The sequence below is a fragment of the Pseudomonas moorei genome (genome assembly GCF_008801475.1).
GTDB classification, from domain to species: domain Bacteria; phylum Pseudomonadota; class Gammaproteobacteria; order Pseudomonadales; family Pseudomonadaceae; genus Aquipseudomonas; species Aquipseudomonas moorei.
Map to the genome: position 1 here is coordinate 1 of NZ_VZPP01000013.1, position 55,642 is coordinate 55,642.

The 55,642-nt window shown below is 59.8% G+C and carries 52 protein-coding genes, 2 tRNA genes, 1 rRNA gene and 2 pseudogenes; 26 read left to right on the forward strand and 31 right to left on the reverse strand.

Annotated features, from left to right (window positions below; translation table 11 throughout):
- Window positions 1–77 precede the first annotated feature (77 nt).
- The 4 genes from rrf to F7R06_RS23330 all read left to right on the forward strand — a co-directional run bounded on the left by rrf (window position 78) and on the right by F7R06_RS23330 (window position 3,908).
- Window positions 78–193: ribosomal RNA gene (gene rrf, locus F7R06_RS23315) — 5S ribosomal RNA — on the forward strand.
- Window positions 194–342: 149 nt separating this feature from the next.
- Window positions 343–1,002, forward strand: coding sequence for a paraquat-inducible protein A (locus F7R06_RS23320; protein WP_090325179.1), 660 nt, complete (start codon window positions 343–345; stop codon window positions 1,000–1,002).
- Complete coding sequence (locus tag F7R06_RS23325; protein WP_090325178.1) at window positions 989–1,612, forward strand: paraquat-inducible protein A; 624 nt, start codon at window positions 989–991, stop codon at window positions 1,610–1,612. The genes F7R06_RS23320 and F7R06_RS23325 overlap by 14 nt, the downstream gene beginning before the upstream one ends.
- Complete coding sequence (locus F7R06_RS23330) at window positions 1,605–3,908, forward strand: PqiB family protein (protein ID WP_090325177.1); 2,304 nt, start codon at window positions 1,605–1,607, stop codon at window positions 3,906–3,908. Before F7R06_RS23325 ends, F7R06_RS23330 begins: the two co-directional genes overlap by 8 nt.
- 161 nt (window positions 3,909–4,069) lie before the next feature.
- Here F7R06_RS23330 and mksF read toward each other — a convergent pair whose 3' ends face one another.
- From mksF to mksB, 3 genes are read right to left on the reverse strand one after another with little or no spacing between them, the layout of a single operon-like run.
- Complete coding sequence (gene mksF / locus F7R06_RS23335; protein ID WP_090325176.1) at window positions 4,070–6,910, reverse strand: Mks condensin complex protein MksF; 2,841 nt, start codon at window positions 6,908–6,910, stop codon at window positions 4,070–4,072.
- Window positions 6,907–7,608, reverse strand: a complete 702-nt coding sequence (gene mksE / locus F7R06_RS23340) for an Mks condensin complex protein MksE (protein ID WP_090325174.1) — start codon at window positions 7,606–7,608, stop codon at window positions 6,907–6,909. The genes mksF and mksE overlap by 4 nt, the downstream gene beginning before the upstream one ends.
- Window positions 7,598–8,893: an Mks condensin complex protein MksB gene (gene mksB, locus F7R06_RS23345; protein WP_245706720.1), complete on the reverse strand. Its 1,296-nt coding sequence runs from the start codon at window positions 8,891–8,893 to the stop codon at window positions 7,598–7,600. The genes mksE and mksB overlap by 11 nt, the downstream gene beginning before the upstream one ends.
- Window positions 8,894–9,099: 206 nt before the next feature.
- On the opposite strand from mksB, the gene F7R06_RS23350 reads away from it, so the two are divergent.
- Both F7R06_RS23350 and rimI read left to right on the forward strand, forming a co-directional pair.
- Window positions 9,100–9,852 carry an energy transducer TonB gene (locus F7R06_RS23350; RefSeq protein WP_090325170.1) on the forward strand — a complete coding sequence of 251 codons (753 nt, stop codon included), beginning with the start codon at window positions 9,100–9,102 and terminating at the stop codon, window positions 9,850–9,852.
- On the forward strand, window positions 9,845–10,297 hold the full coding sequence (rimI, locus tag F7R06_RS23355) for a ribosomal protein S18-alanine N-acetyltransferase (protein ID WP_007981794.1): 453 nt from the start codon (window positions 9,845–9,847) through the stop codon (window positions 10,295–10,297). The genes F7R06_RS23350 and rimI overlap by 8 nt, the downstream gene beginning before the upstream one ends.
- A gap of 68 nt (window positions 10,298–10,365) precedes the next feature.
- Here the strand turns inward: rimI and F7R06_RS23360 are convergent, their stop codons facing one another.
- Entirely contained in the window at window positions 10,366–10,770 is a 405-nt protein-coding gene (locus F7R06_RS23360; protein ID WP_090325168.1) for a serine kinase/phosphatase, read from the reverse strand.
- Between the two features lie 168 nt (window positions 10,771–10,938).
- On the opposite strand from F7R06_RS23360, the gene can reads away from it, so the two are divergent.
- Window positions 10,939–11,583, forward strand: a complete 645-nt coding sequence (can, locus tag F7R06_RS23365) for a carbonate dehydratase (RefSeq protein WP_090325166.1) — start codon at window positions 10,939–10,941, stop codon at window positions 11,581–11,583.
- A 5-nt stretch (window positions 11,584–11,588) separates the two neighbouring features.
- Here the strand turns inward: can and F7R06_RS23370 are convergent, their stop codons facing one another.
- The 3 genes from F7R06_RS23370 to F7R06_RS23380 form a co-directional block, all read right to left on the reverse strand.
- Window positions 11,589–12,113 carry an SET domain-containing protein-lysine N-methyltransferase gene (locus F7R06_RS23370; RefSeq protein ID WP_090325165.1) on the reverse strand — a complete coding sequence of 175 codons (525 nt, stop codon included), beginning with the start codon at window positions 12,111–12,113 and terminating at the stop codon, window positions 11,589–11,591.
- A 152-nt stretch (window positions 12,114–12,265) separates the two neighbouring features.
- The gene (locus tag F7R06_RS23375; protein WP_090325163.1) at window positions 12,266–13,438 is read right to left on the reverse strand and encodes a hypothetical protein; all 1,173 of its coding nucleotides are present in this window, start codon (window positions 13,436–13,438) and stop codon (window positions 12,266–12,268) included.
- Between the two features lie 128 nt (window positions 13,439–13,566).
- A complete protein-coding gene (locus F7R06_RS23380; RefSeq protein WP_090325162.1) occupies window positions 13,567–14,985 on the reverse strand; it encodes a short-chain fatty acid transporter in 1,419 nt (472 codons plus the stop codon).
- A gap of 203 nt (window positions 14,986–15,188) precedes the next feature.
- Here F7R06_RS23380 and F7R06_RS23385 point away from each other — a divergent pair, with 203 nt between their 5' ends.
- The 5 genes and pseudogenes from F7R06_RS23385 (at window position 15,189) to ddlA (ending at window position 19,838) form a co-directional block, all read left to right on the forward strand.
- A complete protein-coding gene (locus tag F7R06_RS23385; protein ID WP_090325161.1) occupies window positions 15,189–16,502 on the forward strand; it encodes an MFS transporter in 1,314 nt (437 codons plus the stop codon).
- Window positions 16,503–16,721: 219 nt separating this feature from the next.
- Window positions 16,722–17,360 (forward strand): annotated as a pseudogene (locus tag F7R06_RS31570) (PAS domain-containing protein); the annotation flags it as partial.
- A gap of 150 nt (window positions 17,361–17,510) precedes the next feature.
- Window positions 17,511–17,948: pseudogene (locus tag F7R06_RS31575) on the forward strand (methyl-accepting chemotaxis protein); the annotation flags it as partial.
- A gap of 148 nt (window positions 17,949–18,096) precedes the next feature.
- A complete protein-coding gene (locus F7R06_RS23395; protein WP_090325157.1) occupies window positions 18,097–18,696 on the forward strand; it encodes a flavin reductase family protein in 600 nt (199 codons plus the stop codon).
- A 47-nt stretch (window positions 18,697–18,743) separates the two neighbouring features.
- Window positions 18,744–19,838, forward strand: coding sequence for a D-alanine--D-alanine ligase (ddlA, locus tag F7R06_RS23400; protein ID WP_090325155.1), 1,095 nt, complete (start codon window positions 18,744–18,746; stop codon window positions 19,836–19,838).
- Window positions 19,839–19,917: 79 nt separating this feature from the next.
- Here ddlA and ggt read toward each other — a convergent pair whose 3' ends face one another.
- Window positions 19,918–21,750: a gamma-glutamyltransferase gene (gene ggt, locus F7R06_RS23405; protein WP_090325153.1), complete on the reverse strand. Its 1,833-nt coding sequence runs from the start codon at window positions 21,748–21,750 to the stop codon at window positions 19,918–19,920.
- A gap of 166 nt (window positions 21,751–21,916) precedes the next feature.
- On the opposite strand from ggt, the gene F7R06_RS23410 reads away from it, so the two are divergent.
- The gene (locus F7R06_RS23410) at window positions 21,917–23,020 is read left to right on the forward strand and encodes a DUF2817 domain-containing protein (RefSeq protein WP_090325148.1); all 1,104 of its coding nucleotides are present in this window, start codon (window positions 21,917–21,919) and stop codon (window positions 23,018–23,020) included.
- A gap of 177 nt (window positions 23,021–23,197) precedes the next feature.
- On the opposite strand, the gene F7R06_RS23415 is transcribed toward F7R06_RS23410, so the two are convergent.
- Both F7R06_RS23415 and F7R06_RS23420 read right to left on the reverse strand, forming a co-directional pair.
- A tRNA-Met gene (locus F7R06_RS23415) sits at window positions 23,198–23,274 on the reverse strand.
- A 116-nt stretch (window positions 23,275–23,390) separates the two neighbouring features.
- Window positions 23,391–25,448 carry a methyl-accepting chemotaxis protein gene (locus F7R06_RS23420; protein ID WP_090325146.1) on the reverse strand — a complete coding sequence of 686 codons (2,058 nt, stop codon included), beginning with the start codon at window positions 25,446–25,448 and terminating at the stop codon, window positions 23,391–23,393.
- A gap of 332 nt (window positions 25,449–25,780) precedes the next feature.
- Between F7R06_RS23420 and F7R06_RS23425 the strand changes: the two genes are divergently transcribed.
- Complete coding sequence (locus tag F7R06_RS23425; protein ID WP_090325145.1) at window positions 25,781–26,998, forward strand: MFS transporter; 1,218 nt, start codon at window positions 25,781–25,783, stop codon at window positions 26,996–26,998.
- Window positions 26,999–27,064: 66 nt separating this feature from the next.
- Here F7R06_RS23425 and ychF read toward each other — a convergent pair whose 3' ends face one another.
- The 8 genes from ychF to F7R06_RS23465 form a co-directional block, all read right to left on the reverse strand.
- On the reverse strand, window positions 27,065–28,165 hold the full coding sequence (gene ychF / locus F7R06_RS23430; RefSeq protein ID WP_090325143.1) for a redox-regulated ATPase YchF: 1,101 nt from the start codon (window positions 28,163–28,165) through the stop codon (window positions 27,065–27,067).
- A gap of 22 nt (window positions 28,166–28,187) precedes the next feature.
- Window positions 28,188–28,772, reverse strand: a complete 585-nt coding sequence (gene pth / locus F7R06_RS23435; RefSeq protein WP_090325142.1) for an aminoacyl-tRNA hydrolase — start codon at window positions 28,770–28,772, stop codon at window positions 28,188–28,190.
- Between the two features lie 169 nt (window positions 28,773–28,941).
- The gene (locus tag F7R06_RS23440; protein ID WP_090325140.1) at window positions 28,942–29,544 is read right to left on the reverse strand and encodes a 50S ribosomal protein L25/general stress protein Ctc; all 603 of its coding nucleotides are present in this window, start codon (window positions 29,542–29,544) and stop codon (window positions 28,942–28,944) included.
- Window positions 29,545–29,685: 141 nt separating this feature from the next.
- A complete protein-coding gene (locus tag F7R06_RS23445; RefSeq protein ID WP_003171603.1) occupies window positions 29,686–30,627 on the reverse strand; it encodes a ribose-phosphate pyrophosphokinase in 942 nt (313 codons plus the stop codon).
- 46 nt (window positions 30,628–30,673) lie between these two features.
- A tRNA-Gln gene (locus tag F7R06_RS23450) sits at window positions 30,674–30,748 on the reverse strand.
- Between the two features lie 36 nt (window positions 30,749–30,784).
- Entirely contained in the window at window positions 30,785–31,636 is an 852-nt protein-coding gene (gene ispE, locus F7R06_RS23455; RefSeq protein WP_090325139.1) for a 4-(cytidine 5'-diphospho)-2-C-methyl-D-erythritol kinase, read from the reverse strand.
- Between the two features lies 1 nt (window position 31,637).
- Window positions 31,638–32,255, reverse strand: a complete 618-nt coding sequence (gene lolB, locus F7R06_RS23460) for a lipoprotein insertase outer membrane protein LolB (protein WP_090325137.1) — start codon at window positions 32,253–32,255, stop codon at window positions 31,638–31,640.
- A 4-nt stretch (window positions 32,256–32,259) separates the two neighbouring features.
- A complete protein-coding gene (locus F7R06_RS23465) occupies window positions 32,260–33,984 on the reverse strand; it encodes a tetratricopeptide repeat protein (RefSeq protein WP_090325135.1) in 1,725 nt (574 codons plus the stop codon).
- A 214-nt stretch (window positions 33,985–34,198) separates the two neighbouring features.
- Between F7R06_RS23465 and hemA the strand changes: the two genes are divergently transcribed.
- The 6 genes from hemA (at window position 34,199) to F7R06_RS23495 (ending at window position 39,568) form a co-directional block, all read left to right on the forward strand.
- Complete coding sequence (hemA, locus tag F7R06_RS23470) at window positions 34,199–35,488, forward strand: glutamyl-tRNA reductase (protein ID WP_090325133.1); 1,290 nt, start codon at window positions 34,199–34,201, stop codon at window positions 35,486–35,488.
- Window positions 35,485–36,567, forward strand: coding sequence for a peptide chain release factor 1 (gene prfA, locus F7R06_RS23475; RefSeq protein WP_090325132.1), 1,083 nt, complete (start codon window positions 35,485–35,487; stop codon window positions 36,565–36,567). Before hemA ends, prfA begins: the two co-directional genes overlap by 4 nt.
- A complete protein-coding gene (prmC, locus tag F7R06_RS23480; protein WP_090325130.1) occupies window positions 36,568–37,398 on the forward strand; it encodes a peptide chain release factor N(5)-glutamine methyltransferase in 831 nt (276 codons plus the stop codon). It begins immediately after the preceding gene.
- On the forward strand, window positions 37,392–38,147 hold the full coding sequence (locus F7R06_RS23485) for a molybdopterin-synthase adenylyltransferase MoeB (protein WP_090325128.1): 756 nt from the start codon (window positions 37,392–37,394) through the stop codon (window positions 38,145–38,147). The genes prmC and F7R06_RS23485 overlap by 7 nt, the downstream gene beginning before the upstream one ends.
- Entirely contained in the window at window positions 38,140–38,931 is a 792-nt protein-coding gene (murI, locus tag F7R06_RS23490; protein WP_090325127.1) for a glutamate racemase, read from the forward strand. The genes F7R06_RS23485 and murI overlap by 8 nt, the downstream gene beginning before the upstream one ends.
- 118 nt (window positions 38,932–39,049) lie before the next feature.
- A complete protein-coding gene (locus tag F7R06_RS23495) occupies window positions 39,050–39,568 on the forward strand; it encodes an acyloxyacyl hydrolase (protein WP_090325125.1) in 519 nt (172 codons plus the stop codon).
- Between the two features lie 69 nt (window positions 39,569–39,637).
- On the opposite strand, the gene F7R06_RS23500 is transcribed toward F7R06_RS23495, so the two are convergent.
- The 11 genes from F7R06_RS23500 to F7R06_RS23550 all read right to left on the reverse strand — a co-directional run bounded on the left by F7R06_RS23500 (window position 39,638) and on the right by F7R06_RS23550 (window position 49,253).
- The gene (locus F7R06_RS23500; RefSeq protein WP_090325124.1) at window positions 39,638–39,943 is read right to left on the reverse strand and encodes a YkgJ family cysteine cluster protein; all 306 of its coding nucleotides are present in this window, start codon (window positions 39,941–39,943) and stop codon (window positions 39,638–39,640) included.
- Window positions 39,944–40,005: 62 nt separating this feature from the next.
- Complete coding sequence (locus tag F7R06_RS23505; protein ID WP_090325123.1) at window positions 40,006–41,277, reverse strand: SAM-dependent methyltransferase; 1,272 nt, start codon at window positions 41,275–41,277, stop codon at window positions 40,006–40,008.
- Complete coding sequence (locus F7R06_RS23510; RefSeq protein WP_090325121.1) at window positions 41,264–42,079, reverse strand: DUF1365 domain-containing protein; 816 nt, start codon at window positions 42,077–42,079, stop codon at window positions 41,264–41,266. Before F7R06_RS23510 ends, F7R06_RS23505 begins: the two co-directional genes overlap by 14 nt.
- The gene (locus F7R06_RS23515; protein ID WP_090325120.1) at window positions 42,076–43,323 is read right to left on the reverse strand and encodes an NAD(P)/FAD-dependent oxidoreductase; all 1,248 of its coding nucleotides are present in this window, start codon (window positions 43,321–43,323) and stop codon (window positions 42,076–42,078) included. Before F7R06_RS23515 ends, F7R06_RS23510 begins: the two co-directional genes overlap by 4 nt.
- Window positions 43,320–44,102 carry an SDR family NAD(P)-dependent oxidoreductase gene (locus tag F7R06_RS23520; RefSeq protein ID WP_090325118.1) on the reverse strand — a complete coding sequence of 261 codons (783 nt, stop codon included), beginning with the start codon at window positions 44,100–44,102 and terminating at the stop codon, window positions 43,320–43,322. The genes F7R06_RS23515 and F7R06_RS23520 overlap by 4 nt, the downstream gene beginning before the upstream one ends.
- A complete protein-coding gene (locus tag F7R06_RS23525; RefSeq protein ID WP_090325117.1) occupies window positions 44,099–44,521 on the reverse strand; it encodes a nuclear transport factor 2 family protein in 423 nt (140 codons plus the stop codon). The genes F7R06_RS23520 and F7R06_RS23525 overlap by 4 nt, the downstream gene beginning before the upstream one ends.
- Window positions 44,514–45,959 carry a deoxyribodipyrimidine photo-lyase gene (phrB, locus tag F7R06_RS23530; RefSeq protein ID WP_090325115.1) on the reverse strand — a complete coding sequence of 482 codons (1,446 nt, stop codon included), beginning with the start codon at window positions 45,957–45,959 and terminating at the stop codon, window positions 44,514–44,516. Before phrB ends, F7R06_RS23525 begins: the two co-directional genes overlap by 8 nt.
- A 13-nt stretch (window positions 45,960–45,972) precedes the next feature.
- Entirely contained in the window at window positions 45,973–46,914 is a 942-nt protein-coding gene (locus F7R06_RS23535; protein WP_090325114.1) for a MerR family transcriptional regulator, read from the reverse strand.
- Complete coding sequence (locus F7R06_RS23540) at window positions 46,914–47,873, reverse strand: YbgA family protein (protein ID WP_090325112.1); 960 nt, start codon at window positions 47,871–47,873, stop codon at window positions 46,914–46,916. Before F7R06_RS23540 ends, F7R06_RS23535 begins: the two co-directional genes overlap by 1 nt.
- Before the next feature lie 181 nt (window positions 47,874–48,054).
- Window positions 48,055–48,270, reverse strand: coding sequence for a TIGR02450 family Trp-rich protein (locus F7R06_RS23545; protein ID WP_090325111.1), 216 nt, complete (start codon window positions 48,268–48,270; stop codon window positions 48,055–48,057).
- Window positions 48,267–49,253, reverse strand: coding sequence for an NAD(P)/FAD-dependent oxidoreductase (locus F7R06_RS23550; protein WP_047533123.1), 987 nt, complete (start codon window positions 49,251–49,253; stop codon window positions 48,267–48,269). Before F7R06_RS23550 ends, F7R06_RS23545 begins: the two co-directional genes overlap by 4 nt.
- Window positions 49,254–49,451: 198 nt before the next feature.
- Between F7R06_RS23550 and F7R06_RS23555 the strand changes: the two genes are divergently transcribed.
- Together F7R06_RS23555 and hemH are read left to right on the forward strand one after the other, a co-directional pair.
- Window positions 49,452–50,354: a TIGR01777 family oxidoreductase gene (locus tag F7R06_RS23555; RefSeq protein ID WP_090325109.1), complete on the forward strand. Its 903-nt coding sequence runs from the start codon at window positions 49,452–49,454 to the stop codon at window positions 50,352–50,354.
- 13 nt (window positions 50,355–50,367) lie between these two features.
- Complete coding sequence (hemH, locus tag F7R06_RS23560) at window positions 50,368–51,393, forward strand: ferrochelatase (RefSeq protein WP_090325107.1); 1,026 nt, start codon at window positions 50,368–50,370, stop codon at window positions 51,391–51,393.
- 135 nt (window positions 51,394–51,528) lie between these two features.
- Here hemH and F7R06_RS23565 read toward each other — a convergent pair whose 3' ends face one another.
- Together F7R06_RS23565 and upp are read right to left on the reverse strand one after the other, a co-directional pair.
- Entirely contained in the window at window positions 51,529–52,803 is a 1,275-nt protein-coding gene (locus tag F7R06_RS23565) for a uracil-xanthine permease family protein (RefSeq protein WP_090325106.1), read from the reverse strand.
- Between the two features lie 2 nt (window positions 52,804–52,805).
- Window positions 52,806–53,444, reverse strand: a complete 639-nt coding sequence (gene upp / locus F7R06_RS23570) for a uracil phosphoribosyltransferase (protein ID WP_090325104.1) — start codon at window positions 53,442–53,444, stop codon at window positions 52,806–52,808.
- A gap of 175 nt (window positions 53,445–53,619) precedes the next feature.
- Here upp and F7R06_RS23575 point away from each other — a divergent pair, with 175 nt between their 5' ends.
- The 4 genes from F7R06_RS23575 (at window position 53,620) to F7R06_RS23590 (ending at window position 55,599) form a co-directional block, all read left to right on the forward strand.
- Window positions 53,620–54,177, forward strand: coding sequence for a hypoxanthine-guanine phosphoribosyltransferase (locus tag F7R06_RS23575; RefSeq protein WP_090325102.1), 558 nt, complete (start codon window positions 53,620–53,622; stop codon window positions 54,175–54,177).
- A 4-nt stretch (window positions 54,178–54,181) separates the two neighbouring features.
- The gene (locus F7R06_RS23580; RefSeq protein WP_090325100.1) at window positions 54,182–54,655 is read left to right on the forward strand and encodes a WbuC family cupin fold metalloprotein; all 474 of its coding nucleotides are present in this window, start codon (window positions 54,182–54,184) and stop codon (window positions 54,653–54,655) included.
- Between the two features lie 107 nt (window positions 54,656–54,762).
- Window positions 54,763–55,248: a hypothetical protein gene (locus tag F7R06_RS23585; RefSeq protein WP_090325099.1), complete on the forward strand. Its 486-nt coding sequence runs from the start codon at window positions 54,763–54,765 to the stop codon at window positions 55,246–55,248.
- Between the two features lie 63 nt (window positions 55,249–55,311).
- Window positions 55,312–55,599, forward strand: coding sequence for a PA4642 family protein (locus tag F7R06_RS23590; RefSeq protein WP_090325097.1), 288 nt, complete (start codon window positions 55,312–55,314; stop codon window positions 55,597–55,599).
- Window positions 55,600–55,642 lie beyond the last annotated feature (43 nt).

Genomic DNA, 55,642 nt, shown 5'->3' on the forward strand with positions numbered 1-55,642 from the left:
CGAAAGTTCGCACTACACACAAACTATCGCATACCCAATTTGCTGAAGCGTCGAAAGACGGTTCGGTACCCGAATTTCTTGACGACCATAGAGCATTGGAACCACCTGATCCCATCCCGAACTCAGAAGTGAAACGATGCATCGCCGATGGTAGTGTGGGGTTTCCCCATGTGAGAGTAGGTCATCGTCAAGATTAAATTCCGAAACCCCTATCTGCGTATGCAGGTAGGGGTTTTGTTTTTGAGCGCGGGAAAGCCCGATTAGTTCGTCACACAAATTTGCACAGTTATTTTCGGTTCAGAACACTAGAATAGGTCCAACTTTTTCGGAGCCGAAGCCTTTATGTCAGATCCGCTTGACGCCCCCGTGCTGTCAGAATTGCCACTTGGCGATTTGGTGGCGTGTCATGAGTGCGATTTGCTGATGCACAAGCCAAAGCTCGCCCATGGCGAGAAAGCGTTGTGCCCGCGCTGTGGATACGAACTCTACGCTCATCGATACAACGTTGTGCACCGCAGCCTCGCCTTGGTTATCGCAGCACTGTTGTTATATGTTCCGGCGAACTTTTTACCGATCATGCAGCTCAATCTACTCGGGCAATCATCGCAAGATACTGTCTGGAGCGGCGTTGTCGGCCTGTTTAACACCGGTATGCAAGGCGTTGCCGTAATTGTATTCCTGTGCAGCATGGGGATACCGCTGCTCAAGCTGCTCTGCCAGTTGACGGTATTGCTGAGCATCCATTTTGATGTCGGCCGCAGTTACGGTTTGCTGCTTTACCGTATTTATCACCACTTGAGAGATTGGGGGATGCTTGAGGTTTACCTCATGGGCGTGCTCGTCGCCATCGTAAAGCTGGCAGATATGGCAGCAATGACCATAGGTCTCGGGCTTGCCTGCTTCGTCGCTTTGCTGTTGGTTCAAGTCTGGCTGGAGGTTGTCATGTCGCCTCACCAGGTCTGGCAGGCTTTATCAGGAGAGGATGCCCATGCGGGCGATTGATGCAGGCATTCTGATTTGCGCCGAATGCCATGAATTGAACAAGCAGGAAGCTGGTGCCGATGAGCAGGTGTGTACTCGCTGTGGGGCGATGGTGCATGCCCGCCGTCCCAATAGCCTGATGCGCACCTGGGCGTTGCTGATTACCGCCGCCATTCTCTACATACCCGCCAATGTGCTGCCCATCATGACTGTGAGTTCGCTGGGCAAGGGCGACCCCAGCACTATCATGTCCGGCGTGATCCAGTTGGTTCAGCACGGCATGATTCCCATTGCCGCCGTGGTTTTTATCGCCAGTATCCTGGTACCCACGTTCAAATTGGTGGGCATTGCACTGCTGCTGTATTCCGTACAGCGTCGTCAGCCACTATCAGCCCGCCAACGCATATGGATGTACCGTTTCATCGAGTTCATCGGCCGCTGGTCAATGCTCGATATCTTTGTGATCGCCATTCTGGTGGCAGTCGTGAACTTTGGACGACTGGCCAGCGTCGAAGCCGATCTTGGCGCCATCGCTTTCGCCAGCGTGGTCATCTTGACCATGCTGGCTGCAGTTACTTTCGATCCCCGACTGATTTGGGATAACACGGAGTCGGACGACGACCATGACTGAATTGCCAACAGCAAAAACCCGACCGGCCTCGAACTGGTCGGCTATTTGGGTGCTACCCCTGATTGCCTTGATCATCGGCGGCTGGCTGGGCTGGCGTGCCTATACCGAGACAGGCATCGAGATCCAGGTACGCTTTGAAAGCGGCGAAGGCATTCAGGCCAACAAGACCGAAGTCGTCTACAAAGGCATGTCGGTCGGCAAAGTGAAAGCGCTCAAACTCGATGATGAAGGCGCCTCCAAAGGCGTAATCGCCACCGTCGAAATGAACAAGGACGTGGAGCAATACCTGCGTACCAGTACGCGCTTCTGGTTGGTCAAGCCGAGCGTAACCCTGGCCGGGATCACTGGCCTGGAGACCTTGGTATCGGGCAATTACGTCGCGATCAGCCCGGGTGAAGGTGAGCCCACCCGAAAATTCAAGGCGCTGGCCCAAGAGCCACCGCTCTCCGACGCCCAGCCGGGCCTGCACCTGACGATCAAGGCTGATCGCTTGGGCTCTTTGAATCGTGGTAGCCCGGTGTTCTACAAACAGATCAAGGTCGGCCAGATCAAAAGCTACGAGCTGTCCGAAGATCAGAGCACCGTTGAGCTCAAGGTCTTCATCGAGCCGACCTACGCCAAACTGGTGCGTAAGCACACGCGTTTCTGGAACGCCAGCGGCATCAGCATCGATGCCAACCTGTCGGGGGTGAAGGTGCGCAGCGAGTCCCTGGCCAGCATCGTCGCGGGCGGTATTGCGTTCGCCACGCCGGAAAACCGCAAGGACAGCCCACCCACCGATCCGAGTCTACCGTTCCGGCTCTATGAAGACTTCGATGCCGCAGCGGCCGGAATCAAGGTCAAGGTCAAACTCAGTGACTTCGAAGGTTTGCAGGCCGGTCGTACGCCAGTGATGTACAAAGGCATCCAGGTCGGCACGCTCAAGGCGCTTAAGGTCGATCCAGACTTGTCCGCTGCCACTGCCGAATTGACGCTGGACCCGCTCGCCGAGGATTACCTGGTCGATGGCACCCAGTTCTGGGTCGTCAAGCCGTCGATCTCTCTCGCGGGCATCACTGGCCTTGAGGCGCTGGTCAAGGGTAACTACATCGCCGTGCGTCCCGGGGATAAAGGCGCTGCACCGCAACGCGAGTTCGTCGCACGGCCCAAGGCGCCGCCGCTGGACCTGCGTTCGCCGGGTTTGCATCTGGTGTTGTTCACCGAGAACCTCGGTTCGCTGGAGGTCGGCAGTCCGGTTCTGTACAAGCAGGTCAAGGTCGGCTCGGTACAGAGCTATCAGTTCTCGCGCAAAAAGAACCAACTGGTGATTGGCGTTCACATCGAGAAGGAATACGAAAACCTGGTCAACGCCTCGACCCGGTTCTGGAATGCCAGCGGCATTACCCTGACGGGCGGGCTGACCGGAGGGATTCAAGTCAAAAGTGAATCGCTGCAGAGCCTGATGGCGGGTGGCATTGCCTTTGAAACGCCGCAGGCCAAGGCGCCATTGCAAAAGCGCATTCCGCGTTTCCGGCTGTTTGCCAGTCATGACGAGGCTACGCAAAAAGGCGAGGTGATCACGATCAAGGTAGACCGCGCCGATGGCTTGCGCGCCGGTACACCGATCCGCTTCAAAGGACTGGATGTCGGCAAGATTGAAAACGTCGACCTCACGGATGACCTGCAATCGGTGCTTCTAAGCGCGCGGATCACTGAAGTGCCTGAGCGGATCGCTCGCGTCGGTAGTCAATTCTGGGTGGTCAAGCCTGAGCTGGGGTTGATCAAGACCTCCAACCTGGAAACCTTGGTGACCGGGCAATACATTGAGGTCCAGCCTGCGCCGAAGAACCTCGGTCCGCAGAAGAACTTCACGGCCCTGGCCAGCCCGCCGGAGAGCGCCAAGGTTGAAGCCGGATTAAGCGTGGTGCTTAGCGCGGCACGGCGTGGTTCGCTCAAAGCCGGTGTACCGGTAACGTACCGTGAAATCACCGTCGGCAAAGTGACCGGGTACGAGCTGGGTCAGACCGCAGACCGCGTGTTGATCCACATTCTGATCGAGCCGAAGTACGCGCCGTTGGTTCGCAGCGGCACTCGCTTCTGGAACACCAGTGGTTTTGATTTTGATGTCGGACTGTTCAAGGGGGCGACACTACGCACCGAGTCGCTGGAGACCATGATTCAGGGTGGGGTTGCGTTTGCCACTCCGGATGGCGAGCGCATGGGCAGTCCGGCACGGGCAGAGCAGACGTTCCCGTTGTTCGACAAGTTCGAAGAGGAATGGCTGACCTGGGCGCCGAAAATTTCCCTGGGTAAATAATCCCTGGCGTATGGGGCGTCTATAGTGACACCTTCGTCGGTACGCCACCCGGAGCAAGCCCGCTCCTACAGAGGGCTCGGTTGCTCGCAAAGATAAAGCCCAAATGAAAAAGGCCGCGATCCTGGGGATCGCGGCCTTTTTCATTGCCATCAATTCAAGCGTCAGACCGCATCCAGCTCCGGCTCGTCCGCTTCAACATTGACCGTCGCCTTCACCTGATCGTGACGGCGGATGTATTTCCAGTCCGCTTCGTCGATGTAGATGCCGGCCGGGCCGCTGCCGCCTTCCAGGTCGATAGCGACACTGGCGCAGACCTGCGGCTTCACACTCGCCAGGATCGGTACGAAACCCAGTTGCAGGCTGGTTTCCAGCAACGCCGCCTGATTTTTCTCGTCGATGTCCGCTGCCTCATCGAGGTAGTACGGCAAGCGCACACGACCAGCCAGGTCGCGATCCATCAAGTGCAGCAACAGGTACATGTTGGTCAGCGCCTTGATGGTCATCGTGGTGCCGTTGGACGCGGCGCCGTCGATGTCGGTGTGGATCACTGGTTGACCGTTGACCTTGGTGATCTCGAACGCCAATTCAAACAAGTCCTTGAGGCCGAGCTGGTTATGGTTCGCCGCCACCAGGCGTGCCAGATACTCCTTGGCCTCTTCGTTCTTGTTGTCCTGTTCCGCGCTCTGGCTCAGATCGAACACCGACAGGGTCTCGCCTTCTTCGTACTGGCCGGCGCTGTGGATGATCTGGTCGATATGCTTGAGCGCTTCCTTGTTCGGCGCCAGCACGATGCGGAAGCTCTGCAGGTTGGACACCTGACGCTTGTTGATCTCGCGGTTGAACAACGCCAACTGGTGCTCGAGGCTGTCGTAGTCGCTGCGGATGTTACGCAGGGTCCGGGCGATGTCCGTGACGGCGGCACGCCGCGCCTTGCCCAGGGTCAGGGCCTCGTCGGTGCGGTGTGCGTACGCGTTGATCAGCAGTTGCAGGCGGCGCTCCATATCGTCTTCGCTGTCGAACTTGGCCACGCCCTTGAGGCGCACCTGAGCGTACAGCGCTTCGATCTGGCCGTCGGCACGCAGCAGACCTTGCCAACTGTCCTGATAATCGTTGAGCAGCGGCAACAGGTTATCCATGGAATCGTCGATCGGGTCCATGAAAGGCGTGCCGAAAGGCAGGTCCGCCGGCAGCAATTGACGGCGGCGCAGGGCGTCATCGAGCGTGCGTTGCTTGGCCTCCATGTCGGCGATCTGCCGGCCGACCAGTTGCAGCTTGGCCGAGAGTTGCTGAACACGTTCGGTGAAGGCATCGCTTGAACGCTTCAATTCATCCTGCGCGGCTTCCATCTGCGCCAGCTGCTCAAGCTTGTCGCCTTCCTCGGCGCTCAGGGTCTGGGCGCGACGGAAATCCTCCAGGGCTTTCTGCGCATCCAGTACTTGTTGGTACAGCGCTTCGGTCTGGGTCTTGCTCGCGGCGCGGTCAGCGGCCACGGCTTGTTGGGTTTTCAGTTGCTTGAGTTCTTTCTCCAGACGCTCCTTCTGGTCGCGCAATGCCGCGCGGTCAGCCAGCGCCTGCAGGGCGGGCGGTTCGATGTGCGAAAGGTCGATGGACAGCCCGGGCACTTCGAAGCGTTCGCCCTTGAAGCCATCGAGGATCAGTTCCACCGATTTGACCCAGTCGCCATTGTCGTCCAGCACAATGCCGTGCTCGCCCAGCGGCAGGCTGAACAAGGCGCTGTTGAACAGACGCATCAGGCGCTCGACGTCCTGCTGCGAGAACTCTTCGCGCAAACGCGCGTAGCTGTTGTTGTCGGCGTGATCGAGTTGCTGCTTGACCGACTTCAGGCGTTTTTCCAGGTCGCGCAGACGTTCGTCGAGGTCTTCGGCGCTGAACTGGCGGGACTGAGCGAGTGCACCGGCCAGTTCATCGTGGGCGTCCTTGGCCGCGAGCAACTGCTGCTCCAGCACCTTGACGTCGTCGATCAGCGCAAAGCGATGCTTGAGCACCGACAGCTCGCCGAGCCAGCGCTGGATGCCGGTGATTTCCCGCTCCAGACGCATCAGTTCCTGAGTGCCACCGCGCTGATCGTTTTGCAGTTCGTCCTGCTCGCGACGGTAGTGTTCGGCCTGGATCGTCAGCTCTTCCTTGCGTGCGCCGGCGTAGTCGGACCAGGTGCCGAGCAGGGAGTCGAGCAATGGCGAAATCCGGTGCAGTTTGCCGCGCAGGATGTCGCGCTGTTTCACGCCATTGGCCAAGGCCTCGACCAATGGACCGGCGGCGACCAGCGAGTTGTAGTCCTGCTCCATGCGTCGTACATCGCGGAAGGCTTCTTCGCACGCCGCGATGTAGTCCACGCTACCGGAACGCAGGCTGTGTTCGAAGGCGTCGAGGAACAATTGCTTGAGCTTGGCCGCAGTGATTTCACGCATGTGCAGCAGGTTGATGAACAGGGCGCGGAAGGTCTTCAGGCTCTGCTCACTGGTGGAGCGTAGCGGGATCAGCGTCAGGTCCAGCGGGATCGAGGTGTGTCCACCGACCAGCAGGCGACGCAGTTCATCCGGCTTGAGTTCGTAGGCCTTCAGGCCTTCGCGTTCAAGGTTGGTGAACAGCTCTTTCTGACGCAGGCAGGTGTCGTTTTTCTGGTAATGAGACAGGTCCAGATTGCCGGCATAGGCAAAGAACTGGTGACCGAAACCGCCACCCGGACCGCGACCGACCACGCCGATCACATGCGGACCGTGGGGCAGGTTGACTTCCACCAGGATGTAACTGGTGTCCGAGGCGAAGTAGAAGCGCCGGGATTGTTCCAGGCTGTACTTGCCGAAACTCATGTCCGACATGCGCGCCAGGATCGGGAACTGCAGGGCGTTGATCGAGGCGGATTTGCCCAGGTTGTTCGCGCCGTAGACCGACAGTGGCTCTTCCAGCGGGAACAGGCCGAGGCTGTAACCAGCGGTGTTCAGTAGGGCAAAGCGGCGGATGCCGTAGCGTTCCTTGCTCATGCGTCGAGCTCCTGTTCTTCGGCGATGGCACGGGCCAGCGCGTCTTCTTCGCTTTCACCGTCGAACTCGCTGAGGTCCAAGGGATCATCGGTCTGCAGCAGCTTTTCATCGCTGTCTTCGTCGATCAGCACCGGCGCCGGCAGTGGCAGCACGCTGTGCAGGCTGGCCGCCAGATCGCGGTCCTGTTGAACCGACAGGCACACATCGAGGAAACGGTGCATCGGCGGCAGGAAGCGGTAGACGCCGTTTTCTTCCCCGGCGAAGCCGAGCTGGGTCATGCGGCGCATGATTTTTTCTTCGAGTTCGTCCTGGGTCTGCACTTCGGCCTGGATGAACAGGTCGCGATATTTCTCGAGCAGCGACGGCAGTTCATCACGGCCGAGGCTGCCGCCGTCGAGCACGGCGATCGGGTCGCGGCCCTGGTCGGCCAGGTGCTCGACGAGGATGAAGGTGAACAGCGCCAGGCGCTGGGCCGTCTTGTTCACCGCCGCCGCCGCGAGATCCGGCACGAAGTAGTAGAAACCACGGGTGTCGCAGACCAGTTCAAAGCCCAGCGCCTTGAACAGCGTGCGGTACTGGTCCTGAAAATTCGACAACTGCGCGTACAGCTCTGGATCGCGACGGCTGACGTGGTAGCCCTTGAACAGCTCGCGAAAGATCGGCGCCAGCTGAGACAGTTCGGATAGATCAAGTTGCATGGGGAGTACTGGCATAGAGGGTGCTCGCAGAATTCTCGGAGGCATCATCGCCGGCCGAGAGCAGGGCGAAGGAGCGCAGGCTGACCTGGTGCTCGTGTGTGAAGTAATCGCGGCGTTCCAGACGTTCGCGTCTGAAGCGTTTTTCCCGCGACAGGCGTGAGAACCAATACAGCAATTCGTCGGTGGCGCCGTCCGGTTCCTGCTCCAGCAGCCAGGTCATCAGGTCCGGCATCGGCAGGGCCTCTTCGCAGCGGTCGAGCATTTCCCGAACTGTGCGTGGCGCGCGCGGCGCATCGCCGCCCTTTTGGGTCTTGTGCGCCTTGGGGAAGCGGGCCGGTTTCGGCTCGAATCGGGCCAAGGCGTAAACGTAGGCCTCGACCTGACTGGCGCTACCAAGGAATGTACTTTGCGGCCGGGTGAACATCGGCATCGCGGCTTGTGGCACGGCGTCGATACCCTTGCGGCGAATCATCGACAGGGCCAGTGCCGCACCACGGGTCACGGCGTTGTGACGGCGGGCTTCTTCACGCAATGGCAGCAGCAGTTCGCGGGCGTGACGCAGGGTCAACTGGGCGCTGGTCTGCATTTCGAGGATCCGCGCGTGGGTGCGCAGCAGCATGTCGTCGTCAACCAGATGGCCCAGGCGTTGCTGCTCGGTGAGCATCTTCAGCAGAACGTTTTCGACCTTGCGCACACCTTGTTCAAACGCGCCGTCGGCGTTGACCAACTGAATCATCGGCTCGACGTATTCGTCCCAGGTCGCCAGGACTTCAGCGTAACGCTGGCGCAGCGGGATCTGTCGGTCGCTGGTCTTGGCCCGCTCGGCAACAGCCACCAGGGCTTGTTCGTCGTTGGCGAGTTTTTTCAATACATCGCGTACGCGCATGTCGAGCAGGCGCAGTTGGCGCGCCAGATCGTTGCCGTCGCGGATGTCGAAGGCATCCTGGATGTAGCCGGCCAGGCGTTCGAGATGTCGCAAATAGGCTTCGATCTCCAGGCACAGGCCCAGACGGTGTTCACGGCGCAGGTAAGCGAGGAAGTCGTGGATCTGCGCGTTGAGCTCGAAACGGTTCGGGCTTTTCGCCACGGGAACCAGAATGTCGAGGCGAATCCACACGTCCAGCAGGCTGGTGATGTCCTGCGGCGTACTGTCGAGTTGCTGGGCGGCCAACTGTGAACGCAGTTCGTTGAGGCTCAGTGTGCCTTGGTCGAAGTGCTCGCACAGTGGCTCCAGAAGTGCCCAGTGTTCAGCGAGGGCGCGCAAGACGCGCTTGGGTTCGATCATCGGAATGGCCGGCTGGTTGGCGATTAAAAGCCGAGATTGTACTGCATCGGGGCCGATGCGATTCACTCTCGGGACGGACTGTCGCTTTTCTAACGATCAACTGCGGGCGATCTTGAGCGAAGGGCTGTAGAATCACCGCACTTTAGTTATCCACAAGTGGCCGACCTTTGCTTATCGAGTCCCGCCGCCGCGCCTATTTGAACGCCATGCAGGTGGTCAATTGGCTGCCGCGCACCGAATTGCCCTTTGCTGCGCCGTCGCGGCCCGAGCTGCTGGAGCTGCAGCTGCCCGAGCCGTTGCCCGTCGCCACGGCGGCGCCGGCACCTGCGGCCCAAGCGCCTGTGGAACCGCAGGTCAAACCGGCCGAGCGGGTGAAAATCGAAGTGCCACGGCCATCGTTGGCAAGCACGCGCACCGGGGCCAAACCGGTGGAAGAGGTCGAACAAGCACCGATCGTCGCCAGGGTCGCCCCAGTACCGCCACCTCGTTTTTCCCTGCAATTGCTGCGGGCCGGGCGTTGCCTGCTGCTGGTGGAGTTACCCACAGGCGAAGCCTTCCAGACCCGCGATCCCGCTTACCTGTTGCTCAAGGACATGCTTCGCGCCGCCGGCTTGCCGGACAGCCCGCAGATCGTCGGCGAGCCGGTGCGCTGGCCGCTGCTGGCCCGAGGCACCATGGATCAAGGCCCGGAAGCGGCGCGTGACTTCGTACAGGGCTTCATCTCGGCCCGCCTGGAAGAGGCGCCGTGCGTCTGTCTATGGCTGATCGGTCTGCCTGCCGTGCGTTTTGCCGGTGAGGCCAACGCCGAATCCTTCAATCGCGAACTCCAGGTCGAAGGCCTGGGCTCGGTCTGGGCCTTGCCTGGCCTGGAATTATTAATGGAAGAGCCACAGCGTAAGGCTGATGTCTGGCAAGCCATGCGTCGGCTGATGGCGCGCTGGAAAGAATCAAATGAGTGACGCTGTATCGTTCCGCCCGATGACCGAGGCGGACCTCGAAGCTGTACTGAAAATCGAATACGCGGCCTACAGCCATCCCTGGACACGCGGGATTTTTCTCGATGGCCTGGGCAAATACCAGATCTGGCTGATGTTCGAAGGGCAGCAGCAGGTAGGCCATGGCGTAGTGCAGATCATCCTAGATGAGGCGCATCTGTTGAACATCACCGTCAAACCGGAAAACCAGGGCCGTGGACTGGGTTTGACGCTGCTGGAGCATTTGATGTCGATTGCCTACAAGGCCGATGCCCGGGAATGTTTCCTGGAAGTGCGCGACAGCAACACCGCGGCGTTCAAGCTGTATGAGCGCTACGGCTTCAATGAGATTGGACGGCGCCGGGATTACTACCCGGCGGTGGGCGGACGGGAAGATGCAGTGGTCATGGCCTGTACGCTGGTAGATTGAGCATCTTTGTTACAAATTAAGCGCCGATTGCTGTGCAGGAGCCGCCAAAGGCTCCTGTCCAGGATCGATCAACGCTTGCGGTCCAACGGATCGCGCCGCGCCATTTCCTCTTCATCCAGTCCATTGCCCCCACCGATGTCGTTTTCATCGACAATGCTCAAGTCCCAATCAGCCTGGTCACCGTTACCCGCTTCATGGGCATCCCGGGCACCGTCTTCCCGGATCAGGGTTTCCGGGCTCATGTCATCATCCGTAGGCTCATGGTCAGCGGTCGATGCACCGGTCATGCCCGCTTCGCGAACGCGCCGACGGGGCATCTGTTGCGCTTGCTCGTTGTCCGGCAACTCGTCACCGATCCTGGCATCGGGCTCTTCGTCGTCGAAATCCAGCTCATGCACCGAACCCATGCGGTCTTCGTTATCATCGATGGGTTCTGGTTGCACCGCATCATACGGACGTCGTGAATCAGTCATGGCAATTCCTCATACTGTGGGTCTTACTACGGTGGACCCGCTGGGTTACTGAGAATTCCACCGGCTTGGAGCGCCATTTCAGTGCATCGGGTGGCATCTGCATAAAGCGCGTGACCCCGACGGGCGGTTGTCTGTCAAAGCTGCGCATCATTCTCGAGGCTTCAATGCATGAACGAATTACAAGATCTGATCGATAACAACGAGCGTTGGGCTGACGCGATCACCAAAGAAGATCCTGACTTCTTCGCCAAGCTGGCTCGCCAACAGACTCCCGAGTACCTGTGGATCGGCTGTTCCGATGCCAGGGTGCCGGCCAACGAGATCGTCGGCATGCTGCCGGGCGACTTGTTCGTCCACCGTAACGTGGCCAACGTCGTGCTGCACACCGACCTCAACTGCCTGTCGGTGATTCAGTACGCGGTGGACGTACTCAAGGTAAAACACATCCTGGTGACCGGCCACTATGGTTGCGGTGGCGTGCGAGCCTCGATGCAGGATCGCCAGTTCGGCCTGATCGATGGCTGGCTGCGTTCGATTCGCGATCTCTACTACGAGAAGCGCGAAGAACTCGCCAAACTGGCCACCGAAGAGGAGCAGGTCGACCGTCTCTGCGAACTCAACGTGATTCAGCAAGTGGCCAATGTCGCCCATACCAGCATCGTGCAAAACGCTTGGCACCGCGGGCAGAACTTGTCGGTCCACGGTTGCATCTACGGCATCAAGGACGGTCGCTGGAAAAGCCTGAACACCACCATCAGTGGTTTCGAGCAATTGCCGCCGCAGTACCGCCTGCGTCCGGTCGAAGCGCAGTAACGCCCTCAATCGAACAGGTGCCGACGCCAGCGCTGTAAAAATGCCTGGCCGTCGGCGTTTGGCGATTCATCGTAGCCGGTGATCCAGCCGCGACATTTGTACGAACCGCACCGACAGGCGAACTGACGCAACAGTTTGTCTTCGGTGGCGGCGTAGTCAATCGTCAGCCAGTCACCTTTCTGTATGTCCTTCAGCGCCCAAAGCCACAGCTCACTCATGTCGAGAAAGACATTCGGGTCGCAAGAGTGTTGCAGCAATCCACAGAAGCGTGGGTCGAAGACATGCACGCCGGGAGCGAGTTGCCGGGTATGCCTGCAGCGATAGGGCAGGAGTTGTCCCGATGTCCGGCACATTCGACTGATACGCGGAAATTCGCGCAAGGCAGCAATGGCGACCGCTGTGCCTCTTTCGTCGGCAATGACCTCGAAGTCGGCCCGAGAGGGGAATCCCAGGCGAATCGGCAGATGCGCAAATGGATAGACACCGGCTGGCGGTGCGGCGAGAGGACTGCGAGGGGCATTGGCTTTCATAACGATCCTTGTTGGCTGGTGCTGCGACTTCCTCTAACTGACGATCCTGTCAGCACTGCAGCACAGGGTTACACCCCCAGCCTCTCGCAGATGAGTGGGCGGGTCTACTGTCATAACTGACAGCAAGGCTCGCCGTTCATCGGTTGATCCGTTTATAACGCCGGAGCGGGAATTGCGGTCTCGGGTGCAGGTGCCTTGAGTTGTTTGAGCTGGACCTGGATCGCTGCGGACGCGCATTTGCCCGCGGCTTGTTGAGGCGTCAGATTGCGGATCGAGGTGTAGAACAACTCACAGGTTTTATCTTTCTGGGCCACTTGCCAGGTTTGCGTGCAACTCCTGAGCTCAATGTCGGCATTGCTGTCAGTCTCGCGGCCCATCGCGGCCTGCCAGCACGCGGCACTCAGGTCCTGCCCCATGACTTTCAGTCCCGCGGCATCGGCTTTGGCCTTGGCATCGCTGCCGGAGTAGTTAGCCGGGTCGGCGGCATACCAAATGTAGCTCGGGTGGTTGGCACCCAGCACGGGTACTTTGAGGCCTTCGTTCGGGCTGATACTCACCAGTCCCAGGACGTTCACCGTCGGCCCGTACTGCTGTTTGATCCAGTTACGCACAGGCGTACCAAACGCGACCATCGGTACGGCATCGCCGCTGGCCTTACGGCTGAAGTTCTTGACCATGGTGGTCTGGTAATCCTTGAAATAATCGTAGACACCTTCCAGGTCCTTGCCGGCGTTGGATGGCGCGGCAATCGGCGCGATGTCGATGATCGTCTGGTAACTCGGCGTTTGCTCGGCCGGGACGCCATTGATGGTCAGCAGCGAGGCCCAGCGATCTGTCGTGGCCGACTTGAGGTAATCCTGGGCCTGGGTCAATGAGTAATCGGGTGGGAAGTGCAACAGTTCGACGGTTTTGCGGTTCTCCAGCGCCATGCCCAGCGGCAGGAAGAAATACCAGTCATAGGCCCATTTGCCGTCGGCATTCAGTTTGCTGGCGCCGGTGTAAGCCAGATCGCCGGCGTCGAGCAGCGCCGTCAAGGGTTTTTGATAGTCGGCGGGTACGCCGCTGATGACAGTGAAGAGCTGACCATTATCGCTTTTGACCAGAACCTTCGCCTCGCTATAGCCATCGCGCTGCACGCTTTGGGTCAGGTAGTGCTCGACCGTTTGTTCAAGTGTCCAGTTGCGAAAGCAAATCACGTTGCAGTTGTTGGGGTATGCAAAAAGACGCGTGAGGCGCTCGGTGCTACCCAGGTTCAGGGTCACATCGGCGTGGGCGGCGGCGCTCAGGGTAAGCGCCGCGAGAGACAGTCCTGCAAGTTTGAACATGCTCAGATCCTTTTCAGCGTATGGACCCGTTGGCGGGTACTACATACTGAAACGGCTGAAGACACATTTCAAATGTGGGCGCTTCACCACCTCCCACAAAAGCTCCAGGGTGTTCGAAAGATGCCGGGCTACGGCATTACCGGCGGCGTATACGCCAGCGTCGTCCCCAGCGCCCAGAGCAACAGCAGCACCAGAGGCGTGTGCACCAGCAGTTGCACGAATGAAAAGCCGATCAGGTCCCGCGCCTTCAGCCCCAACACACCCAGCAGTGGCAGCATGTAGAACGGGTTGATCAGGTTGGGCAGGGCTTCGGCGGCGTTGTAGATCTGCACGGCCCAACCCAGGTGGTACTTCAGATCCGTGGCCACTTGCATCACATAGGGCGCCTCGATGATCCACTTGCCGCCACCGGACGGAATGAAAAAGCCGAGGATTGCCGAGTACACACCCATCAGCAGCGCATAGGTGTCGTGGGAAGCGATGCTGACGAAGAAAGTCGAGATGTGGTGGGCCAGGGTCTGGGCATCGGCACCTTTGACCGTGGTCATCAACGCGGCGATCGAGCCGTAGAGTGGAAACTGGATCAGCACGCCGGTGGTGGTCGGGACCGCACGGGCCACGGCGTCGAGGAAGCTGCGCGGGCGCCAGTGCAGCAGCGCACCGAGCATGATGAACAGGAAGTTATAGGTGTTGAGGCCGGAGATCGCGCTGATCGCCGGTTTGGTCGAAAACTCGTGGAACAGCCATCCGGCGGCCAGCAGCACCAGCAAAATGATCAGCAGCGGGCTGTGCTCCAGCCATTCGCCGGGACGGGTGCGCGGTTGCAGCGGTGGTAGATTGAAGCTCGGGTCGACACCGCAGTCCTTGGCGTCCCGTGCCGAGTTGGGGCCGGGGGCGGTCGCGTAGGCGATGATGATCGAGACGACGACCAGCGCCAACAGCATCGCACCCGACTGCCAGAGAAAGATGGTCTGGGTGAAAGGAATGACCCCGGTGATCGACAGAATCGACGGTGGCAGGCTGGCCGGGTTGGCCTGCAATTGTGCCGCAGACGACGACAGGCCCAGGGCCCACACCGCGCCAAGGCCAAGATACGCCGCGGCGCCGGCGGCGCGGTAGTCCATTTTCAGGTCGGTTCGGCGGGCGAGGGCGCGCACCAGCAAGCCGCCGAACACCAGCGACAGGCCCCAGTTCAGCAGCGATGCAACCATGGAAATCAGCGCCACCCAAGCCACGGCGGAGCGACCGTTTTTCGGGATCTTCGCCAGACGGTCAATCAGCTTGACGGCCGGTGGCGAGCTGGCGACCACATAACCGCCGATCACCACGAAAGCCATCTGCATGGTGAACGGGATCAGGCTCCAGAAACCGTCACCGAATGCCATCGCTGCATCGGTGGGTTTGGCGCCCATGGCCATGGTGGCGAGTGCGACGATAATCACGGCGAGCGCGGCAAACACCCAGGAATCGGGGAACCAGCGTTCGGCAAAGCTTGAGCAGCGCAGGGCAAAGCGGGCGGAGCGGCTATCTTCGATATCAGCGGCCACGGGGGAGTACCTCTAATTTTTATGTTTGTTGTGGTCTTTTGGGACGGTAGAAGCCCCTCTGGACAGACAACAACATTAATTCACCGGGAAGTTTTTTGCGGGGCTGTTTTGTGGCTATGGGACTTTGGTCTAACGGGTTGTCCGCCAGCGCGTTTGCGTAGACCATGGGCGCCTTGGTTTTTGCCTGCACCAGAGTTCTTTTCATGACTGCCAACACCGTTTCGCGCCCGGCGCCGTTCAACCGCTCGGACTACAAGACCCTGGGGCTCGCGGCCCTCGGCGGGGCGCTGGAAATCTACGATTTCATCATCTTCGTATTTTTTGCGCTGACCCTGAGCCAGCTGTTTTTCCCGCCGGAAATGCCCGAGTGGCTGCGATTGCTGCAAAGCTTCGGCATCTTCGTCACCGGTTATCTGGCGCGGCCACTGGGCGGGATCCTGATGGCGCATTTCGCCGACCGTTTGGGCCGCAAGAAAGTCTTCAGCCTGAGCATCCTGATGATGGCGCTGCCCTGTCTGCTGATCGGCATCATGCCGACCTACGCACAAATCGGTTATTTCGCTCCGCTGTTGCTGTTGCTGCTGCGAGTGCTTCAAGGGGCGGCCGTGGGCGGTGAAGTGCCGAGCGCCTGGGTGTTCGTCGCCGAACATGCACCCGTGGGGCATCGGGGCTACGCTTTGGGCTTTTTGCAGGCGGGACTGACTTTCGGTTATCTGCTCGGTGCCTTGACGGCCACGTTCCTGGCGCAGGCTTTCACCCCGACTGAAATCCTCGATTACGCCTGGCGTTACCCGTTTCTGCTGGGCGGTGTGTTTGGCGTGATCGGCGTCTGGCTACGCCGCTGGCTCAGTGAAACGCCGGTGTTCATGGCCATGCAGGCACGGCGCGAGGAAGCCGTTGAGTTGCCGCTGCGCAGTGTCCTGCGTGAGCATCGCCTGGCCATGCTGCCGGCGATGATCCTCACCTGTGTGTTGACGTCGGCGGTGGTGGTGTTCGTGGTCATCACGCCGACAATGATGCAGAAAACCTTCGGCATGACCGCCAGTCACACCTTCGCCTTGAGCGCATTGGGCATCGTTTTTCTGAACATTGGCTGTGTGCTCGCCGGGTTGCTGGTCGACCGCATCGGCGCCTGGCGTACGGTGATGCTGTATAGCCTGCTGCTGCCGTTGGGTATCGGTGTGCTTTACGCCTGTCTGATCAGCGGCGGCGACTGGGTCGGTCTGGCCTACGCGGTGGCGGGGCTCGGTTGCGGGGTGGTCGGTGCGGTGCCCTCGGTGATGGTCAGCCTGTTTCCGGCGCGCATTCGCGTGTCGGGCATCTCGTTCACCTACAACATTGCCTACGCCGCCTGGGCGAGTATCACACCGCTGTTGTTGATCGGTCTGATGCCCTGGAGTCCCTGGATCTGCGTGATTTTCTGCGCGGTAATGGGTGCGGTGGGCGTGGGAAGCGCGGCGTACTTTGGCACGAGGATGCCAAAAATCGCCGGTTGTTCGGCCGCTGGCGCTACGTGAATCAACAAGGCGACAGGGGCGCTTGAACTATTTTTGTAGGACAAAGCTGAAACGCTCTTCAGAAAAGATCTGCAAGGCCGATGGCTAGGCTGTAAATCGCTTTTTACCCCAGTCCATCGGTGCATCCCCATGTTCAATAAACGCTTGAAGCAGGAGCTATCGGCTCTTCGCGAAGAACTCTCCAGCCTTCAGCAAGTGAAGGAAAGCCTGGAAAGCGAGATGCTGGTGTTGACCCTCGATACGGATGGGCGGGTTCAATCGGTCAATCAGAATTTCCTCAACGAAATGCACTACAAGTGCAACGAGCTGATTGGCCGGCATATCGAAGAAATCGTTCCCGATCATGTGAGAAATGACGAATTCCAGCTGCGGTTCAAGAACGCGATGAATCGCGGCGAGCACTTTGCCGGCGCGGTGCGCCTGTTGCGGGGTACTGGCGAGGAAGCGTGGTTGCGTTCGATCCTGCAGCCCGTGCGTTCGGCGGATGGCCGGATCAAGCATTTTTCGATTTTCTCCAGCGACCTGACCCGCACCATTGAGGCCTCCCGTGAGCACGAAAACCTGATCGGGGCGCTGGTGCGTTCGACGGCGGTGATAGAGTTCGATCTCAATGGCAACGTGCTGACCGCCAATGACCGCTTTCTCAGCGGTATGGGTTACAGCCTGGCGCAGATCAAAGGCAAACATCACCGCATCTTTTGCCTGCCGGAAGAGCACAACAGCGCCGAGTATCAGAACTTCTGGCGTCGCCTGAACGCGGGTGAGTACGTGGCTGAACGCTTCAAGCGCATCGATAGCCACGGTCGTACGGTTTGGCTGGAGGCTTCTTACAATCCGGTGGTCGATGCCAATAACCGGCTCTACAAAGTGGTGAAGTTCGCCACGGTGATCACCGATCAGGTCAATCAGGAGCAAGCCGTCGCCGAAGCCGCGAACATTGCCTACAGCACCTCGCAGCAAACCGATCAAAGCGCCCAGCGAGGCAGCGCGGTAGTCACTCAGGCGGTGGATGTGATGCGTGATCTGGCCAAGCATATGCAAACCGCCGGCGATGGCATCGAAGCGCTCAATGAGCAGTCACTGGTGATTGGCACCATCGTCAAAACCATCAGCGGCATTGCCGAACAAACCAACCTGCTGGCGCTCAACGCCGCCATCGAAGCGGCACGCGCCGGTGAACAGGGCCGGGGGTTTGCCGTGGTGGCCGATGAGGTCCGGCAACTGGCTTCGCGCACCAGCCAGGCCACCGACGAAATTGTCGTTGTGGTGCGGCAGAACCAGGACATGGCGCGTAACGCCGTGGCCCTGATGACCGACGGCAAGCTCCAGGCCGAGCAGGGGCTGGCGTTGGCGGCGGAAGCCGGCACTGTGATCGTCGAGATCCAGGATGGCGCGCAGAAAGTGGTGAATGCTGTCGGGCAGTTCGCCAATCAGTTGGCGTCTTGATGTCCTGCTCCTGAAGAAATCGCCTGCACTGGTTCCTGCAAGGTGTTACACGCAGGCGCTGGCGCAGGTGGCGATCTTTTCGCCCGCTCGATCCCTGTTTTGCAAGATGTCGTTACAATCGGCTCCTTCCCCCAAGGAGCAGGCATCCATGAGCGTTTCTCACCGTCGTCCGGTCCCTTTGTCCAAGGCCTATCGTCTACTCAATCACGGGCCGACCGTTCTGGTCAGCGCGGCTCATGACGGTCAGCGCAATATCATGGCGGCTGCCTGGGCCATGCCGCTGGATTTCGAACCGCCGAAAATCGCCGTGGTGCTGGACAAGTCCACCTGGACCCGGCAACTGCTGGAAGCCTCGGGCACCTTCGTGTTGAACGTTCCCTGCGCAGCGCAGGCCGATATCGTACAAACCGTCGGTTCGACGTCTGGCCTGGCGCTCACCCGGGAGCAGGGGCGCGACAAATTCCAGACCTATGACCTGCCGACGTTCGCGGCCGAACTGATCGACGCACCGATGCTCGAAGGCTGCGTTGCCTGGCTCGAATGCCGGTTGTTGCCGGAACCCGACAACCATCAGCAGTACGACCTGTTCCTCGCCGAAGTGATTGCCGCTCAGGCCGACGAGCGCGTGTTCAGTGACGGCCGTTGGCACTTTGAAGGCCAGGATGCGTTGCGTACCCTGCACCACGTCGCCGGCGGGCATTTTCTGACCATCGGCAACCCTGTGGATGGCAAAACCTTGCAGCCATGAAGTGACTGCTACCCTAGCCATAAGCACATTCACAAAGAGGCCAGGCAATGAGCAAGTTGCGTGTGGGGATTATTTTTGGGGGGCGTTCGGCAGAGCACGAAGTGTCGTTGCAATCGGCGAAGAACATCGTCGATGCGCTGGATCGTTCGCGCTTCGAGCCGGTGTTGATCGGTATCGACAAGCAAGGCCACTGGCACCTCAATGACCCGTCGAATTTCCTGCTGAACCAGGAAAACCCGGCGCTGATCGCTCTCAATCAGTCCAATCGCGAATTGGCGGTCGTACCGGGCAAGGCGAGCCAGCAACTGGTCGAAACCTCCAGCCAGGAGCTGTTGGGCCATGTCGATGTGATCTTCCCGATTGTCCACGGCACCCTCGGTGAGGACGGCTGCCTGCAAGGGCTCTTGCGCATGGCCGACCTGCCGTTTGTTGGCTCCGATGTGCTCGGATCGGCGGTTTGCATGGACAAGGACATCAGCAAGCGTTTGCTGCGCGATGCCGGGCTGGCGGTCACACCGTTCGTGACCCTGACCCGTACCACTGCGGCGCGCAAAAGCTTTGCCGAAGTGGCGGGAAAGCTCGGTTTGCCGCTGTTCGTCAAGCCGGCAAACCAGGGCTCTTCCGTGGGGGTGAGCAAAGTCAACGACGAAGCCGAATACACCGCGGCAGTCGAGCTGGCATTGGGCTTCGATGAGAAAGTGTTGGTCGAATCTGCCGTCAGCGGCCGCGAGATCGAATGCGCGGTGCTCGGTAACGAAGACGCCATCGCCAGCGGTTGTGGCGAAATCGTGGTGCACAGCGGGTTTTATTCCTACGACAGCAAATACATCGATGACAAGGCCGCTGAAGTGGTGGTGCCGGCCCAGATCAGTCATGAGGCCAGCGAACGTATTCGTGCCATGGCCGTCGAGGCGTTCCATGTCCTGGGCTGTTCCGGTCTGGCGCGGGTCGATGTATTTCTGACCGACAGCGGTGAAGTGCTGATCAACGAAATCAATTCGCTACCCGGATTCACCCGCATCAGCATGTACCCGAAACTGTGGCAGGCCGCTGGCATGACCTACAGTGAACTGGTCACGCGATTGATCGAGCTGGCGCTGGAGAAACACCGGATTCGGCAGACGCTGAAAATCAGTCGATAAGCGGGTGCGATGGCCTGATCTCAAACTGCAAAAAAGGGCCTACCCCCTCGGTAGGCCCTTTCTCATCTCTGCGTAAGACTCAATCCCCCAGCGCTTCTCCCTCACGCCGAGGGTCGGCTCCACCGGTCAGCGATACTTTGCCTTGGGCATCCTTTGTTCGAACAATCGCCTGGGTGCCGCTGGTCATGTCGATTTCATTCACTTCATGCCCTTTGGCTTTCAACGCCTGAATCAGCGCCGGGCTGAACTGCCCGCGTTCCAGCTCGGTCGGGCCATTGCGACTGCCGAAATTGGGCAGGTTGATGGTTTGCTGCGCATCGAGGTTCCAGTCGAGCAGGCCGATGGTGGACTTGGCGACGTACTCGATGATTTGCGAACCGCCGGGTGAGCCGATTGTGGCGAGGAATTCACCGCTCTGGCGGTCGAAGATCAAGGTCGGGGCCATGGACGAACGTGGGCGCTTGCCGGGTTCGACGCGGTTGGCGACTTTTTGCCCATGCTCATCGGGGATGAAGGAAAAGTCCGTCATTTCGTTGTTGAGCAGGAATCCCTGCACCATCAGGTGCGAGCCAAACGCAGACTCGATGGTGGTGGTCATGGACACTGCGCCGCCCTCGTCGTCGATCGCTACCACCTGTGAGGTGGAAATACGCAGCGGCGACCGGTCCGGCGCATAGGCAATCTGAATGCCCGGAGGCGTGCCCGGTTCAGCCGTGCCCATGCTGCGTTCACCGATCAGTGCGGCGCGGCTGGCCAGGTAAGCCGGGTCTACCAGGCCTTTCACCGGAACCGGCACGAAGTCCGTATCCGCCACGTACTGCGCGCGATCGGCATAGGCCAGGCGCTCGGCTTCGGATATCAGGTGCACGGCTTGCGGAGACGGTTCGCTGCCCGCAGGCGCGTCGGTTTTCACCGGTTTCAGCGGTGCCAGGGCGTAGCGGTTATTGCGTGTCTCCAAGGCTTGAAGCGTGCCGAGGATCTGCGCCACGGCGATCCCGCCCGACGACGGTGGCGGCATGCCGCAGACCTGCCAGCGCTTGTAATCGGTGCACAGTGGCGCGCGCTCCTTGGCCATATAGCCCTTGAGGTCGCTCAGTGAAAGGCTGCCAGGGTTGGCGTGGCCCTGAACCTTGTCCACGATTTCCTGCGCGACAGCGCCCTGGTACAACGCATCCGGCCCTTCGTTGGCGATGCGTTGCAGCACGGCGGCCAATGCCGGGTTTTTCAGGCGGGTGCCAACGGCTTTCGGGCGGCCATCGGCAGTCAGGAAGTAGGCGACCATGTCGGGCGAGCTGCGCAGCGACGAATCCGACGCGATCAACTGATACAGGCGTGGCGAAATAACGAAGCCTTGCTCCGCCAGCTTGATCGCCGGTTCGAACAGCTGTGCCCAGGGCAGGCGGCCGTGTTTTTTGTGGGCCAGTTCCAGGGCGCGCAATACGCCTGGCGTCCCTACCGAGCGACCACCAATCTGCGCCTGGGTGAAAGGCATGGGTGTGCCGTCGGCTTGCAGGAAAAGCCTTTCCGTGGCACCGGCCGGTGCCGTTTCGCGGCCGTCATAAGTGCGCACGTTCTTGCCGTCCCACAGCATGATCAAAGCGCCGCCACCAATGCCCGACGATTGCGGCTCGACCAGCGTCAACACCGCTTGCATCGCAATCGCCGCATCGATGGCCGAACCGCCACGACGCAGCATTTCCCGCCCGGCCTCGGCCGCCAGCGGGTTGGCAGCGGCCGCCATGTGCTTCGAGGCGTGCCGGGTTTGCAGGTCGGTGCGATAGCCGGAAGCGCTTTCCGGCGCGACCGGTAGCGTCGAGACCGATGGCGCGTTGCAGGCGGTCAGGGCTAAAGCCACAGTGATCATAGACAACGCTGACAGGCGCATGCGCTTCAAGTGGAAGGCTGAGAACATGCGGGGCACTCCGTCCATGGGATAAAGGATTCGTGGACTTTATCGGCCACCGCCCGGTGACGCAAACCATGTCCCACGGCCAGGACGCTTTTTTCCTTCATCAATGGATGGAATTTCTGTAGGGTCGATGCCATCAGGCAGGCCAGAAGATCAATAAGAGGCAGACATGCAGACCGAGTTCCCGACCCAGCCAAGCTACCGCACCCAGCGCGAACAATTCCTCGCGGCGGCCACCGCCGCCGGCGCGACGCTGACCGAGTATCCACACCCGCTCACAGGACCCTTCGGCGAGGCCTTGAGCACCGATGTGGCTGTCCTGGGTGATCCGGGCGCCAAACGTCTGCTGATCGCGCTCAGCGGCACCCATGGGGTTGAAGGCTTTTATGGCTCGGGGTGTCAGATCAAGTGGCTGCAGGAACTGGGCAAGCGTTCGCTGCCGGCCGATGTCGCCGTGGTAATGATCCACCTGATCAACCCCTGGGGGACGGCGTGGCTGCGTCGGGTCAACGAAGACAACATCGACCTCAACCGCAATCACCTGAACTTCGAGCGGCCCCTGCCGGACAACCAGGCGTATGAGGGTTTGCACGAAATCTACGCCTGCTCCGAATTGCAAGGTCCCGAGCGTGAGCGCACGGACGCCTTGCTGGATGCGCAGATTCGCGAACACGGCTGGCCGGCGGTCATGTCGATTGTAGAAGGCGGGCAGCATGCGCATCCCGATGGTTTGTTCTATGGCGGACTGGCGCCGAGCTGGTCGAATCGCACCTTGCACCAGATCATCCAGAAGCATGTAGCCCATGCCGATGTCGCCATGTGTTTCGACTTGCACACCGGGGCCGGCGAATACGGTCATCCAATGCTGCTGACGATTACCGAAGCGGCCTATCCGGCGCTGGTCGATGCGCAGGCGATTTATGGTCCGTGGCTCTACACCTTGCACACCGGTGCCGACACCCTGAGCGAAACCGGTGTTGCGGCCACCGCGACTGGCTACACCTCGCAGGCATTGATCAATGCGCTGCCGCAGGTGCGGCTGATGCCATTCGTCATTGAGTGTGGAACGTATCCGGGAGCACAGGTGCATCGGCATCTGCGCGATGACCACTGGCTGCATCTGCACGGCAATCCGAGCGACGCGGTGGGGCGCGAGATCAAGTTGAATCTGCTGGAGCAGTTCTATCCGGCTGATAGCGACTGGCAGGCGATGGTCTGGTTGCGGACCTGGCAGATCTGGGAGCGGGCTTTGTCGGCGTTACCAACGATCTGAGGTTGAGGCTGTTTTATGTAGGAGCGAGCCTGCTCGCGATGAATCCAGAGACGCTGCGGGGTATCAGGCTCGCCGCGTCATCGTTGACGATCATCGCGAACAAGCTCGCTCCTACAGCAGGCATAAAAAGCAGGCATAAAAAAACGGCCTACCTTTCGGTAAGCCGTTTTTAGTACTTGGTGGCTACACAGGGACTTGAACCCCGGACCCCAGCATTATGAATGCTATGCTCTAACCAACTGAGCTATGTAGCCAAGTGGCGCGCATTATTCACCGGTAACGGGGATGCGTCAAGCATAAATCTAAAATATTTCTCTACACTTTCAACCGCTTATCCTCCTGACCCGAAAAAACGGGTCAGGGCAGGGCATCATTTGAGCTGAAATCTGCCGGTATTGGCGCTCAAAGCCTTGCTGCCCTGGCTCAAGGTGTCTGCCGCAAGGTTCACCGCCCGCGCGCCTTCGAGCAAGCGGACCGCCGCCTGATCGACTTGCTGGATGTTGCCGCTGACCTCATCGGCGGTGCTCGCTTGCTCGTCGACCGCCGTGGCGATCTGCGCCAGGGTGTCGGTGACGCCCTGGACGGCGCTGGCAATCTCCCCCAATCGATGGCCGAGGCCGGTGACGGCTTGCGCATCGGTCTGAGCCTGCCCGCAGGCCGCTTCCATCAGGCTGACGGCTTCGTTCACGGTGCTGCGCAGGCTATCGACGGTGCCGGCGATTTGCGCGGTCGAGGACTGGGTGCGCTGTGACAGGCTGCGCACTTCATCGGCCACCACCGCGAAGCCGCGGCCCTGTTCGCCGGCGCGAGCCGCTTCAATGGCGGCATTGAGCGCCAGCAGGTTGGTCTGTTCGGCGACGCCGCGAATGGTATCGACCACCAGTTGAATCTGCTGCCCCTGCTCACTGACCCGTCCCAGCGCCGCTGCCGTGTCATTCAGGCGTTGATTGAGTTGTTGGATGCTGGCCGTTGTGCGCTGACTGTCACGGCTGCTGTCGGCGGCGATACGCTGAGTCTGCTGAGCGCTGCCGGACGCTCGTTCGCAGCTGTCGGACACGCCTTGGGAAGTCGCGGCCAATTGTGTCGCCGCCGCCGCAATCTGACTGATTTGCAGTTGTTGGGCTTCGACCTCGCCCAAGGCGTCGGCGGAGTGATGATTGAGGGTTTGCACCGCGTTGCTCAGTTGCAGGGTTTCGTGGTCGACCCCCAGCAGGCTGGCGCGCAATTGCACCACCGCGACGTTGAGGGCGGTGCTGATGGCTGCCAGTTCGTCGCGGCCTTGTACTGGCACCTGCAAGCTCAGATTGCCATCGCGCAAGGCTTCGGCCAGCAAGGTGATACCGCTGGCGCTACGGCGGATCGACGCCTGCAAGCAGATGAACAGGTACAGCGCGGCCAGCAGCAGGCAGCCAAATATGCTCGCCGCCAAAATGAACTGGCGTATGGCAGAACCCTGGTAGTCATCCAGACGCTGATCCAGTGAGATCAACGATTGCTGGCGCAACGCGGCAAGGTCGGAGAGCAGGGCGTCGAGGCTGCGTTCGAACTCCTCGGGCTTGAGGGTGATGCTGCCGCCGAACACGCCGTCATCCAGGACTTTCAGGCCGGCGTCGAGGTGCTTGAGGCTGTTATGGTATTGCCCGGCCCAGCCTTGCAGAGCGCTGGGCAACCGCGCCTCAAGTAAACCTGCCGTTTTGGCCAGTTGTTCCCGGGCATCGCCGATGCGGCTGCGCAAGTCGCGCAGTTGCAGGCGACTTTGCAACGTGAATTGCCCGGACACCACCGAGGCCTGACCGACACTGGCCAGGCGGCCGACGCGTTCGATCAGGTCGGGCGCGTGCTGGGTGGAGATCTGAGTCAGCAGGTAGGTTTCCAGCCAGGGTGCCAGCGTCAGCCGATTATCCATGGCGATCTGCTCGCGCAAGGCTTGCAGGGCGCTCAACGCGTTGGTGAAGCGATCGTAGCCGTCCGGCCACCAACCGACGCTGCTCAGACTTTTCGAATCCAGGCCGTTGAGGGCAGTTTGCAGCGCTTGAAAACGGGTCAGGGTTTCGCCTTCCGCGCCTTCCTTTTGCAGGGCGCTGCTCAGGTCTGAAGTGGCTTGGGCGACAGCGGGTTGGACCGCGTCGAATGCGCCCATGGCGGCGAGGGTGGCCGGCGTTGGCTGGCGATTGGTTTCGGTGGCGCGCCAGCGAGCCGCACGGTCACGCTGTGCCTCCAGCAGGTTATCGAGCGCATCCAGAGCGAGTAATTGACGGACTCCGGCCCGTTCGCCGGAAATCAGGTTCAGTTTGTCGCGATAGTCCAGACCAATCATCCATAGACTGCCGGCCAGCGGCAGGATAAACAGCAGAAACAACAGCTGAAATTTGCGTGCGAAGCCAAAACGCCCCAGCAGCCTGATCCCCGGTGATAAAAAAGCCTGCATGCCCCATGACTCCTTCGGACACCACGCGCCATTGGCGTGCATCGAGGTCTCGGCGACCACGATCTGTGCCCCGTAAAAGGCCTCGAAAGTTCACCTTTGCCCGCTCTGTAGGCCGACTCTGTGGTGAAACTTCCCATTCTCGGTCCCCTTTGTAAGAGGGCCGCGTTGAAGCGCAAGAGCGAGGCAAGATTCAGACCATGGCGTTGAGCTATCACCGTTTTGCCGATGAATATCGAAGTCGTTAGCAGGCTAAGGGGATGGCGTTGTTGCACCGAAAAATGGCACATTGGCGCACCTGCCTGTGCGCACCTACCTGTTGTCCGGAAATTCTCATGGCTATCAGCAATGCTCAGTCCGCCACTGCATCGGCGGCCACTCCTTCACAAAGCAGTCCGTTGGTGATGCGCATCATCGGCGCGGTGGCGCTGGCGCATTTGATCAACGACCTGATCCAGTCGGTATTGCCGTCGATTTACCCGATGCTCAAGGCCAACTACGGCCTGACATTCACCCAGGTCGGCCTGATCACCTTGACCTTTCAACTGACCGCTTCGCTATTGCAGCCGTGGGTCGGTTACCACACCGACCGCCATCCCAAGCCCTGGCTGTTGCCCGCCGGTACTGTGTGCACGCTGGTCGGGATTCTGATGATGTCGGTGGTCGGCAGCTTTCCATTGATTTTGCTGGCGGCGGGGTTGATCGGTATCGGCTCCTCGACCTTTCACCCGGAAGCTTCACGTGTGGCGCGACTGGCTTCGGGCGGGCGCTTCGGGCTGGCGCAATCGACCTTCCAGGTCGGTGGCAACGCGGGGTCGGCCTTCGGTCCCTTGCTGGCGGCCGCCATCATCATTCCCTACGGTCAGGGGCATGTGGCCTGGTTCGGCCTGTTCGCTGTGTTTGCGTTGTTCGTGCTCTACCGCATCAGTCGCTGGTACGCCAACCATTTGAACCTGTTCAAGCTCAAACAGGGCCAGGCGGCGACTCACGGCTTGTCCAGAGGCCGGGTGATCAGCGCTTTGGTGGTGCTGGGGCTGCTGGTGTTCTCCAAGTATTTCTACATGGCCAGTTTCACCAGCTACTTCACCTTTTACCTGATCGAGAAGTTCGACCTGTCGGTGGCCAGTTCGCAACTGCATCTGTTCCTGTTTCTCGGTGCGGTTGCGGCGGGGACCTTCTTTGGTGGGCCGATCGGCGACAAGATCGGGCGCAAGGCGGTGATCTGGTTCTCGATCCTCGGCGTAGCGCCGTTCACCCTGGTCTTGCCGCACGTTGATCTGTTCTGGACCAGCATTCTGAGCGTGGTCATCGGCTTCATCCTGGCTTCGGCGTTCTCGGCGATCGTGGTCTACGCCCAGGAACTGGTGCCGGGCAATGTCGGGATGATTGCCGGGGTGTTCTTCGGCCTGATGTTCGGTTTTGGCGGCATCGGCGCGGCCTTGCTGGGCCATCTGGCGGATATTCGCGGTATCGAATACGTGTACTTGCTGTGTTCGTTCCTGCCGTTGCTCGGAGTGCTGGCGATTTTCCTGCCGCGTACCCAAAAGATCTGATTCAGGCCGGGACAGCAGGCACAAAAAAGCCGCGTATCAAACGCGGCTTTTTCTTGAGCGGGTGTTTTACACGTTGAAGCGGAAGTGCATCACGTCGCCGTCCTTGACGATGTAGTCCTTGCCTTCCAGGCGCCATTTACCGGCTTCCTTGGTACCGGCTTCACCCTTGTACTGGATGAAGTCGTTGTAGGCGATCACTTCGGCGCGGATGAAGCCTTTTTCGAAGTCGGTGTGGATCACGCCCGCAGCTTGTGGTGCGGTGGCACCTACGCGGACGGTCCAGGCGCGGACTTCTTCGACACCGGCGGTGAAATAAGTCTGCAGGTGCAGCATTTCGTAGCCAGCGCGGATCACGCGGTTCAGGCCTGGCTCTTCGAGGCCCAGGGCTTCGAGGAACATGTCTTTCTCTTCACCGTCTTCCAGTTCGGCGATTTCCGCTTCGATCTTGTTGCAGACCGGTACAACCATGGCGCCTTCTTCTTCGGCGATGGCTTTTACCACGTCCAGGTGCGGGTTGTTTTCGAAACCGTCTTCAGCGACGTTGGCGATGTACATGACCGGTTTGGTGGTCAGCAGGTGGAAGCCCTTGATCACCGCTTTTTCGTCGGCGCTCATGTTCTTCATCAGGCTGCGCGCAGGCTTGCCCAGGGTGAAGTGAGCGATCAATTGCTCCAGCAGGCCTTTCTGGACCACTGCGTCCTTGTCACCGCCCTTGGCGTTGCGCGCGACTTTCTGCAGTTGCTTCTCGCAGCTGTCTAGGTCGGCGAAGATCAGTTCCAGGTCGATGATTTCGATGTCGCGTTTCGGGTCGACGCTGTTGGAGACGTGAATCACGTTCTCGTCTTCGAAGCAGCGGACCACGTGGGCGATGGCATCGGTTTCGCGGATGTTGGCCAGGAATTTGTTACCCAGGCCTTCACCTTTCGACGCACCGGCCACCAGGCCAGCGATGTCAACGAATTCCATGGTGGTCGGCAGGATGCGCTTCGGATTGACGATCGCGGCCAGGGCTTCCAGGCGCGGGTCCGGCATCGGCACGATACCGCTGTTGGGCTCGATGGTGCAGAAGGGGAAGTTCTCTGCCGCGATACCGGATTTGGTCAGGGCGTTGAACAGGGTGGACTTGCCGACGTTAGGCAGGCCGACGATGCCGCAATTGAATCCCATGGTGTTTCCCCTCGGATAAGAGTCAGGCCTTCTGGCTGTGCAGGTTTTTCATCGCGCGGTTCCATTCACCGGCGAGGATATCCGGCAGCACGCCGAGGGCAAAGTCGATGCTGGCATCGAGTTTTTCCTGTTCGGCGCGTGGCGCACGACCCAGGACGAAATTTGAAACCATACTGGCAACGCCCGGGTGGCCAATGCCAAGCCGCAAGCGGTGAAAGGTATTCTGATTGCCCAGTTGCGCGATGATGTCGCGCAACCCGTTGTGACCGCCATGGCCGCCGCCCTGTTTGAGCTTGGCGACGCCCGGAGGCAGGTCGAGTTCGTCGTGCGCCACCAGGATCTCTTCGGGCTTGATGCGGAAGAATCCGGCGAGTGCCGCTACGGCCTGGCCGCTGCGGTTCATATAGGTGGTGGGAATCAGCAGACGAACATCCTGACCCTGATGCGTATAGCGCCCGGTCAGGCCGAAATATTTGCGATCAGCCACAAGGTTCACGCCTTGTGCGCTCGCGATGCGCTCAACAAAAAGGGCCCCTGCGTTATGCCGGGTCTGTTCGTATTCAGCGCCTGGATTTCCCAAGCCAACGATCAGTTTTATGGCAGTCACGATAGGGGCCCTTCTTTGGAGTGGTGGATAACATCGCCGCCATCAGGGAGTGCGGCGAAAGTGGACGAAAATTGCTCATTTACCATTATGTAAACTCCGCGTTCTCGCCCGCTTTCTCGCTACGCTCTAGTCCGCGATGTTTCCGGTCACTCCGGCGAACAGAGTGAAATTACTCTGCTGCGCCTTCTTCGGTAGCTTCTGGAGCAACACGTGGAGCGTGAACGTTGGCAACAGCCAGGTCGTTACCGTGAGCCAGAGCAACGAACTCAACGCCTTTAGGGGCGGTGATGTCGGACAGGTGAATGATCGAGCCGACTTCAGCGTTAGCCAGGTCAACTTCGATGAATTCAGGCAGGTCTTTTGGCAGGCAGGACACTTCGATTTCAGCAACAACGTGCGAAATCTCGCCGCCTTTCTTCACCGGAGCAGCTTCGTTGATGAAGTGCACTGGAACGGTAGCGGTCAGCTTCTGGCCGGCAACTACGCGTACGAAGTCAGCGTGCATCACGTGGCCTTTGGCCGGGTGACGCTGCAGAGCCTTGATGATTACGTTTTGCTTGGTGCCGCCAACGTTCAGCTCGATGATGTGGCTGTAAGCCGCTTCGTTTTCGAGCAGTTTGGCAACTTCTTTAGCCAGCATGCTGATGGATTCAGGTGCTTTTTCGCCACCGTAAACTACAGCTGGAACCAGGCTTGCGAGACGACGCAGGCGGCGGCTCGCACCTTTCCCCAGGTCGGAACGCACTTCAGCATTCAGAGTAAAATCGTTCATGTTGTATCTCCAAAATAACCACATTCGCCCCAGCGTTTGCGACCAGCGCTAAAGGCGATATGGGCAAAAAAGCCCCGCCCCGACAGGAATGCCGGGGCGGGGCGCTTTTCGTCAACGAGATGTTCGAGAAGGGCAGGGCCCTTAGCGGAACATCGCGCTGATCGATTCTTCATTGCTGATGCGGCGGACCGCCTCGGCAACTACCGGTGCGATATCCAGTTGACGGATACGCGCACAGGCTTGTGCAGCAGCGGACAGCGGGATGGTGTTGGTCACCACCAGCTCGTCCAGCACGGAATTTTCAATGTTTTCGATCGCCCGACCCGACAGCACAGGGTGCGTGCAGTAGGCGAAAACCTTGGCAGCGCCATGCTCTTTCAGGGCCTTGGCCGCGTGGCACAGGGTGCCGGCGGTATCGACCATGTCATCGACCAGAATACAGGTACGCCCTTCGACATCACCGATGATATGCATCACTTCAGAGTGATTGGCTTTCTCACGGCGTTTGTCGATGATCCCGAGATCCACGCCCAGGGATTTGGCAACGGCACGTGCACGCACGACGCCACCAATGTCCGGGGACACGATCATCAGGTTTTCGAAGCGCTGATCTTCAATGTCATCCACCAGAACCGGGGAGCCGTAGATGTTATCTACCGGAATATCGAAGAAGCCCTGGATTTGGTCAGCATGCAAATCAACCGTGAGAACACGGTCGATGCCGACTACGGTAAGCATGTCAGCCACGACTTTCGCGCTGATAGCCACACGTGCGGAACGCGGACGGCGATCCTGACGGGCATAACCAAAGTAAGGAATAACAGCAGTGATACGAGTAGCTGAGGAGCGGCGGAAGGCATCGGCCATCACTACCAGTTCCATCAGGTTATCGTTGGTCGGAGCGCAAGTCGGCTGAATAATGAAAACATCTTTACCGCGGACGTTTTCATTGATCTCGGCTGTAATTTCGCCGTCGGAGAATTTACCGACAGAGATGTCACCGAGAGGGATATGCAGCTGACGTACGACACGCCGAGCCAGATCGGGGTTAGCGTTCCCCGTAAAGACCATCATCTTGGACACGCGCAGTACCTGAAGGCTGAGGGTAACCTGGATGAGTATAGGAAAATGGCAGGGGCGGCTGGATTCGAACCAACGCATGGCAGGATCAAAACCTGCTGCCTTACCGCTTGGCGACGCCCCTGTATCTGTTGCAACGATTACCCAGTAATCGATTCCTTTAGAGCAGACTTTGCAGCTTGCGATGCAACATCGAAATGTTGCTTCCTTTTGCTACAAACCCTGTAAGGGTCTCTGTAAGAAGGGCCGAGACTTTATCAGCTTCAGCTTTGCTTGGGAAGCCCCCAAACACACAACTTCCAGTTCCGGTGAGTTTTGCTTCGGTAAAATTACCTAACAAATTCAATGCGTTACGTACCTCTGGATAACGCCTTGATACTACCGGCAAGCAGTCATTTCGACTGTTTCCCTTGGGAACGGGGCGCACTTTAATGGGCGGCGAGTTACGTGTCAACAACGGATCGGAAAAAATTTCTGCCGTACTTACAGATACTTGCGGCACGAGCACGAGATACCACGGTTCTTCCGGGTCTACCGGGGTCAGTTTCTCGCCCACGCCCTCGGCGAAAGCGGCGTGACCACGGACGAAAACCGGGACGTCGGCACCTAGCGTCAGACCCAGGGCGGCCAGCCGATCCTCATCCCAGCCCAATTGCCAGAGGTGATTCAGGCCCAGCAGGGTGGTTGCGGCATTCGAGCTGCCGCCACCGATCCCGCCGCCCATGGGCAGGATTTTATCGATCCAGATATCGATGCCGAGCGAGCAGCCGGATTGCTCCTGAAGTTTTTTCGCCGCTTTAACGATCAGGTTGCTGTCATGGGGGACGCCTTCGAACTCGGTGTGCAGGCGAATGACACCGTCATCGCGCACGGCGAAGGTGATTTCGTCGCCATAGTCCAGAAATTGAAACAGCGTCTGCAATTCGTGATAGCCATCTTCGCGGCGACCGAGAATGTGCAGCATCAGGTTGAGCTTGGCCGGGGAGGGCAGGGTCAGGCGAGTGGCAGGCATGTCATTGCCCCAGCTTGCGCGGTTGCCAGGCCTTGATCACCAGGGTGACATCAAGGTCGGTGCCGTGCAGTTTGATGCGCTCGGGCAACCAGTAGCCGTTTTGCTCGGTGTAGGCGGTGTACTCGACTTGCCAGCCATCCTGCTCGAGATTGGCCAGGCGGCTGTCGCCATCGAGTGTCAGGCGGCTTTTGCTGTCCGGAGCCGGGAGTCCGCGGACCCACCAGGCCAGATTGGACACCGGCAACTTCCAGCCCAGCTGTTCTTCAAGCAGGACTTCCGGACTCGGCGCTTCATAGCGGCCCTGGTTGGCGACTTCCAGAGAGACTTTGCCCGGCCGCCCGGTCAGGCGTGCCGCACCGCGACCCAGGGGGCCGGAAAGGCGGATGTCGTAGTAATCCTGGCGTTGCAGCCAGAACAGCGTGCCACTACCTGAATCCTTGGGTGCGCGAATGCCGATCTTGCCGTCGATCTGCCAGCCGTCGAGACCGGTCAGTTGTTGCTTGTGTTCGCGCCATTGGGCGGGGTTGCCATGGCCCTCGACGGATTCGCGGGCACCGAAGCCCGCGCAACCGGCGAGCAGGGCGATGAAACTGAAAACGATGATGTGGCGCAAAAACATAATCTTAAAGAGTCTCTGATCCGGTCAGGCGTTTGATGGTGCCGCGCAGGGTTGGGCTGTCAGGCTGTTCCTTGAGGAATTTTCCCCAGATTTGTTTGGCTTCGCGTTGCTTGCCATTGGCCCATAGCACTTCACCCAGGTGCGCGGCGACTTCCTGATCAGGGAAACGCTGCAGCGCCTGGCGCAGCAGGCGTTCGGCTTCGTCGAGGTTACCCAGGCGGAAGTTGACCCAGCCGAGGCTGTCGAGGACCGCCGGGTCTTCCGGGCTGATCTGGTGGGCCTGTTCGATCAGGGCCTTGGCTTCGGCGTAACGGGTCGTACGATCGGACAGGGTGTAGCCCAGGGCGTTCAGCGCCATGGCGTTGTCCGGATCGCGCTTGATGATCAGGCGCAGGTCTTTTTCCATCTGCGCCAGGTCATTGCGCTTTTCCGCCTGCATGGCGCGGGTGTAGAGCAGGTTCAAGTCGTCCGGGTATTTCTGCAGGGCTGTTCCCAGAACGCTCCAGGCTTTGTCACCCTGTTTGTTGGCGGACAGGGCTTCGGCCTCGATCAAGTACAGCTGGATCGCGTAGTCCGGCTGCGCATCGCGTTCGGCCGCCAGGCGGCGTTGTGCTTCGGCGGTCTTGCCGTTGTTCATCAGGATATCGGCCTGGCGCAATTGTGCCGGCAGGTAATCATTGCCCGGGCCCACCTGGCCATATTCGACCAGTGCACCCTGTGGATCGTTGCGCTCTTCAGCGATGCGGCCAAGGTTGAGGTGCGCGGAATCGACGTGGCTTTCCCGGGCGATCAGGTCTTCAAGGTAGCCCTTGGCCTCGTCCCAGGCCTTGGCTTCCAGGCACACGAGCGCCAGGGAATAACGCAATTCATCGTCTTCCGGGTATTGCTGGACCAGGCTCGAGAACTCGGCTTTGGCGTCGTCCATCCGGTCCTGTTCAACGAGCATGCGTGCGTAGGTCAGGCGCAGGCGTTTGTCGTCCGGGTATTTCTTGATGCTTTTTTGCAGCAGTGGCAAGGCCTCGTCACCGCGATCGAGGGTTTGCAGCAGGCGCGCGCGCAGCAGAATCGGGGCTATTTCGCCTTCATCAGGCGGATTGTTTTCCAGCAGGGTCAGCGCGCCTTTGGCGTCTCCATCCTGCTGCATCAGCAAAGCCTTGCCGAAAATCAGCTGACTATTGTTCGGGTGACGTTGCAATAAACGGTCGAAACTCTTCATCAGACCGTTACGCGTGTCCTGGTCGGTATCGGCGGCGGACAGGGCGAGGAAGTCGAAATGGGTGTCGCCCTTGCCTTGCAGGACTTTCTCCATATAGACCATGGAGTCGTCATAGCGCCCTGCGCGTGCCAGTTGTACGGCCGCGGCACGTTGCGCCTCGAGGTCGTTCGGGGCGTTTTTGGCCCAGATCAACGAAGTATCCAGGGCGGCCTGGTCGGCGCCCAGGTACTCGGCGATACGGAATGCCCGCTCGGAGATGCCCGGATCCTGGGTGTTGATGGCCTGGGTCACATAGTTGTCCAGGGCAATGTCGAAACGATTGCGCTGGCCAGCCAGTTCGGCGCTCAGCAGGCTGAAGACCGTGTCTTCGCTGAATGAGCTGTAAACCTTGGGCTTTTCAGGTGCCGGAGTGCTGTCTTCGACCGGCGACGTACCGTCCGACGATACGGGTGCCAAGACCTGGCAGCCGCTGAGGAAGACAAAAGCGAGGAGCAACGCGGAGGATCTATTCATATAGGAAGAGGACGACTAACCTGCGGTCGGATCATCATGACACAAGCCTTGGGCCAAACATAACCGGCCTGCCATTTTCGCATGTGCATGCCTGTAAACGAGAACGGCTCGCAGTACGGGCGGAAGCCTGCCATGGCAATAGATATCGAATAGTTGTTCTGATTCCGTCGAAGTAGGACAATTGCCGGCTTCACGTCACCATCAGCGACTTTGAATGGCCTTCCTTGCACTCGGTATTAACCACAAGACTGCTTCAGTAGACGTCCGCGAGCGCGTGGCCTTTACCCCTGAGCAGCTGGTGGAGGCCTTGCAGCAGCTCTGCCGACTCACCGACAGCCGCGAAGCTGCGATCCTCTCCACCTGCAATCGCAGTGAGCTCTATATAGAACAGGATCACCTGTCGGCGGATATCGTTCTGCGCTGGCTGGCCGAATACCATCATTTGAGCCTCGACGAGCTGCGCGCGAGCGCCTATGTGCACGAAGATGATGCGGCAGTTCGTCACATGATGCGGGTGGCTTCCGGGCTCGATTCGCTGGTGCTGGGTGAACCGCAGATTCTCGGCCAGATGAAATCGGCCTACGCCGTGGCTCGGGAGGCCGGCACCATTGGCCCGTTGCTCGGACGCCTGTTCCAGGCCACGTTCAATGCCGCCAAGCAAGTGCGCACCGACACCGCCATCGGCGAAAACCCGGTCTCCGTGGCGTTTGCCGCGGTCAGCCTGGCGAAACAGATTTTCAGCGACCTGCAACGCAGCCAGGCCTTGCTGATTGGCGCCGGCGAGACCATCACCCTGGTCGCCCGCCATCTGCATGACCTCGGCGTAAAGCGAATAGTGGTCGCCAATCGCACGCTGGAGCGGGCGAGTACATTGGCCGAGCAGTTCGGCGCCCATGCAGTGCTGCTGTCGGACATCCCGGCGGAACTGGTGCGCAGTGACATCGTCATCAGCTCCACTGCCAGCCAATTGCCGATCCTTGGCAAGGGCGCCGTGGAAAGCGCCCTGAAGCTGCGCAAGCACAAACCCATTTTCATGGTGGATATCGCCGTTCCCCGGGATATCGAACCAGAAGTCGGCGAGTTGGACGACGTTTATCTGTATAGCGTCGACGATCTCCATGAAGTGGTCGCCGAAAACCTCAAGAGCCGGCAAGGCGCTGCCCAAGCGGCGGAAGAGATGGTGTCGGTCGGCGCCGAGGATTTCATGGTCCGCCTGCGCGAATTGGCGGCGGTGGACGTACTCAAGGCCTATCGTCAACAAAGCGAACGCTTGCGCGACGAGGAACTGCAAAAGGCCCAGCGCCTGCTGGCCAACGGCGCGAGTGCCGACGATGTGCTGCTGCAACTGGCCCGTGGCCTGACCAACAAACTCATGCACGCACCGAGCGTGCAGTTGAAAAAGCTCTCTGCCGAAGGTCGCCTCGATGCGCTGGCGATGGCCCAGGAACTCTTTGCCCTCGGTGAGGGCTCATCGGAAAGCTTTTCGGATAAGAAACCGCAATGAAAGCGTCACTGCTCAATAAGCTGGACATCCTCCAGGACCGTTTCGAGGAATTGACCGCCTTGCTTGGCGATGGTGAGGTCATTTCCGATCAGAACAAATTCCGCACCTATTCCAAGGAGTACGCGGAAGTCGAGCCGATTGTCGACACCTATAAACAGTTGCTCAAAGTACAGGGCGACCTCGAAGGTGCCCAGGCATTGCTCAAGGACAGCGACCCGGACATGCGCGAAATGGCCGTGGAAGAAGTCCGCGAAGCCAAGGAACGCCTGGTCGAACTGGAAGCCAGCCTGCAACGCATGCTGCTGCCCAAGGATCCGAATGACGGTCGTAACGTCTTCCTGGAGATCCGCGCGGGTACTGGTGGTGACGAAGCGGCGATTTTCTCCGGCGACCTGTTCCGCATGTATTCGCGTTACGCCGAGCGTCGCGGTTGGCGGGTGGAAATCCTTTCAGAGAACGAGGGCGAGCACGGCGGCTATAAAGAAGTCATCGCCCGTGTGGAAGGCGACAACGTCTACGGCAAGCTGAAATTCGAATCCGGTGCGCACCGCGTGCAACGGGTCCCCGCCACTGAATCCCAAGGACGCATCCATACCTCGGCGTGCACCGTGGCGGTATTGCCCGAGCCGGATGAACAGGAAGCGATCGAGATCAACCCGGCAGACTTGCGAATCGACACGTATCGCTCCTCTGGTGCCGGCGGCCAGCACGTCAACAAGACCGACTCGGCGATCCGCATCACCCATTTGCCGTCCGGTATCGTGGTCGAGTGCCAGGAAGAGCGATCCCAGCACAAGAACCGTGCACGGGCGATGTCCTGGCTGTCGGCCAAGCTCAACGATCAGCAGACCAGTGCCGCTGCCAATGCCATTGCCAGCGAGCGTAAATTGCTGGTGGGCTCGGGTGATCGTTCCGAACGCATCCGCACCTACAACTTCGCCCAGGGCCGGGTCACCGATCACCGGGTCAACCTGACGCTGTATTCCCTCGACGAAATCCTCGCCGGCGGCGTCGATGCGGTGATCGAGCCGTTGCTGGCCGAGTATCAGGCCGATCAACTGGCGGCGATAGGTGAGTAAATGACGATCATCGCCAGTTTGTTGCGCGCTGCCGATCTGCCCGACTCGCCCACGGCGCGTCTGGATGCAGAATTGTTGCTGGCGGCGGCGTTGGGCAAGTCCCGTAGTTTTCTGCACACCTGGCCGGAGCGCATCGTTCCGAGCGAAGCGGCGCTGACGTTCGCCGAATACCTGCAGCGCCGTCGCAGCGGTGAGCCGGTGGCCTACATTCTGGGCCAGCAAGGCTTCTGGAAGCTCGATCTGGAAGTGGCGCCACACACGCTGATCCCGCGTCCGGACACCGAGTTGTTGGTGGAAGCCGCGCTTGAATTGTTGCCTGCTATACCGTCCAGGGTCCTCGACCTCGGCACCGGCAGTGGTGCCATCGCCCTGGCCCTGGCCAGCGAGCGTCCGGCCTGGAAGGTCACCGCCGTCGATCGCGTGCTCGAAGCGGTGGCCCTGGCCGAACGCAATCGTCAGCGCCTGAATTTGAACAACGCCACGGTGCTGAGCAGTCATTGGTTCAGCGCCCTGGAAGGGCAGCGGTTTGATCTGATCATCAGCAATCCACCCTACATCGCGGCGACCGATCCGCACCTGGCGGAAGGCGATGTGCGCTTCGAACCGGCCAGTGCCCTGGTGGCCGGAGTCGACGGGCTCGACGATTTGCGCTTGATCGTTGCTCAGGCACCGGAGCATCTGGCAGCCGGTGGCTGGCTGATGCTAGAACACGGATATGACCAGGCCGAGGCGGTGCGTGATTTGCTGCTGACCCGTGGCTTTGAAGAAGTCCACAGCCGTACCGATCTGGGCGGTCATCAACGCATCAGTCTGGGGCGTCTGCCATGCTGAATGATCAGGAGTTGCTGCGTTACAGCCGGCAGATTCTGTTGCACCACGTCGACATCGACGGTCAGTTGCGCTTGAAAGACAGTCGCGTGCTGATTGTCGGTCTTGGTGGTTTGGGCGCGCCGGTAGCGCTGTATCTGGCAGCGGCGGGTGTCGGCCAGTTGCATCTGGCGGACTTCGATACGGTCGACCTGACCAATCTGCAACGCCAGATCATTCACGACACCGACAGCGTCGGCATGAGCAAGGTCGATTCGGCGATCAAGCGCCTGACGGCAATCAACCCCGAGGTTCAACTGGTCGCCCATCGTACGGCGCTGGATGAAGACTCCCTGGCGGCGGCCGTTGCAGGGGTGGACCTGGTCCTCGACTGTTCCGACAATTTCTCCACCCGTGAAGCGATCAATGCCGCTTGCGTGGCCGCCGCAAAGCCGCTGGTCAGCGGCGCGGCGATTCGCCTTGAAGGGCAGTTGTCGGTGTTCGACCCGCGTCGTCCGGAAAGTCCGTGCTACCACTGTTTGTACGGGCATGGCAGCGAGGCCGAACTGACCTGCAGCGAGGCCGGAGTGGTCGGTCCGCTGGTGGGGCTGGTCGGTAGCCTTCAAGCCCTTGAGGCACTCAAGCTGCTGGCGGGTTTCGGCGAGCCGTTGGTGGGGCGCCTGTTGTTGATCGACGCCTTGGGCTCGCGTTTCCGTGAGTTGCGCGTCAAGCGGGACCCGGGCTGTAGCGTTTGTGGGCCAAAGCATGCGTGAAGCGCCGATTGGCGTGTTCGACTCCGGCGTCGGTGGGCTTTCGGTGCTGGCCGAGATCCAGCGTTTGTTGCCCAACGAGTCACTGCTGTACGTCGCCGATTGCGGCAATGTTCCCTACGGCGAGAAAACCCCGGAGTTCATCCGACAGCGTTGCAGCGTCATGGCCGGCTTCTTTCAACGGCAGGGCGCCAAGGCCCTGGTGCTGGCCTGCAACACGGCCACCGTCGCGGGGGTTGCCGACCTGCGACGCGATTATCCGCAATGGCCTATCGTCGGCATGGAACCGGCCGTCAAACCGGCGGCTGCCGCGACCCGTAGTGGCGTGGTTGGCGTGCTGGCCACGACCGGTACATTGCAGAGCGCCAAATTCGCGGCATTGCTCGACCGTTTCGCCACGGATGTGCGCGTGATCACCCAGCCTTGCCCTGGGCTGGTGGAGCTGATTGAGAAGGGGGATTTGCACAGTCCCGCATTGCGTCAGTTGTTGGCAGGTTACGTCGAGCCCTTGCTTGCCGAAGGGGCTGACACCATCATCCTGGGCTGCACCCATTACCCTTTCCTGAAGCCGATGCTCAAGCAGATGATCCCCGATGACATCAGCTTGATCGACACCGGTGCTGCTGTTGCGCGCCAACTTCAGCGTTTGCTGGCCGAGCGCAATTTGCTCGCTGAAGGACCTGCGCGTGGGGCGCAATTCTGGACCAGTGCCGATCCCCTTCACTTCACAAATATTTTGCCGATACTGTGGAATACCGCTGGCGTTGTGCAAAGATTCAACGAGTAAAAGGTTGTGGGACAAGCGAATAATTGGGGTGAACTTCTAATAAATCGCCGACTTCTATAGCTGTGAGTGTCGAGCACCAAAAAAACCAAACGTAATCGTTCGGAAAAGGAAGTTTCTAATGAAGCGTCTATTCTGCTTGGCCGCGATTGCGGCCGCACTGATGGGGCACAGTTTTACCGCACAAGCGGCAGGCGTGGAGTTCGGGGTCGGCGAGACCAGCGACTCGACCATGACTTATCGATTGGGCATGCAGTTCGATTGGGACAAGAGTTGGTGGCAGAGCGACGTCGGTCGCCTGACCGGTTACTGGAACGGTGCCTACACCTATTGGAATGGCCGCAAGAGTGCCAGCAACAATAGTCTTTCGTTCTCGCCAGTGTTCGTTTACGAGTTTGCCGGGGAGAGCGTCAAACCTTACGTCGAACTGGGGGTGGGCGTGGCGTTTTTCAACCATACCCGGGTCGAAGACAATCACATTGGCAGTGTTTTCGAGTTTGAAGACCGCTTGGGATTTGGTCTGCGTTTTGCCGGCGGGCATGAAGTCGGGATTCGGGCAATTCACTATTCCAACGCGGGGATGACCAACCCGAACGACGGCGCCGAGAGTTACGCGTTGCACTATACGATGCCGTTGTAAGGATCACTGCTTAGACAGTTTGGCCAATGCCCTGTGGGAGCAAGCTCGCTCCTGCAGGGGAGAGCACTTTCAGCGATACGCCGTGGAAATCCCCTGGCGCTCATCGATGCATTCCGGCGCACCCATCTCGAATTCCCGGCAGATCAGCGGGCGTTTTTCATAGATGGTGCACATCATCGTGTTGCGATCCAGCGCCGCACACCAGCCGTCGTCCAGGCGCAGCATGACTTCCCCGCCCCAGTCATCGGTGTCGATGAAGCGTTCGGGCACACCAGTGTCGGTGATCAGCATGACTTCGAGCTGGCAGCAGCAGGCTGCGCAGCTTGAGCAAGTGACCGTCGGCTCCGCGATTTGCGTGTGAGGGATGATTTTCATGTCGCGCAGTGTAAGTCAGTCACCCGCTGCTGTGTGAACGCTCAGACGGGACGTCTCAGTCATCAAGCATCGAAGCGACCCAATAGCGGCGCAGTGATTGCCGAAGGCTTGGCCAGCAGCAGTTGTGCGGTACCGATGGTGCGCTCCATAAAGCCGCCTTCGCAGTAGCACAGGTAAAACTCCCACAGCCGCAGGAAATAGTCGTCGTAACCCAGCTCACTCAGGCGACCCTGGGCGCGGCGAAAATTCTCGCGCCACAAGCGCAAGGTTCGCGCGTAATGCAGGCCGAAGTCTTCCATGTGCAGCAGGTTCATGTCGGTGTCGCGACTGACGATCTCCAGCATCTTCTGCACGCAGGGCAAGGCACCACCGGGGAAGATGTAGCGTTGAATGAAGTCGACGCTGTTCTTGGCCTGTTCATAGCGCTGGTCGCGGATGGTGATGGCTTGCAGCAGCATCAGGCCGTTGCTCTTGAGCAGGTGAGCACACTGTTTGAAATAGGCCGGCAAGAAGCGATGACCGACGGCCTCGATCATCTCGATCGACACCAGTTTGTCGTATTGGCCGGTGAGGTCGCGGTAGTCCTTGAGCAACAACGTGACCTGGTCTTGCAGCCCCAGGGCATCGATGCGCTGTGCGGTGAAGGCGTATTGCTCCCTGGACAGTGTGGTGGTGGTGACTTTGCAGCCATAGTGCTGCGCCGCGTACAGCGCCATGCTGCCCCAGCCCGTGCCGATCTCCAGCAAGTGATCCGTTGGCTTGAGGGCCAGTTTCTGGCAAATCCGCTGCAGTTTGTTCAACTGCGCTTGTTCCAGGCTGTCCTCGTCGGTCAAAAACTGCGCCGCCGAATACATCATCGTCGGGTCGAGAAACTGTTCAAACAGGTCGTTGCCCAAGTCGTAGTGGGCGGCGATGTTTTTCTGCGAGCCCTTGCGGGTATTGCGATTGAGCCAGTGCAGGCCCTGAATCAGCGGCCGGCCGAGTCTCGCCAGGCCACCTTCGAGGCCATCGAGCACTTCAAGATTACTGACGAACACCCGGACCACCGAGGTCAGGTCCGGCGAACTCCAGTAGCCCAGGATGAATGCTTCGCCTGCCCCAATCGAACCGTTGCTGGCCACCAATCCCCAGGCCGCGGCATCTAGGATATGGATCTCCCCCACCAAGGCATTGCTGGCACTGCCGAACACATGGCGTACGCCGTCTTCGATCAGCACCAACTGGCCGTGCTTGAGTTGGTTCAATTGCCGAAGCACGCCGCGGCGCAGCAGCGATCCGGTCAGGCCGTGGGTGCTGAACAAGTTGGCTTTGGCCGAGACGCTAGAGGCTTTCATGATGGCGATCCTTGGGCAGGGTGGTGGCGGTCTGAAAGTTGCCGTCGGCCGCCTGATGGGCAAACAACGGCACGCGCTTGAGCAGCAGACGCAGGGCTTGCCAATAAATGGCCAGGGCCGTTTTTGCGGTCATCCATGGAAAACGCCGCAGGTAACGGTGCAGGCTGGCGCGATCGAGGGTTTCGCGTTTGAGCGTGAGTGTGGCGTCGAACAGTTTTTCTTCGCCTTGCCAGTCGGCCATGTGCACGCCAAGTCTTTTAGCCACCGGGCTGAAGCTCATGCGGTACTGGATATCGCGCGGCAGGAAGGGAGACACATGAAAAGCCTTGGGCACGGCGAAGTGTTGATGGAAATCCGCCAGGTCCTGCGGGGCCTTGGCGGGCAGCACGTAGTGATAGCGTTCGCGCCACGGCGTGTTGCTGACTTCGCAGACAATGGCCGCCAGTTGCCCGTCAGCTTCATGGCAATAGAAAAAACTCACCGGATTGAACGACAAGCCCCAACTGCGCGGTTGGGTCAGCAGGCAGACCGAACCTTGCGGCACATGGCCGATGGCTTCGTTGACCTGTTGGCGCACGGCGTCGATCAGGCGCATGCCGTTGCCGGTATAGGCCTTGAGGTAATCGCTTTCACGGAATGAAAACGGCGCAAAGCGGCTTACCCCCGCGAATCGTGACAAGCCGAGAACGGCGTCCTGTTCATCGAGGTCCAGGTACAACAGGCCGATCCGATAGCGGAATGCGTGGTGCCGGGGGGCAAAGCGCCGATGGGCGATCCAGCCGCTGTAAAGGGCGCTGTTCACAGGGTTTCTCCAAAAGCGCGGGCCACATGCAGGGCGCTGACCACGCCGTCTTCATGGAAACCGTTGGCCCAGTACGCGCCGCAGTACCAGGTGTGCTGCTGCCCGTCCAATTCGCCCCGGCGTGCCTGTGCCGCCACAGCCGCCAGGCTGTATTGCGGATGGGCGTAGGTGTATTTGGCGAGCACTTTGAGCGGATTGATGGCGGCGCTCTGGTTGAGACTGACGCAGAACGTCGTCTCACTCTGGATGCCTTGCAGGATGTTCATGTCGTAGGTGACGGCGGCCCGTGTATGGCCAGGGCCGCCGAGACGAAAATTCCAGCTGGCCCAGGCGAGTTTTCGCTGTGGAAGCAGGCGCGTGTCGGTGTGCAACACCACCTCATTGTCGGCGTAGGGCAGGGCGCCGAGGATCGAATGTTCGGCTTCGCTCGGCGCTGCCAACAGTTGCAAGGCTTGATCGCTGTGGCAGGCGAACACCACCTTGTCAAAGCGCTCGCTCCCGGCGTGGCTGTGGATAACAACGCCATCTGCATCGCGCTCGACCCGTGTGACAGGACAGTTGAGGCGGATTTTCTCGCGAAAGCTGGCGGTCAACGGCGCTATGTAGGCGCTGGAACCGCCTTCGATGACCTGCCATTGCGGGCGATTGTTCACCGACAGCAAGCCGTGATTCTTGAAGAACCTGACGAATGATTGCAGCGGGAAGGCCAGCATGTCGGCCATGGGCATCGACCAGATCGCCGAACCCATCGGCACAATGTAGTGCAGGATGAAACGCTCTCCGTAGCCGCCGGCTTTCAAGTAATCATCCAGCGTGGTGTCGGGTTGGATTCGCTGTTCTTGCAGGTCGCTCAGGGCTTGTTTGTTGAAGCGCAGGATGTCCCGCAGCATGCCCCAGAACCCCGGCGACAACAGGTTGCGGCGCTGGGCGAACAGGCTGTTGAGATTGTTGCCGTTGTACTCCAGGCCGCTGTCGGGGTCGGTGACCGAGAAGCTCATTTCCGTGGGCTTGAAACCCACGCCGATCTGGCCCAGCAGACGAATGAAATTCGGATAGGTCCAGTCATTGAATACGATGAAACCGGTGTCCACCGCATAGGGCCGGCCATCGACGGTTACGTCCACGGTGTGGGTATGTCCGCCGACCCAGTCACTGGCCTCGAACAGGGTGATCTCGTGACGGCGGTTGAGTAGATACGCACAGGTCAGCCCCGAGATACCGCTGCCGATAATTGCAATCTTCACAGCTGATCCTTGATCGGCGGATGGCTGCGTACCATGCGTTTGCCGATCGCCAACTTCATCCGGCCGGGCAACTTCGACAATGGCCAGAGAGCGGCCATGAACAACGCCGGAAACGCGATTTCCAGCGGTCGATCCTTGAGTTTGGCGAAGATGTGCCGTGCGGCTTTATCCGCTGGCCAGCTGAGGGGCATGGGGAAATCGTTTTTTGCTGTCAGCGGGGTATCGACGAATCCGGGGCTGACCACGGTGACTTCGATGCCCTCCGGCGCCAGATCGATACGCAGCGATTCGAACAGATAACGCATCCCGGCCTTCGAGGCGCCATAGGCTTCGGCTCGGGGCAGCGGCAGGTAGGTCACGGAGCTGGCCACACCCACCAGGTGCGGCGCAGTGCCTGCCCGCAACAGTGGCAGCGCGGCTTCGATGCAATAGCTACTGGCAAGCAGGTTGGTGCGCACCACATGCTCGATGATCGAGGCGTCGAACTGCTTGGCGTCCACATACTCGCAGGTGCCGGCATTGAGGATCACCGTATCCAGCGAGCCCCAGTCCTGGGCAATCTGCTCGCCGATTTCACGCACGGTCTGACTGTTGGTCAGGTCGCCGGCGACCACCAGCACTTGTCCGGGATAGCGTGTAGACAGAACTTTCAACGGCGCCACAGAACGTGAACTGACAGCCAGGTGCGCGCCGGTCTTGAGGATTTTTTCGGCCAGCGCGGCTCCAATACCGCTGCTCGCGCCAGTCAGCCAATATCTTCGTGGAGGTGTAAGGCTCATCCCATTCTCCTTTTCAGCCAGGCGATCGCCCGGCCCAATATCGGTAGATGTTCGTAAAGCATTGCCCCGGCATCGAAGTAATCCCGGTGGCAATAAACCTTGTCGCGCCAGCGCAAGTGGGAACAACCGTCGACCCGGATCAACCGGCCGCCCGCCAGGCGCGGATGGCGGTAACTCATGACCCAGCGCAAATAGCCTTCGCCTTCAGCGATCTGGTCGAAGCCATGAAAGTCGAAGCGCAGTTCGTTGACGTTGGCGTAAAGCTCGGCGAAGTAGCCGCGCAGTTGTCCGAGACCTTGCACTTCGTGCAACGGATCGGTGAAGCGCACATCGTCGGTGTACAGCTCGCCGAGGCGTTGCAGATTGTCTTTGTCCAACTGTGCAAACTGCCGGGCAAACTGGCGCAGAAAGCTACTCATCGTGAGCTCCGGCGGTCTGGCGCGACGGCAGGTTCTTGAACGCCGCCAGGGCGCGAGCACGGGAAGCATTCAGGTCGACGATGGGGCGCGGATAATCCGCTACACCGAACAGGCCGCCGAGTTGCGCCGGGTTGTGCACCTCCTTTTTGTTCAGCCCGGCCAGTTCCGGCAACCAGTGCTTGATGAACACACCGTCGGCGTCGAATTTTTCCGACTGGCTCAGCGGGTTGAAAATCCGGAAGTAGGGCGCCGAGTCGGTGCCGGTCGATGAGCTCCATTGCCAGCCGCCGTTGTTCGCAGCCAGATCGCCATCGATCAGGTGACGCATGAAAAAGCGTTCACCCTCACGCCAGTCGATCAGCAGGTTCTTGGTCAGGAACATCGCCACCACCATGCGCAGGCGGTTGTGCATCCAGCCGGTTTCCAGCAACTGGCGCATGGCCGCGTCGACGATGGGCAGGCCTGTTCGCGCCTCTTGCCAGGCCGCCAGTTCTTCCGGGGCGTTGCGCCAGGCCAGGGCTTCGGTCTCCGGGCGGAAGGCACGATGACGAGAGACCCTTGGATAGCCCACCAGAATGTGTTTGTAGAACTCGCGCCATAGCAGCTCATTGATCCAGGTGACGGCGCCGACCTTGCCGCTTTCGAATTCGCCCTGATTGCTTTGCAGCGCCGCATGCAGGCATTGGCGAGGGGAAATCACCCCGGCCGCAAGGTACGCCGAGAGTTGGCTGGTGCCAGGTTTTGCCGGGAAATCACGCTCGCTCTGGTAGTAGTCGATCTGGGCATCGGCGAAGGTGTCGAGGCGGCGGCGGGCTTCGACTTCACCGGCCGGCCACAATGCGCGCAAGCTTTCGCGGGGGGTGTCGAAACCCTGGATCTGTGCGGGAATCGCGTCGCTGAAGATGTTCAGCGGCGCTTGAGCCATGGGCGCGCTGACCAGGCGTGGCAATGATCGATGCAGGCGTTCGTAGCAAACCTTGCGGAACTGGCTGAAGACCTGGAAGTAGCTGCCCGTTTTGGTCAGCACAGTGCCTGGCTTGAACAGCAGTTGATCCAGGTAACTGTGGGCGTCAATGCCTTGGGCCTTGAGCAGATCGGCCACCGCGGCGTCACGGCGGGTTTCATGCAGGCCGTACTCTTCGTTGAAGTGCACGGCGTCGATTTTCAACTGCCGGCACAGATCCAGCATCACCCGGGGGGCATCGTCCCAGCGCGGGGCGTTGCGGATCAGCAGTGGAATGTTCAGTTCGGCCAAAGCCTTGCTCAGCGTCTTCAGGTTACGTAACCAGAAGTCGACTTTGCACGGCGCGTCATCGTGCTCCAGCCATTGCTGCGGGCTTGGCAAATACACCGCCACGCAGGGGCCAGCCGCAGCGGCGGCCGAGAGCGCGGTGTTGTCATTCACGCGCAAGTCACTGCGCAACCAGATCAATTGCATGGGAGTGCCCGCATTAGATAAGCCCGCGCTGAACCAGTACTTGATGAGCCGTCAAAGGATCTTCAGCCACATACAGATCAGCGATCTCTGATGTTTTTACGGACAACTCGGCGTGGTGGATGCATACCGTTGGTCCGGCAATCATTTTTGGGCAGCTGACGCCATTGAAAAGTTTCGGCAGCTGCGAAGGGTTGATGGCTTTGCTGGAATACAGCAGTACGCCACGGGGTTGCAGATGATCGACCGCCAGCGCCAGTTCGCCGGCGGGCAGGGGCCAGTCGAACACTTCCACCGGGCAATCGGCGCTGCTGATCAGCCACGCGGTCAGCCACAGGTGAGGTTCCAGGGGCAGGTCCGAGTGATTGATCAACAGCAGCGGCGCGGTGTGTAGCTGACGATTGTTATGGTAGATGCGCGCGCCGAATTTGCTGCGCAGCCAGGAGTAAACAAACACCCGCTCCATTTGCGCGCCGAACTGGCCTTGCCAGCGTTGTTCCAGATCGGTGAGCAATGGCATCAGCAGTTGTTCGCACAAGGTCCGTGGCGGATACAGGGCCATGACCTGATTGACAGTGTCGTCCAGCGTGCGCTCGGACAAAGTCGCAACGGCTTGCAACAAGGTCTGGCGAAGACGCTGCCAATCGTTCTCGGTGGACTCGCTGAATTCTTGCGGGGTGTCGAGCAATTGCTTGACCTGGCTGACGGCTACGCCGCGATTGAGCCAGGTGAGGATGGTCAGGATGCGTTGCACATGTTCGGCTGAAAACAGTCGATGCCCCTTGGGCGTGCGTTGCGGCACGATCAGGCCATAGCGTCGCTCCCAGGCGCGCAAGGTGATGGCGTTGACCCCGGTTTGCCGGGCCACTTCACGGATCGGCAGCCAGCCTTCGTCCAGGGCTTTCTTGAAATCGGCGCCGAGGTCTTCACTGGCGCTGCTGTCGAGTGGGGTTTTCATCAGATGGCATTTCGCAGGCTGAGGTTTTCCGGGTGCGGTTGCAGGTAAACCTGCTGCGCGATGTACGGGTCAGGGTGCTGGCGGAAGTGGTGTTTGAGCAGCGTCAGCGGCACCACCAGTGGCACGATGCCGTGACGGTACTGGCCGATGACGTGCTGCATTTCCCGCTTGTCCTCGGCACTGATCGCCTGTTTCAAGTAGCCGCTGATGTGCTGCAGCACATTGGTGTGGGTGCGGCGGGTGGCACATTTTTTCAGGGCCGCCATCAACTCGCTGAAGTAGCGCGGGCCAAGTTCTTTCGGGTCGGTGCGGCCCATGCTGCCCAGCAGATTACCCAGGGTTTTGTATTGCATCGGGTTGTGGGCCATCAGCAGGTATTTGTAGCGCGAGTGAAATTCAGTGAGGCCGCGTCGGGTCAGGCCTTCTTGCAGCAATTGCTGCCAGGCGCTGTAGGCGAACACACGGGTGATAAAGTTTTCGCGCAGTACCGGGTCATTGAGTCGGCCGTCTTCTTCCACCGGTAAATCCGGATGCAGGGCGCAAAACGCCCGGGCATAGATGCCCTGGCCGCCCCCATCGACCGGCGCACCATTTTCGCGGTAGACCTTGACCCGCTCCAGTCCGCAGGAGGGTGACTTCTGCATGAAGATGTAGCCGCTGATGTCGCGCAGCTCTGCGGCCATCTGCCGGCCGTAATCGGCCAGTGGCTGGGTGACGTTGATCTCGCGGTTGATCGTCCCGACGGCTTCGGGTTGATTCGGATCACCGACCAGCCGGATCGGCTCCCGGGGAATGCCCAGGCCAATCGCGACTTCCGGGCAGACCGGCACGAAATCGAAGTAGTCGGTGAGGATGCGGCTGCACAAGCGCGATTCCTTGTGCCCGCCGTTGTAGCGTACCTCTGCGCCGGTCAGGCAAGCGCTAATGGCGATTTTCGGTTTGGCAGGCGACTGGAGCATCGGAGCACCTCGGAATCTAAACCTATACAGACTTCATAATCTGTACAACATAGGTTCATCATAGGTTCAAAGGTGTACAAGTCAAATAGTTTGTATAGGTTTTGGTCGGGGGGCAGAAATCCTCTGCGCGCGCTGGCTCACAGCTGGGAGGTTGGAGGTGTCGCTGTCATCGCCCCAGGTTCTAGTTCCAGCCCAGTTTCCAGCTGTCGCTATTTTTCAAGACCTGCCAGTCGTACCACTCACTGCGTTTGGTCAGCACCGCTTGTAACTCGACTTTCAGCACTGTCCCTTCATCGTCACGCAGCAGTTCAGTCACCAAGAAGTGTTTTTCGCGGTTTTGCGGATGGGCTGCTGTCCATTTCGACAGCAGCAATTTGCTCGGGTTGATGCGGTTCACTGCAGATGCTCATGCAAGCGGCGGGCGGCTTCCTGGCCGCTGAGCCAGGCGCCTTCGACGCGGCCGGACAGACACCAGTCGCCACACGCGTACAGGCCCAGATCGGCATCGGCGAGGGTGCCCCACTCATGGCTGCTTGCCGGGCGGGCATAGAGCCAGCGGTGGGCGAGGCTGAAGCTGGGGGCGGGCATCGCACTGTGCAACAGTTCGGCGAAGGCGCCGTGCAATTGCTCGATCACCGCTTCCTTGGGCAGGTCGATGTGCTGGCGACTCCAGGCGCTGGTGGCATGCAACACCCAGGTGTCGAGGGTGTTGTCGCGTCCTGGTTTACTGCGGTTGCGTGCCAGCCAGTCCAGCGGACTGTCCTGTACGAAACAGCCTTCCATGGGGGTGTCCAGCGGGGTTTCGAATGCCAGGGCGACGGCCCAGGTAGGGTCCATTTTCACCCCGGCGGCAGCGCCGGCAAGCTTCGGTGCCGAGGCGAGCAAGGCGGTTGCCTGAGGCGCCGGCGTGGCGATTACCACATGGCTGAAGGGGCCATGGGTGAAGCCTTCGGCGTCCTGCAGGTGCCAGTGTTCTTCGCCGCGATAGACCTCGGTGATGCGGCAGGCGAAATGCACTTCCAGGTCACCCAGCAGGGCGCGGGTTATGGCGCTCATGCGCGGCGTGCCGACCCAGCGCGTCTGTTCGTCCGGTGACAAGTTGAGCTGTCCGCCGTGGAAGGTGTAGAGCTGGGGTGTCCACTCGGCGACCCAGCCATTGGCCTGCCAGCGTTGCACTTCGGTGACGAAGCGGCGATCGCGAGCGGTGAAGTATTGCGCGCCCATGTCCAGAGCACCCGCGTCGCTGCGCTTGCTCGACATGCGTCCGCCACTGCCGCGGCTTTTATCGAAAAGTTGAACGACATGCCCTGCGTCTGTCAGGGCTTGTGCGGCTGATAACCCGGCTATGCCGGTGCCGATGATTGCGATAGGTACAGTCATAAGGGCCTCGTTTACCTTTCTGTACAGACTACGCCGGGGTTTAAACCTGTACAATATTGTTTTTTGGTATAACTTTTAGCGTTCTCGTTCTGACAGCTTGGCCTATTGTTAAACACAGAGCCTGCCCGATACCAAAAGATCCCTTGCTTATAAAAATAGACTAGTGATCAGGGTAAAACGCCACGCGAGGAAGATGTCATGCACATATTGCTGACCGGCGGTACTGGTTTGATAGGACGTCAGCTCTGCCAACTCTGGTCGAGACAGGGTCATCGCTTGACTGTCTGGAGTCGCAGGCCTGAAAAAGTCGCGAAAATCTGTGGCGCTCAAGCGCGTGGAATCGCAAGGCTCGAAGATCTGGGTGATGCTCCCGTCGATGCCATCGTCAACCTCGCCGGTGCACCGATCGCGGACCGTCCATGGACTCACAAGCGCAAGGCCTTGTTGTGGAGCAGCCGTATTACTTTGACCGAAAGCCTGCTGGCCTGGATCGAGAGCCGCGAACAGAAACCTCAGGTCCTGATATCGGGGTCGGCGGTGGGTTGGTACGGCGATGGCGGCGAGCGTGAACTGACCGAGGACTCGCCACCGGTCAGCGAAGATTTCGCCAGTCAGCTGTGCATCGCCTGGGAGGAGACCGCTCAGCGCGCCGAAGCGTTAGGTGTTCGTGTGATCCTCATCCGCACCGGGCTGGTGCTGTCGGCCGAGGGCGGTTTTTTGTCGCGGTTGTTGCTGCCGTTCAAATGCGGGCTGGGCGGCCCGATTGGCAGCGGTCGGCAGTGGATGCCGTGGATTCACATCAACGATCAAATCGCCTTGATTGATTTTCTTCTGCACCGCAACGACGCCAGCGGTCCATATAATGCCTGCGCACCGAAGCCGGTGCGCAATCGCGAATTTGCCAAAACCCTGGGCAGCGTGCTGCACCGCCCGGCGTTCATGCCGATGCCGGCCTTTGCGTTGAGGATCGGCCTGGGCGAGTTGTCGATGTTGTTGCTGGGCGGTCAGCGAGCCACACCGGTTCGTTTGCTGCAGGCGGGTTTCACTTTCCAGTTCACTGATTTGCGCGCGGCCCTGGATAATTTATCCAGCCGCCTCTGAAATAGGATGTTGCATGACGGATCACGCGTTGCTTCTGGTCAACCTGGGCTCACCCGCCTCCACCTCGGTAGCGGATGTACGCAGCTACCTCAATCAGTTTCTGATGGACCCATATGTGATCGACCTGCCATGGCCGGTTCGGCGTCTGTTGGTGTCGCTGATCCTGATCAAGCGCCCTGAGCAGTCGGCCCATGCCTATGCTTCGATCTGGTGGGAGGAAGGCTCGCCACTGGTGGTGCTCAGCCGTCGCCTGCAACAAGCGGTGGCTGCCCACTGGAAGCACGGGCCTGTTGAGCTGGCGATGCGTTACGGCGAACCGTCCATTGAGTCGTCGCTGCTGCGCCTGGTGGCGGCGGGTCACCAGCGAATCACGTTGGCGCCGCTATATCCGCAGTTTGCCGACAGCACCACGACCACTGTGATCGAAGAAGCCAAGCGGGTGGTGCGCGAGAAGAAACTCAACGTTCAGCTGTCGGTGCTCCAGCCGTTTTACGATCAACCGGAATACCTCGATGCGTTGGTGGCCAGTGCCAAGCCTTATCTGCAACAGGATTACGACCACCTGTTGTTGAGCTTTCACGGCCTGCCTGAGCGGCACCTGACCAAGCTCGATCCGACCGGCCAGCATTGTTTCAAGAATGATGATTGCTGCAAGAACGCTTCGCCGGCCTCCCTGACGACCTGTTACCGCGCTCAATGCCTGCGTAGCGCGGCCGAATTTGCCAAGCGCATGGGCCTGCCGGATGGCAAGTGGTCGGTGTCGTTTCAATCGCGACTGGGCCGGGCGAAATGGATTGAGCCTTACACTGAAGCGCGCCTCGATGAGCTGGCCAAAAGTGGGGTAAAGAAGGTGCTGGTAATGTGCCCGGCCTTCGTCGCCGACTGCATCGAGACGCTGGAGGAAATCGGTGATCGCGGACGGGAGCAATTCCTCGAAGCGGGAGGGGAGGAATTGGTGCTGGTGCCGTGTCTCAACGATGATCCGCAGTGGGCGCGAGCGTTGAGTGCGTTGTGTGAAAGAGCGCCATTGGCGCTATAGGAATACAACCTGTGGCGAGGGAGCTTGCTCCCGCTTGAGTGCGTAGCACTCACAAAACCTTCATCGACTGCGAGAGTTTTGGGGTCGCTTCGCGACCCAGCGGGAGCAAGCTCCCTCGCCACAGGGGTTAATCTGTTACAACAGCGGCTCATTCGCCTTCTTGTGCTTCCAGCTGTCGTTGCCCGGAAGGATCAGGTTCAGCGCAATCGCCACCACCGCGCACAGCGCGATGCCTTTGAGGCCGAAGTCATCGGGACCCGTGCCGGTTCCGATCAGTACGCCGCCAATCCCGAACACCAGGGTCACCGAGACAATCACCAGGTTGCGTGCTTCGCCCAGGTCGATCTTGTGGCGAATCAACGTATTCATGCCAACCGCCGCGATCGAGCCGAACAACAGGCAGAGAATCCCGCCCATTACCGGCACCGGAATGCTTTGCAGCAGCGCGCCGAACTTGCCGATGAACGCCAGGCTGATGGCGAAGATCGCCGCCCAGGTCATGATTTTCGGGTTGTAGTTCTTGGTCAACATCACTGCGCCGGTCACTTCGGCGTAGGTGGTGTTGGGCGGACCGCCGAACAGACCGGCAGCGGTGGTGGCAATGCCATCGCCGAGCAGGGTGCGGTGCAGGCCGGGTTTCTTCAGGTAATCGCGACCGGTCACGCTACCCACGGCGATCACGCCGCCGATGTGTTCGATGGCCGGGGCCAGGGCCACCGGAACGATGAACAGAATCGCCTGCCAGTTGAACTCCGGCGCAGTGAAGTGGGGGAGGGCGAACCATGGAGCCGCAGCAATCTTCGCGGTATCGACCACGCCGAAGTAGAACGACATGCCGAAACCCACCAGCACGCCTGAAATGATCGGTACCAGGCGGAAAATGCCTTTGCCGAACACGGCGACGATCAGGGTGGTCAGCAACGCTGGCATCGAGATCATCATCGCCGTCTGGTAATGAATCAGTTCAGAACCGTCGCCGGCCTTGCCCATGGCCATGTTGGCGGCAATCGGCGCCATGGCCAGGCCAATGGAGATGATCACCGGGCCGATGACCACGGGCGGCAGCAGGCGGTCGATGAAACCGGTGCCTTTGATCTTCACCGCCAGGCCGAGGAAGGTGTAGACGAAACCGGCCGCCATCACGCCGCCCATGGTCGCGGCCAGGCCGAACTGGCCTTTGGCGAGGATGATCGGGGTGATGAAGGCAAAGCTCGACGCCAGGAATACCGGCACCTGACGCCCGGTGACGATCTGGAACAGAATCGTCCCCAGGCCGGCGGTAAACAGCGCCACGTTCGGGTCCAGGCCGGTGATCAGCGGCATCAGCACCAAAGCGCCGAAGGCCACGAACAGCATCTGTGCGCCAGACAGCACCGTGCGCCAGAGCGGATCGTTGAACTCATCCTGCATGGTCAAGCGTCCTTCTGCTTGGTGCCGAAGATCTTGTCACCGGCATCGCCCAGGCCTGGAATGATGTAACCGTGCTCGTTCAATTTCTGATCGATGGAAGCGGTATAGATGGTCACGTCCGGGTGAGCTTTCTCGACCGCCGCGATGCCTTCCGGCGCGGCAACCAGCACCATGGCGCGGATGTCCTTGCAGCCAGCCTTTTTCAGCAGGTCGATGGTGGCGACCATCGAACCGCCAGTGGCGAGCATCGGGTCGATGATCATCGCGAGCCGTTCGTCGATTTCGGGTACGAGTTTCTCCAGGTAGGTGTGGGCTTCGAGGGTCTCCTCGTTGCGAGCCACGCCCACGGCGCTGACTTTGGCGCCCGGAATCAGGCTCAGCACGCCTTCGAGCATGCCGATGCCGGCGCGCAGGATCGGTACTACAGTGATTTTCTTGCCGGCGATTTTCTCGACCGACACGGTGCCGCACCAACCTTCGATATCGTAGGTTTCCAGCGGCAGGTCTTTGGTGGCTTCATAGGTCAGCAGGGCGCCGACTTCCTGAGCGAGCTCACGGAAATTCTTGGTGCTGATGTCTGCGCGGCGCATCAGGCCAAGTTTATGACGGATCAGCGGATGGCGGATCTCGAGGATGGGCATGGGAAAGGCTCCGGCGGCGGGCAAAAAAACCGGCCTAGATTAATCTATCCGAGGGTGTTGTCCTATAGACATACAGTACGTTAGTCCACAAAGGCTTGATCTGGCCGTGCGGGATGCGTACCTTTGCCCGCTTTTCCTCACTTCGTCCCCCCCGTTACCACCCCAGGAGAGCGCCATGTCCGCTGATCTCGAGCATATCCGTCAAGTCATGCGAGAGGCTGACTGCCTGTACACCGAAGCTGAAGTCGAGGCGGCTATCGCCCGCGTCGGTGCGCACATCAATGAGCAACTGGCCGACAGCAATCCGGTGGTGTTCTGTGTGATGAACGGCGGGCTGATTTTCGCCGGCAAACTGCTGACCCATCTGCAGTTCCCGCTGGAAGCGTCCTACCTGCACGCCACCCGCTATCGCAACGAAACCAGCGGCGGCGAGCTGTTCTGGAAAGCCAAGCCGGAAGTGTCGTTCATCGACCGTGATGTGCTGATCATTGATGACATCCTCGATGAAGGCCACACCCTGGGCGCGATCATCGACTTCTGCAAACACGCTGGCGCGCGTAAAGTGCACACTGCCGTGCTGATCGACAAGGACCATGACCGCAAGGCGCGTCCGGACCTCAAGGCCGATTTCGTCGGTTTGCCGTGCATCGACCGTTACATCTTCGGCTACGGCATGGACTACAAAGGCTACTGGCGCAACGCCAACGGGATTTTTGCCGTTAAGGGTATGTAAGACCATGACCAAGACGAGCTTTCTTGATCAAACGCTGTTCGCTGAGCTGGCCGAGAAAGCCGCGGCCAATCCTCGCGGGCGCCAACATCATAATTTTCACCAGATGGAAGAGGCTTGCCACCGCATGGCGGTGGGCTTGCAGCCCGCCACCTATATTCCGCCTCACCGGCACCTGGGGGAAAACAAGGCTGAAACCTTGCTGGTGCTCAAGGGGAAACTGGGCTTGTTGATCTTCGACGAATCCGGCGCAGTGCTGAGCAGGTCGGTCCTGCAGGCCGGTGGCGATTGCGTCGGCGTGGACCTGCCAACAGGTGTGTTCCACGGCCTGGTAGTGCTGGAGCCCGACAGCCTGATGTTCGAATGCAAGGCCGGCCCTTACCGCCCGGTCGGTGAAGGTGAGCTGGCTCACTGGGCGCCGCGTGAAGGCGAGCCGGGTGTCGCGGAGTATCACGCCTGGATGCGTGCGCAGTTCGACTGAACCATGACCTGTAGGAGCGAGCAGGCTCGCTCCTACAGGAGATGTGTCCAGCCATCCAGTCCTGTTAGCTCATGCTAGAGTGCTCAGCCCCGATTCCGGAGCCTGTCATGAGCCGTTCGATCCGTTGCTGCGCCGCCCTGTTGCTGACCCTCAGCCTTCCCCTGGCCGCCGCCCCGGCGCCGATGCACGCGCAATTCTTGCCACCGGACGACCTGTCGCTGCGCGACGCCGATCCTGAGCAGCAGCAATTGATGCAGGTCACGGACTATTCAGTGGTGCTTGGTGCTCAACGCCAGTCCAACCAGCAACCGATTCCGGTCACCTCACAGCTGTCGATCCGCCTCAAGGGCAAGTCCTTGAACAAGGGCGCCACGATCAATCAGGTGCTGGTCTACTTCGATGGCGAAAGCAAAAGCCTGAAAAAACCGGTCTACGACGACAAGAGTAAAACCCTGACGCTCTATTACCCGCTGGCTCAGTACCGGGTGGTGATGGACTTGCTGCGCAATGACACGGTGTATTGCCAGTTCCTCAGTTACGCCAACGGCCATATCTGGGCCGACCTGCACACCGGTAGTGTTCGTCCGCGTTGAGTGCCAGGCCCGCGCAGGGGTAAACTGCCTGCCCCGTGAAATGTCTGCGAGCTGGAGTCGGCAATGCGTAAAGATAAGAAACAAGTGATTGGTGACGAGATCGGCGATGAGCAGATCAAGTTGTTCCTCGATTTCGAACCGGTCGACGCCACTTCGCCTTCGTTGCACAAACTGGTGAAGGCCTACCGTGGCCTGCGTATCGATGATTTCGAGCGTTTTCTGAAGTTCTTCGCCGAAGCCGGCCTGGACCTGAATGGCAAGGATGAGCACGGCAATGATTTTGTCGCCCTGATCAAGGATCAGCGCAACGCATCGGATTACATCGAGCTGATCGAGAAAGCTCGCGGCTGACCGCTTTTCAAAGGCATAAAAAAACGCCCCGCTCTCAATGAGA

What these genes read in the sequence shown, in the direction of transcription:
- F7R06_RS23320 (WP_090325179.1), top strand. Translation starts at nt 343, where the DNA reads ATGTCAGATCCGCTTGACGCCCCCGTGCTGTCAGAATTGCCACTTGGC.
- F7R06_RS23325 (WP_090325178.1), top strand. Translation starts at nt 989, where the DNA reads ATGCGGGCGATTGATGCAGGCATTCTGATTTGCGCCGAATGCCATGAA.
- F7R06_RS23330 (WP_090325177.1), top strand. Translation starts at nt 1,605, where the DNA reads ATGACTGAATTGCCAACAGCAAAAACCCGACCGGCCTCGAACTGGTCG.
- mksF (WP_090325176.1), bottom strand. Translation starts at nt 6,910, where the DNA reads ATGAGCAAGGAACGCTACGGCATCCGCCGCTTTGCCCTACTGAACACC.
- mksE (WP_090325174.1), bottom strand. Translation starts at nt 7,608, where the DNA reads ATGCAACTTGATCTATCCGAACTGTCTCAGCTGGCGCCGATCTTTCGC.
- mksB (WP_245706720.1), bottom strand. Translation starts at nt 8,893, where the DNA reads ATGATCGAACCCAAGCGCGTCTTGCGCGCCCTCGCTGAACACTGGGCA.
- F7R06_RS23350 (WP_090325170.1), top strand. Translation starts at nt 9,100, where the DNA reads ATGCAGGTGGTCAATTGGCTGCCGCGCACCGAATTGCCCTTTGCTGCG.
- rimI (WP_007981794.1), top strand. Translation starts at nt 9,845, where the DNA reads ATGAGTGACGCTGTATCGTTCCGCCCGATGACCGAGGCGGACCTCGAA.
- F7R06_RS23360 (WP_090325168.1), bottom strand. Translation starts at nt 10,770, where the DNA reads ATGACTGATTCACGACGTCCGTATGATGCGGTGCAACCAGAACCCATC.
- can (WP_090325166.1), top strand. Translation starts at nt 10,939, where the DNA reads ATGAACGAATTACAAGATCTGATCGATAACAACGAGCGTTGGGCTGAC.
- F7R06_RS23370 (WP_090325165.1), bottom strand. Translation starts at nt 12,113, where the DNA reads ATGAAAGCCAATGCCCCTCGCAGTCCTCTCGCCGCACCGCCAGCCGGT.
- F7R06_RS23375 (WP_090325163.1), bottom strand. Translation starts at nt 13,438, where the DNA reads ATGTTCAAACTTGCAGGACTGTCTCTCGCGGCGCTTACCCTGAGCGCC.
- F7R06_RS23385 (WP_090325161.1), top strand. Translation starts at nt 15,189, where the DNA reads ATGACTGCCAACACCGTTTCGCGCCCGGCGCCGTTCAACCGCTCGGAC.
- F7R06_RS23395 (WP_090325157.1), top strand. Translation starts at nt 18,097, where the DNA reads ATGAGCGTTTCTCACCGTCGTCCGGTCCCTTTGTCCAAGGCCTATCGT.
- ddlA (WP_090325155.1), top strand. Translation starts at nt 18,744, where the DNA reads ATGAGCAAGTTGCGTGTGGGGATTATTTTTGGGGGGCGTTCGGCAGAG.
- ggt (WP_090325153.1), bottom strand. Translation starts at nt 21,750, where the DNA reads ATGTTCTCAGCCTTCCACTTGAAGCGCATGCGCCTGTCAGCGTTGTCT.
- F7R06_RS23410 (WP_090325148.1), top strand. Translation starts at nt 21,917, where the DNA reads ATGCAGACCGAGTTCCCGACCCAGCCAAGCTACCGCACCCAGCGCGAA.
- F7R06_RS23420 (WP_090325146.1), bottom strand. Translation starts at nt 25,448, where the DNA reads ATGCAGGCTTTTTTATCACCGGGGATCAGGCTGCTGGGGCGTTTTGGC.
- F7R06_RS23425 (WP_090325145.1), top strand. Translation starts at nt 25,781, where the DNA reads ATGGCTATCAGCAATGCTCAGTCCGCCACTGCATCGGCGGCCACTCCT.
- ychF (WP_090325143.1), bottom strand. Translation starts at nt 28,165, where the DNA reads ATGGGATTCAATTGCGGCATCGTCGGCCTGCCTAACGTCGGCAAGTCC.
- F7R06_RS23440 (WP_090325140.1), bottom strand. Translation starts at nt 29,544, where the DNA reads ATGAACGATTTTACTCTGAATGCTGAAGTGCGTTCCGACCTGGGGAAA.
- ispE (WP_090325139.1), bottom strand. Translation starts at nt 31,636, where the DNA reads ATGCCTGCCACTCGCCTGACCCTGCCCTCCCCGGCCAAGCTCAACCTG.
- lolB (WP_090325137.1), bottom strand. Translation starts at nt 32,255, where the DNA reads ATGTTTTTGCGCCACATCATCGTTTTCAGTTTCATCGCCCTGCTCGCC.
- F7R06_RS23465 (WP_090325135.1), bottom strand. Translation starts at nt 33,984, where the DNA reads ATGAATAGATCCTCCGCGTTGCTCCTCGCTTTTGTCTTCCTCAGCGGC.
- hemA (WP_090325133.1), top strand. Translation starts at nt 34,199, where the DNA reads ATGGCCTTCCTTGCACTCGGTATTAACCACAAGACTGCTTCAGTAGAC.
- prfA (WP_090325132.1), top strand. Translation starts at nt 35,485, where the DNA reads ATGAAAGCGTCACTGCTCAATAAGCTGGACATCCTCCAGGACCGTTTC.
- prmC (WP_090325130.1), top strand. Translation starts at nt 36,568, where the DNA reads ATGACGATCATCGCCAGTTTGTTGCGCGCTGCCGATCTGCCCGACTCG.
- F7R06_RS23485 (WP_090325128.1), top strand. Translation starts at nt 37,392, where the DNA reads ATGCTGAATGATCAGGAGTTGCTGCGTTACAGCCGGCAGATTCTGTTG.
- murI (WP_090325127.1), top strand. Translation starts at nt 38,140, where the DNA reads ATGCGTGAAGCGCCGATTGGCGTGTTCGACTCCGGCGTCGGTGGGCTT.
- F7R06_RS23495 (WP_090325125.1), top strand. Translation starts at nt 39,050, where the DNA reads ATGAAGCGTCTATTCTGCTTGGCCGCGATTGCGGCCGCACTGATGGGG.
- F7R06_RS23500 (WP_090325124.1), bottom strand. Translation starts at nt 39,943, where the DNA reads ATGAAAATCATCCCTCACACGCAAATCGCGGAGCCGACGGTCACTTGC.
- F7R06_RS23505 (WP_090325123.1), bottom strand. Translation starts at nt 41,277, where the DNA reads ATGAAAGCCTCTAGCGTCTCGGCCAAAGCCAACTTGTTCAGCACCCAC.
- F7R06_RS23520 (WP_090325118.1), bottom strand. Translation starts at nt 44,102, where the DNA reads ATGAGCCTTACACCTCCACGAAGATATTGGCTGACTGGCGCGAGCAGC.
- F7R06_RS23525 (WP_090325117.1), bottom strand. Translation starts at nt 44,521, where the DNA reads ATGAGTAGCTTTCTGCGCCAGTTTGCCCGGCAGTTTGCACAGTTGGAC.
- phrB (WP_090325115.1), bottom strand. Translation starts at nt 45,959, where the DNA reads ATGCAATTGATCTGGTTGCGCAGTGACTTGCGCGTGAATGACAACACC.
- F7R06_RS23535 (WP_090325114.1), bottom strand. Translation starts at nt 46,914, where the DNA reads ATGAAAACCCCACTCGACAGCAGCGCCAGTGAAGACCTCGGCGCCGAT.
- F7R06_RS23540 (WP_090325112.1), bottom strand. Translation starts at nt 47,873, where the DNA reads ATGCTCCAGTCGCCTGCCAAACCGAAAATCGCCATTAGCGCTTGCCTG.
- F7R06_RS23550 (WP_047533123.1), bottom strand. Translation starts at nt 49,253, where the DNA reads ATGACTGTACCTATCGCAATCATCGGCACCGGCATAGCCGGGTTATCA.
- F7R06_RS23555 (WP_090325109.1), top strand. Translation starts at nt 49,452, where the DNA reads ATGCACATATTGCTGACCGGCGGTACTGGTTTGATAGGACGTCAGCTC.
- hemH (WP_090325107.1), top strand. Translation starts at nt 50,368, where the DNA reads ATGACGGATCACGCGTTGCTTCTGGTCAACCTGGGCTCACCCGCCTCC.
- F7R06_RS23565 (WP_090325106.1), bottom strand. Translation starts at nt 52,803, where the DNA reads ATGCAGGATGAGTTCAACGATCCGCTCTGGCGCACGGTGCTGTCTGGC.
- upp (WP_090325104.1), bottom strand. Translation starts at nt 53,444, where the DNA reads ATGCCCATCCTCGAGATCCGCCATCCGCTGATCCGTCATAAACTTGGC.
- F7R06_RS23575 (WP_090325102.1), top strand. Translation starts at nt 53,620, where the DNA reads ATGTCCGCTGATCTCGAGCATATCCGTCAAGTCATGCGAGAGGCTGAC.
- F7R06_RS23580 (WP_090325100.1), top strand. Translation starts at nt 54,182, where the DNA reads ATGACCAAGACGAGCTTTCTTGATCAAACGCTGTTCGCTGAGCTGGCC.
- F7R06_RS23585 (WP_090325099.1), top strand. Translation starts at nt 54,763, where the DNA reads ATGAGCCGTTCGATCCGTTGCTGCGCCGCCCTGTTGCTGACCCTCAGC.
- F7R06_RS23590 (WP_090325097.1), top strand. Translation starts at nt 55,312, where the DNA reads ATGCGTAAAGATAAGAAACAAGTGATTGGTGACGAGATCGGCGATGAG.